The following is a 57,671-nucleotide window of genomic DNA, read 5'->3' on the forward strand; positions in this document are numbered from 1 at the left end:
GCACAGAACGAATATGAAAATGGTCCCAGTGCAGCGTCTTACGGCTATATTAATGATATCCGTGCCCGTGCCGGCGTGAACATGCCGCCTTTGCCATCGGGACTCAGCAAGGCCGATTTTGCTGCCCGTGTGAAAAAAGAACGGATGCTGGAACTGGCATTTGAAGAACACAACATCTTTGATGTGAGGCGCTGGATGATGGCAGAGACAAAAGAAAGCGGCAAGTTCGAAGGATTTAAGATCACTAAAACAGGTACGGCATTTAGATATGAGCGCAACGTTTTTGAAAACAGGACTTTTCAGAAACGCTTTTATCTCTTCCCATTGCCGGAAGCAGAAATATTTAAATCTCCCAAACTCAAACAAAACCCCGGCTGGTACTAATATTCTGACCTGTTAAAACGCATTAGAGATATGTATTTACTGAAAAAAGCAATGACGCTGATAGGCTGTACCCTGGTGCTACATGCTGCGGCACAACAGCCGGACAGTACTAAAATAAAAGACAACAATATCCAAACCAAAATCAAGACCAGGCCATGGCAAGGTGTTTCGACCTTACCATGGTTATCACAGGACAAACTATTCACTACCGCAGCCGTTTCCACGGCAAGCGGATATCTTTTGGCTAAAAATCCTGAGACTAATTCCTCCAATGCATTGGGAGGTTTGCTGGCAGGATTGATATCCCGCCAAAACAGCAGTGAGCCCGGCTCCGATAACGCCACGCTGAATATCAGAGGTTTTACTTCTTATAATGCACTATCACCTAAGATTTATGTAGACGGTATAGAAAGAAACCTGGCCTCGATAGATCCGCTTGAGCTGGAAAGTGTGACGATACTGAAAGACAATGCAGCCAACGGTACTTTCGGCATCAGGGGCTCCGGGCGCTCTGTGATGGCTACCACCCGCCGGGGTGTAGCCAATACTAACGAGATCACTTTTACCGCACAGCAGGGAATACAATACCGTGGCGCAGCACCTGAGATGCTTGGAGCCCGGCAATATATGCAACTGTATAATGAAGCAGCCGCCAATGATGGCCTGCCTGCCAAATACAGCCCTGCGCAGATCGCCGCCTACGATGATCCCCGACGCAACCCACTCGTGTACCCGGACGTAAACTGGTATGATGAACTGGTAAAGAAGAGTACGACCCAGTCGCGGTACAACCTTTCTCTCAGCGGTGGCAATGCCAACTTTCGGTACTTCGCGCTGCTGGGGTATCTGCACCAGGGTGGTATTTTTAACTATGGAGACGTGAACCGGAAAGATTTTAATTTCCGTAATAACACCGACTTCAAAAGATATAACTTTCGCACTAACCTGGATCTGCAGGTTACAAAAAGACTGACCGCCTCCCTGGACCTTTCCGGAAGAGCGGAAGACCGCAACTATCCCGGCACGCCTGTGCCAATAATCTTTAATAATATCTCTACTTACCCGGGACAGGAGTTTCCTATGTTGTACCCGGATGGTAAGATTGGCGGTAATACACAGTTCCTCGACAATCCTTATGGCCTGCTTACTGCTACCGGTTATAATACCGAGTTCAGAAGAACTTTCCTCGGGACCGCCCGTTTGAAACAAGAGCTGGACATGATTACACCAGGACTTTCCATCAGTGCTGCCTTTGCATTTGATAACTATTTTTTTGTCAACGGAGGACGTTCTAAAACCTTTGCCGTATACGCACAACAACCAGACAGCAGCTTCAGCGCCTTTGGTGTGGATGGGTTGCTCAACGCCCGTGGCAGGTCCAATGATCAGGACAGACAAACAACTTTTTATACCAACCTTACCTACGAAAGAACATTTGGTAAACATACCGTGAATGGTTTCATCAACTATAACCAGAGCTATGAAAATGCAGGCGGATTTGATTATCCCTATGCATCGCAGGGCATCGCTTCCCGCCTGACATATATCTTCAATAAAAAGTATGTGGCAGAATTTAACGGGTCATATAGTGGTTCAGAAAATCTCCCACCGGGAAAACGCTTTGGCTTTTTCCCCAGCTTTTCTGCCGCATGGATCGTTTCTGCAGAAAATTTCATGCAACAACAGCATGTAATTGATTTTCTGAAACTGCGTGCATCCTACGGCTATACAGGTAATGCGGAAATTACCGGCAGCGGTACCCGCCGTTTTCTCTACCAGGATTATTATGAAACGGGTAATAGTTATACGTTCGGTTCCGGCGCCAACACCCTTACCGGAAGAAGACAGAGTCGGCTGGCCAATCCCGGTGTGACCTGGGAGAAACTGCAGACAGTCAATGCCGGGGTAGACCTGTATTTCCTGCGGGAACATTTTAATGTATCGGTAGATGCATTCAAAGAAAAGAGAACAAACATCCTCACTGACCCAAATTTGTCTGCTACCATAGGTATTACGCTGGCCCCGGTGAATGCGGGTATTATCGAAAACAAAGGAATTGACTGGGAACTGGGATATAAGCTGGAGAAAAACAGGTGGGGTTTCCAGGTGGCCTTCCTGGGATCTTACAATGAAAACAAGCTGATTTATAATAACGAAGTATACCGCGCCTATGATTACCAGAAACGAACGGGCCGGATGACCGGGGCTATATTTGGTTTGCAGCAGGAAGGGTTTTATTCTACAAAAGAAGCCGCCACTATAAACAGTGAAATGGGCAGTGCACCCGCGCAGAAGTCTATTCCGCAGCCAACGTTTGGAGTGGTAAAAGCCGGCGATATGAAATATAAAGATCAGAACGGTGATCACCTGATAGATACTTATGATGAAGTATACCTGGGTACAAGTTTACCGAAACTCTATTATGGAATCCGGGCAGGTTTTCATTACGGCGCCTTTGACATGACCCTGCTTTTTCAGGGTAGTGGCGGTAATATCATAGACCTGCGTAATGTGACCACCACTGGTTTTCAGAACGGTAGTCGTCCTTCTACGTATGTGCTTGACCGTTGGACGCCGGAAACAGCCGAGGCAGCGGGTTATCCGCGTTTGTCTGTAGTAAGCAATGCGTTGAATTATCGGAGTGCGGATTTCTGGTTTGCCAAAGGAGATTATATCAAACTGAAGAATGTGGAGATCGGTTTTACGACCCCGCTGCGATACCAGGGACGGTTGATTGTAAAGAAGATGCGGGTATTTGCGAATGCCTCCAACCTGTTCACATGGAGCCGTCTGCCGGTGAAATGGATGGACCCTGAAATGAGTGCGGCTGGTATTGGGAACTACCCAAGAATGAAAATGGTGAATACTGGCGTGCAATTTACTTTTTAATCACTTTAAGACAATCGTGAAATGAAACATACATGGATTATTTTGGCTGGCATCGCGTTACTGGGTAATTCCTGCAGAAAGAACATCCTGGAAGCGCCGCCGGACATTGTTGTTTCTGAAGACCTGATCTTCAAAGAAATCACCTACACAACGGAGTTCGTAACAGATATTTATGGGAGTGGAGTAATGCCTTTCGGTTTTAATACTACTACCAGCAGCACTTTCATTGAGTGTGCTTCGGATGATGCCAAACATGTGAGCCTGTCGGCAGATATCCAACGGTTTGGTACCGGCGCGTGGACACCGGACCAAAATCCTGATGATGTGTGGACAAAGTACTATGGAGGTATCGGCAAGTGCAACAAGTTCTTCGAAAAGATAGAGGGTGTGCCGGTTACAGATCATGGCGCAAATATTATTATCAATAGCATCACGGCAGAAGAACAGAAACAGCGGCTGAAAGGGGAGGCGTATTTTCTGCGTGCCTGGTTTTATGCAGAGCTGATCAAACGTTATGGCGGCGTGCCGTTACTTCGTAAAAGTTATCATATTGGCGATGCCGCCAATGTGGCCCGGTCATCCTACACCGACTGTGTTAATTTTATCCTGACAGATTGTGACAGTGCGTTTAACAGGCTGCCGGCAGACTATACCGCCAGCCAGGTACAGAATTATTTTGGCCGCGCCACCAAGTGGGCTGCACAGGCATTGAAGGCACGGGTGCTTTTGTATGCCGCCAGTGCGTTGAATAATCCCGACAATGAAGCCTCAAAATGGCAACAGGCGATGGAGGCGGCTACGCCTTTTGTAGATGGTACAGCACCTTTCGCATTAACGGACATCCGTGGAGATATGGCCAACTACGAGGCCAATTTCAGAGGTAATGCCTATAGTAATAAAGAAATGATATGGGTAGGAGTAGAAACCAGTTCCAACCAGCTGGAGTTTAAAAACTATCCGGTAGGTTTTGATAAAGGCAACGGTGGCGTATCGCCCTCTCAAAACCTGGTAGATGCCTATGAAATGAAGACCACCGGCAAGCCTATTACAGATGCCGGCTCCGGATACGATCCTGCAAAGCCTTACAATGACCGTGATCCACGACTGGATGCTACCATACTGCGTCATGGCGTAACATATAAGGGGCGGGCGCTGGAAATGAATGTCGGTGGCAAAGATGGTCCCGATAAAACAAATGGTACGGTTACCGGTTATTATCTTAAGAAGTTCCTGGACCCGGCGCTGGACCTCAATACGGGCAATACCGCCCGCCACTTCTGGATATTTTTCAGGTTGCCGGAAATGTTGCTCTCCTATGCAGAAGCGAGAAATGAGTTACTGGGTCCTGATGACAAAGTATACAGCACTGTAAATATGATCCGTAAACGTGTAGGCATGCCCGATATACCTGCAGGGTTATCCAAAGACCAGATGAGAGAACGTATCCGCAACGAAAGGCGTGTGGAGCTGGCATTTGAAGGACACCGCTGGTGGGATGTCAGAAGGTGGAAAATTGCGGAGGCCACACTGGGCAGTCCTTTGAGGGGTGTGCAGGTGCAGTTGGGTACACCGGTGACCTATACTTTTTTTACTGTAGAGAACCGGGTATTTCAACCGAAAATGTACCGGTACCCTATTCCTCAATACGAGATCAATGTCAATAATGCCATCGGCCGGGAAGGACAGAACCCGGGCTGGTGAATGTTAAGATGGTGAAGACGTGAGCCGTATCTCAGATGGCGCCTGAAAGTGTACGGTGTTGCAGAATTGGAAAGCATAAGCTCAATAATTGATATTACTATGAAGGTATTAAGAAGATGTAGAATTGCAGGACTGGCTTTGGTGTTATGTTTGCCTGCCAGGATGTTGCCCGCGCAGAAAAAGAAAACAGGGACTACCGTCATCACGGGTGCGACAGACAGGGCATACTGGAGTAACCTGTTGTATAAGATGGCGTCACCGGTGATTTTGAACCTGGCCAACGGGACACTAAAAAAGAACATGCCGGTAGAAGTGCCACCAGGCGCCCGGCCTGAAGGTTACGAGAAAGTCACTCACCTGGAGGCAGTAGGCCGTACCATGGCCGGGGTGGCGCCCTGGCTGGCATTGCCTGACGACAGTACCATAGAAGGGAAGCAGCGCCACGAATTAAGAACCGCCCTGTTAAAAGGTATTGCCAACGCAGTAGATCCTTCCAGCCCGGACTACCTGAACTTCCGGACAGAAGCCCAGCCTATTGTAGATGCCGCATATATGGCGCAGGCTTTTTTAAGGGCGCCAAAAGCGTTGTGGGAGCCGTTGGATACGCTTACGAGGAGAAGGATCGCAGAAGAGTTCAAAGCATTGCGTACCAGGACCGGCGCTTACAATAACTGGCTGTTGTTTGCCGGCATCAACGAAGTGTTTTTATGGACAATCGGGGAGCAGCCGGACCCGGTGCGTATTGAGTTTGCGAGGAGGAAAATACAGGAATGGTACCAGGGCGATGGCTGGTATAGTGATGGTCCATCTTTGAGTATTGACTATTACAATGCTTATGTTATACACCCGATGCTGGTTGACTTTTTTAAAGTGCTGGCAGAAAAGAAGAGAATAAAGCAGGAAGAGTACGAGACAGTGGTTAAGCGGATGGTGCGTTATGCTGAGTTCTCCGAAAGGATTATAGGCCCGGATGGTACCTATCCGCCTATTGGCAGGTCCATTACGTACCGCACCGCCGCTTTCCAGGCATTGGGCATGGTAAGTCTGATGGAGAAGTTGCCTGCACATATTGCACCCGCACAGGTGCGTTGCGCGCTGAGTGCTGTTATGCACCGAATGTACGACCAGTGTAACAACTTTGATACCAATGGCTGGCTGGTGTTGGGTTTCTGCGGCCATCAGCCGATGATTGCCGATGATTATACTTCTACCGGCAGTCTGTATATGGCTACCCTTGGATTTCTGGCACTTGGGCTCCCGGCAGATAATAAGTTCTGGCAAGACCCTGCTACTGACTGGACTTCCAAAAAAGCCTGGAGTAATCAGCCTTTCAAAAAAGACTATCATGTCACCTATTAAGGCATTAAAAAGTAACGGGAAAACTGATTTTCCTGGTAGTGCCGTACCTGATTTTATATTCATCTCAAAGGATCAATAATAAATTACACAAATAAAATGCATCTCAAAAGAAAAGTATTTTTAATCACTTATTCGCTTCTATCGGCCACTGTTACGCTGCTGGCTCAAAATTCTGCATCCTATATAATCAGGGATAGTATAATAGTAAAAACGCCGGTAAGCCCTCTTTTGTATAGTAATTTCATTGAACTTGGATTTGGCAGAAGTGAAAACGCAAGGGCTGAATTACTTTATAACAGGAGTTTTGAAGAGGATCATCCTGTTACCTGTGATTGGGTGGAATTTACACGACCCAAACCGGAAATGGAAGACTGGTGGCACTCAGGATATGAATCGCAGACCTGGTACTTACAGAGAGCTGCAGGGGATACCATGTCGAACCTGGTTAAAAACCGAAGCTACTGGCCCGCATGCCATTCAAAGACCAATTTATTTTTAACAAACAAATCTGGAACTTCACCCGTTTATCTTGCGCAGAACGGGGTGTTTCACCGGAAGAATGTAGGTTATCATTTTTCAGGATATTTTAATGATGGTACAGGATTTAGCGGCGACAGGCTCAGCAAAAAAACAATTGAAATTACAATAGGGCTATATGCAGAAAATGATTTTTCGAAACCGATTTCAGAGAAAACACTGATAGTAAATACCGTACAATTTAATAAATATGAACTTGACCTGCCGTCTGCTGATTTTGAAGGACGTGCCACCTTTGCAATAAAGGTTCCGTCCAATAAAAAAATTGGTATTGATCTGCTTTCGCTGATGCCTGATGATAACATTAAGGGGTGGCGTAAGGATGTTGTTGAAACAATGAAAACGACGGTACCAGCTCCTGTAATCCGTTTCCCTGGTGGCTGTTACGCTTCCTTCTATAATTGGCGCGATGGGATTGGCGATCCCCTTTACCGACCGGTGGAATTCAACTCCCCCTGGTCAAGTATTGTGATGAATGACATGGGGACTATTGAATTTGTTGAATTATGCCGCGAGATAAAATCAGCGCCGCAATTTTGTGTCCCGGTGATGTTTAAAACAGTTGAGAATGCCGTTGACTGGCTTACCTTTTGCAATGCACCTCATAATGCTTTAAGGGAAAAATACGGACACCCGGAGCCTTTAAATGTAAAATACTGGGAAATGGAAAATGAGATGTATCGTACTTTAGACGCTATAACTTATGCCAATAAATGTGTTGAGTATTCGAAGGCCATGAAAGCAGTTGATCCGGATATTAAAATTATTATGGGAGATTATTTTGTGTTTAATCCCAAACTGACCGAAATGCTTGAAATAGCGGGGCCATACATCGACTTTATTAATAATCGCGGTGGAAAAATGCGCGAAATGGCTGCTGATATTGCCATCCTAAATGCATACAATCTGAAGCATCACCGGGATATTAAATTATGTCATTCTGAATTTCGTGCACCATTGGAAAGAAATTCCGGCGGTGTTGATGGACTAAATAAAGTGGAAAACAAAAAGGGCGGGTCGCGGCAAAATATGTCTGTGCGATGGTCTTACGGAATGAGCGTGATAGATCAAATGATCCAATATCAAAACTTTGGCGGCATATTCTCTTTTGCAGAATTTACAAATTATAATGACACCTGGGGAGAAAATCTGATTAATACCACTAAGGAAGGTGTTTATTTATCTTCTGCCGGCAGGGCTATGGAATTTTTAAATCAGCTACCTATTGCTTATCCGCTGGCTATTGACAATAAATACAGTGATGCTGATATTGTTTTGCAAGCCGCATGGGATGCAGAAAAGAAACATTTCACATTGATAGTTTTAAATTTTTCCGGAAGTGAAAAAAGCAAACAGTTTGATATGGCGGCATTGCATACCAAATTCGCCAAAGAACAACATCACTTTTCCGTTTATGCTGAAAAGCTGACTGATTTTAATAGCCCAACGGATAAGAACAAGATAAAGACCGAATACAATTTGGTAAAAGGGGCGAAGCCGCGTTTTAATATGAGCGTAAAACCTTATTCAGCTAATGCCTGGGTTTTCAGCGTGCAGGAATAATTAAATGTAAGATGCATCAATAGGTAATATAAATATAACCATATCAGCATTGCTTAATAAAAAACATATCACCATGAGAAAATTATCTGTACTTGTGCTCATCGCTGCACTTTTTAGCTGTAAAAAAGATACGTCTAAAGACCCGGGATCCACCCCCGTCACCACTGTTGAGTATTCATTTGACAGCGATGCTAATTCCGGGCTCATGTTCAAGGATGGAGAGGCTATGGACATCATGACTTCCGAATCCAGGCGTTATGAAATAGGGAAAGTGTTGCGGGTAAAAGCGATTGATTCTGTAACGATAGAAGTGGCCAACTTTGCGCCTGTGGATATACAGGATGCCACTATTCTGTTAACAATAGAAGGGCAGGCGAAACCTGTAAAGCTTTTTAAGATTAATAAAATCAGGGCGCACGGTGTAAAAGAGATGAAGTATCCGTTTACCGGAAGCACAACCAGATTTCTAAATACCGATAACAAGGAGGTAGACCTTTCCCAGTATAAAACATCCGGCATTGCCACCAGTAAAGTGTCTTTTGATTTTACAGGCGAAACAGATCTGATCAAAAAGCTGAAGTCACTGGCCAAATTAAAATGGACCATAAAGTACCAGGATTATAACCCTACTGATAATCCATCAGACAACTGGAAAGATAATATAGATGCAAAAGATGTCAGGAGATTTTCCGGCTTTATCATAAACATGGCTTATTTGTTCCAGGCGGATACTACCAGGCGTGCATTTATAAATGAACCTATCGTTGATAATGATAAGGTGGTGATGACTACGGAACAGAAAAGTACTGCTTTTCAACAACTGATAGATCTCCCTAAGTTTAATTGCGGAGTGGTAGTGAATGTTTCGGGACTAGGCGGGGGCGGCGGGACCTTCGGTGTGGCAAATCATGTTTTGAATGACTACCTGACTACGGATGTTTGCTTTATAGCAGTACATGAAATGGGGCATATGATCGGGTATTCCCATAGCTCCAGCATGACTTATCCAAGCGATCCGGGAAACAGGGGAGCAGTAGTAGCCACGGGCAATGTGTATAAGCTAATGCTGTCCCAGGATGCCTTCCCGATAAAGAAAACTAATTATTATAAGGCTACAGATTTGTAGACCAAAGGCCGGCCTTTCATCTAAATAACTGTCGAGAGCAATAAATATCAGTAATTGATTGGAAAAATCAAGTTATCCCTATGGCTAAATAAGCGATGGTTTCAAATGATGAAGTAGTTTTTGATGCCATAATCCATGAATATCCTAAGCATAGAGGGTATATACATTCATCCTGAGTAGGTCACCATGTCATTTATTTATAGCGTTTTAATTGGCATAGGTGATTCTACGGTAAGTATAGATTTCGCCGTTCCCGGCGAAATATTTTTAAAACAGGGGTTAACAGCAGATGGCGCAATTCGGTGCATCTGCTTAGTTGAGAAGGAATTTTATCTTCGTTATCTCTAAATACTCTTTTAAGATATAGTGGATTAAGAACCCCTATGATTATAGTCAACATCAGCCGCAAACATGTATTGTCATTACGTTGGTTCCATCGATCCTATGCCTGACACCCGCTGTGTACCTATAGAAGCACCGCAGGGGAGGTGGACTTGATGCGGGGATGAGTTTCGGATGTATAGCAGGGATGCAATTGCATCGGCAGATGGATGGAGGTGAGAACCGGCCATAGCAGGGCTGCTTCAGTACCAAGGCTGTAGCTGGGGAAAGAGATGTACTATTTAAAGGAAGCAGGTATAAGGGGTTTATCTATCAAAATATCTCCGGGGCAGGATCGCTTTATTCCAGTTGAATAACAGCTGGATATGCGCGTGTATAGGTAAGGTTAGGAAGCAATTTCGTCCGCTTGGGATAAGTACGTTTTTTAGCATATTTGGGGACTTCTGGTGCTGTCACCGCAATAATATCGGCAGCTATATATTGTCTGTTGCCCGATGGTCCATCTTTGTATAGGGCTCTTACCTGGAAGACCACTACCAGTGAGCCCTGCCCGGGTACATCCAGTGAAACATTTGTTTCCTGGAAAGTGGTATTCGGATCTATCATGAGTGTAACCGTTTCGCTACCCGTCACCTGGCGTGATATAAAATCAATACGCGTTGCGATCACTTTTACTTCCAGTGCAGTAATACCTTTATACCCGGCGATGGTTTGTGCGGGAATATGTAATATCCCATTTCTAAAAAGCCGGGGAGCCACCGTAAAGAAACGATCTACTCCGGTATGCTGATTGAAACGGAAGCCGGTGATGGCGGCGTGATGATCGCCGGCAGCAATGAGCAGCTTATTGAGCCGATTGATGTGGCCACCGTCACAATAGATATCCAGGTGGGGGTAGAAAGCATGCCGGATAAAAGCACCTTTCCTGCTGGCGGCGCCAAAGCGCCTGGATGCGCGGCGGGTAGCAGTGGTTTGCCGTACACTTTCCGGCATGGAGCGCAGGAAGTATTGGCCATTGCGCTTATACCCTATGAGAGGACCGAGTTTTCCCGTAAAGGAAATGATAGACATTTGCTTTGCCATGGGAGATTATTTTGATTACTATAAATATAACATAATTCAGGGAACCTGTTTCCGGGATAGATGGTAGATTATTTAAAACCAGTGTAATGAGTATTGTATAATATTCAAAGCTGGTGGGTATAAAACGGAAATTAAGATAAACTGTTTATTCCTGTTTTCAGCATGAATGTCAGCAGAAATTAACACCATCACACTATACCAGGCATTTGAAGGTTTTTATTTGTCCTTGTGAATGCCTATTTTTATCCGGAACAATGAAAAGTACTATGAAAAAATTAAAAACACTTCTGGTGTTGCTGCTGGCCGGTCAACTATTACATGCCCAGCAGAAGGCGCCCACGCCTCCTATGGGTTATATGACCTGGAATTTTTATGCTGACAAAATTACGGAGAATGATATCAGGACGATTGCAGATGCGATGTCGGCTAATGGTTTGTTGAAAGCTGGTTTCGATTATATTTTTATTGATGACGGATGGCAGGGTGGCCGGGATAACAAAAATAATATGGTGCCCGATCCTAAGAAATTTCCTTCAGGTATGAAAGCGCTTTGCGATTATGTGCATAGCAAAGGGCTGAAACTCGGTATCTATTCCGATGCCGCGCAGCTTACCTGTGCGGGTTATACTGCCAGTCTGGGTTTTGAAGAACAGGACGCTAAAACCTTCGCTGGCTGGGGCATCGATTACCTGAAATACGATTATTGCGATGCGCCTTCCGACTGGCAGACTGCGATACAGCGCTATTCTAAAATGGCCAATGCCCTTGCCAATAGTGGTAGGGACATCGTATTTGGTATTTGTGAATGGGGAGATCGCAGTCCCTGGCTTTGGTCAAAAAAGGCAGGTGGGCAACTCTGGCGCATATCTGCGGATATCAGGGATAAGTGGCAAAGTAAGGTGGCTCCGAAGAAACCTGCTGACCTGCATCACTCCGGCGCCGGTATTTTAGATATAGTGGACATCAACACCAGCCTCCATCCTTATGCGGGCCCCGGTGGATGGAATGATCCTGATATGCTGGTAGTAGGATTGTATGGCCGCAAAGGCCCTTCCGGGGACCTGGGAGGCACTGGCTGCACAGATACAGAGTACCAGAGCCAGATGAGCTTATGGTGTCTGATGGCATCTCCGCTGATGGTCAGCTGCGATGTAGCCAATATGAATGCCAACACCAGGAACATCCTCTTTAATAAAGATATTATTGCTATTGACCAGGATTCTCTGGGTGTGCAGGCCCAGTGTAAATTTAAGAAAGATGACTGGCAGGTGTTTGTAAAACCTCTGCAGAATGGGGATGTAGCAGTAGGCCTGCTGAATCGGGGAGGCCAATCCAATACCATTACTGTAGCTCTTTCTGATCTGGGCTTACCCTTTACTGCCTGTCAGGCAACAGACGTATGGAGTAAAGCAGTAACGTCCTGGAATAAGTCTGTGACCTTAAAGGTAGCCAGCCACGAGACCAAAGTATTCCGGTTGCGTAACAAGTAAAATGCAAAGGATGCTGAGGAATACCACTAAATTTTTGGCGAATATCGGCTAAGAACGCTCGAATATAAAACGGAAACATGAATTGTATCCCGGCTCATCTATTTTTGGTGTGAAAATGTTAATATGAAAAGTAGCGCTATTATTGGGCAATGAAGCTATTAGCGCCGTTTAAAACCAAAATTATGTTGAAGTTTAACAAAATGAGTAAAAAGCCGCTTGATATCCTGTATGCAATACTTTGGATAGGCATTTTCGGGGCATTTGCGGTTTATGTATATTCGGGCAAGGTATTCGAGCCAAATAATGGGAAGATTCATATTGTTGCCATTTTGATAGGGTGGGTGGCACAATATATTGGCTTGTTTCTTACGGCACTGCTCTTGTTTGCAATAGGAGTATATAAAGCAGTTATGATTTTATTTAGTAATAAATACGAGGAGTAAAATTAATAATACAGCAGGTCAATATTTTTCTAAGCTGGACAAATAAGCACTATACAGGTAAAATTTTATGGCGAAAGAACCTTTTGCAGCGCGACTCGCCGCCATTTGGTCAGGGGCCTTTTTTTTCTGGATATTGAAGGGCTTTAGGGGGAAATTATCCGAAGAGATATCAAATAACGAGACACGGAATATGTGGGCAGGTTATATTATATCTCTGATTGCTCTTGTATTACTTGTATACTTTTTTATACGCACATAACATATAGATAGAAATTTTTTTTTGTAATTCGGCTGGGGTGGCCTAACATACCCGGTTTCTGTGGGCGGGTGGTTCATGAATGCAGCCCGCCCATCAGAAATGATCTTGTACGTATCTGTTGATATTTTACTATCAATACGCTGTCTCGTCCTGAAATAGCTATATAGTTTCGGAGAATATACGTAGGTAGATAATTCTTAGCTATACACGGTTACTTTGCAAAGGAGCTATGTGGAATAATAATGTCATCTCCTTCCCGTCCATATTGAGGAACAATAAATCCCTTTGTTTCATAACGGTTAGTGCCTGAATTGTAATACCAGTTTGCACAACCTGTGATCTGTAATTTTATGTGATAGACGTAATTATACGCTTCTTTTTGATGATGGCCGAAATCCGGAAGGGATGCATGTAAATCGTCCAATTCTTTTACATATTCATCATGTATCCTCATTGCTTCTGTACAGGCTTCCTGGTAGGAAAGTTTATACTGGTGGCGTAGAATGAATATAATATTGAATAATTCAGTTTCTATTTCAAGTTCCTTTTTCAAAGAAGCAAAATCATTCTGGATCACGATGATTAGCGCCAGCAGCTTTTTGCAGCGCTGGATAATGGGATGATTATAAATGTCTACCGGTAATGCAAAGTTGACAGATGGATCTATTAAGTCTCCATAGGACCCCATTCCGATGGAGTATTGGCGAAAGTTTAAATAATGGGCCAGTAAAGGATAGGTTCTCTTTTCTGCCAGTTTAAAAGGTGTTTCCTCCATTAGGCCATAAACGATAAACTCATAAAAATTGATGGAAACGCGTTCAATCCAGAATTGGGGCATTCCATTTACTATCCACTCTTTTCTTGCTGCTGCCATCTGCCGGAGTATGCCAAGTTCCTTTGGGAGAGGTGTATCGCCCAGCATTACCTCATAAACCCGCTCTGCTATGGGCTTTAATTCTTTTATAGGCGTGAGGGCAAAAAAGTCATCAAAAAGTGTGATGTAGATCATCAGTCGTGCACAGGGTCGCATATGATCCACATTATCACAAGTTGGGTTCATATAGGTTGCTACCTGGGATAGTTGCTGCTTTTTACATCTTTTTATTCCCTCTTCGGAAATAAAAGTATAGTCATTGTCATACCACACAATTTCTTCCCCGTCAAATGCTGTGGCTATCGGACTATTGACTATCGGCCACGGATAATAACATTTAGGAACGATTAAATCGTCTTTCATAAACCTGATTGTTGGATGTTATTAAATCATATCATTTACCATTAAAATGGTTGGGGTTATCCGTTGTTTAATTTCTGCCGGAGATCGGCTGCATTGGGGAATTCCATCGCATTATAGCGGTCCAGTTTTGAAGATATATTCTTCCAGCCACTGAGCACCATGCTCATATAGTGAATCCAGTTTACGACCGCATCCTGCCATATCCCAAAATCCGGGAGGGAATATTGCAGCGCTACAAATTCTTTCAGGTCTTCATTGTGCAGGCGAAGATCTTCGAGACAAGCTTCTTCCAGTGAAATATTGTATTCATGTTGTATCACTTTCACGATGTTGTAATAAATGCTGTCTGTTGCTTCATCTTTCGTCACAGATTGTACCTCATTGAAGTAGGTCACCAGGCGGCAGGCCAACGCCTGTAAGCGTTGAATCACCGGGTGATCGTGTATTTCAGATGGCAGTATAATCCCCGTTTCCACTTCGGTCAGTTGCAGGAACGGATACAGGCAGATAGAATCCTCCCGTAGGGCAATACATTCAGCTATCGTTGGGAAAACCTTATTCTTTTTGTAGATCAACTCTGCTTTCAGGCCTGTAAAATATCTGCTGATCATTTTCGTAAACCGGTTGATGGACTCGGGTGGGATAAACTCTAACAGTTCAAGCCTTAAAGAAGCCAGCATATTACCCAGTGGTATTGCCGCTTCGGCGGCGTCCATTTCACCATTTAATATTGCTATTGATCTTTGATGTACGTATCCGATTTTTTCCGGGCTGCTCTCTTCATATAGGTCGTCATTGTAGAGTGTCCATAACATAAGTCTGCAGAGGGGTTTCAATCGTTCTGCACTGGCTGTGGGAAACCACTGCGAGGCGATGTGAGCAGTCTTCGTTTTTTTGTATTTATGTCGGGTATCCGGATTGTCTTTGTACAGTGAGAGATATTCCCCATCTATCCATTGGTTGTCGGTAATATCCTGTAATACAGTCGCAAATGGATTTTTAAGTGTAGGGAAGGGGTAATGAAACATGGAAAGCATGTGCATATTCATAGTCCTCGTTTTGAATCCAATAATATTGGATGGGTAACAATAATGAGATATTCATCCGGTCAGGTTAACAAATGCCTTACTATTTCCTGGGGCTATACCAGGATACAATTGTAAATGCTTGACAAACGTTATTAGTCGCTTTTATATGCAGCGCTTTTCTTAAAACATGTGGTAATTGTTAATTTGTCAATATATTGATCTAAGCATGGTGATTATACCAGGGCTGGTGATTTACTTTATCGTATAGCCAATTTGGGTTTTCATACAGCTATTGTTGATTTCCTGCTATTCAAAATTATTATCGGGTTATGGAAGTAGAGCCGCAGTAGATGTTTGCGCCGCCATTTATTTTTCAATGAATAGGTGCAGGCATTAGAAAGCGTTTTGTGCCACCTTTATAATGCCTACACTTTTTTTCTATTAATCACGACCGACGCGCCAACAGTTGGTTTGTCAGCTCAAGGAGATTTTCTTTCCGGTTAAGCGGGATATCTATCATATCCAGGCAACTGAAAGCCATGGCAGTATATTTCGCAGTGATACTGATGGCCCATTCATCTACTTTACAGGCTTTGTAGAGTTTTAATACCGCCGATATTCGTTCGGTTCCATTTTGCGACATAGCATTTCGCAATGCATTTTTTTGTTCAGCAGTACTCATTTCCCAGGCTTTTATCAGCAACGCTGTTTTTTTATTTTCCAGGATGTCGCCGCCGGGCTGCTTACCGGTTTCTGCTGGTGCTCCGAAAGCATCCAGGTAATCGTCCTGAATCTGAAAAGCAATACCTAAATTTTTGCCGAAGTCGTAGATATACGCTTGTTGTTGCACATCTGCTCCGCCGATGATAGCGCCTATTCTGATACTGGCGGCCAGCAAAACAGCTGTTTTGAACGTAATCATTTTCAGGTACTGCGGATAACAGACCTGTTGTATATCCATTTCTTCAAAATCAACGTCCATTTGCTGCCCTTCACAAATCTGCAGTATAGTAGCGGAGAACAGCGCGTATATTTGTTGTTTGTATTGCTCCTGCACCTTATTAATGTGTGAAAAGGCATTGACCAGGAGAATATCGCCAACAAGTATGGCCGTAGAAGTATTGTATTTCACATGTATGGTTGGTTTCCCTCGTCGTAAGGGAGAACTGTCCATAATGTCGTCGTGTACAAGAGAGCAATTATGAAATAATTCAATGGCATTTCCTGCATGGAAACTATCTTCATACATCTCTCCAAAAAGATCATTTCCTAAAAGGCATAACAAGGGCCGTATTCGTTTTCCACCGCCTTCCAAAAGATACCGGGTAGCATCATAAAGGTTGCATGGCTCCTGTGGGAAATAGAGATGATTACACCACGAATGGTACTGGGTTACTAAGTCATTGAGGGAATTCATATACTTTGTTTTAGCTGGGCAGGAATAAAAGAGCTTAAAATTATCTACTGCCCATTTCCTGGGTTTTAAATTGAATAGCGATATAGAAGCGGATTCCGGTGTATATCTCAAAAAGAAATCTAAAATAGTAGTTTTATTCGCAGAAGTAAAATTAGAATAGATAACTGAGTAAACACGGCAGGAGTTAAAGAAAGAGGAATAAATGGTGAATTGTCATGCAGATGGCGTTGATTGAGATAAAAGAAATTTTACCTGTCAGCGTTTTCTTCAAACTCCGGACAGGAATTACATCTTTTGTAGTCATTTTCATTTCTATGTAATATTGACTTTTACTGATGTTTATTTTGCTTATCTTTTATTGCTTTTCTTTTTTCAATAAATTGGTTGGTTGTCACTGGAATGAACCAGATGGCTATATGATCAGCTTATAATGGGCGATGACCCGGCTCTGGCAGTCCTGTCGGAGTTTTGTTTTTCAGCTATAGGTTTATAAGACAACATATTGCCATTGCATTGTATAAGGATGCCGACTTATAGCTGGAACACTTGCCAGCTGATGTACATCTGATTTTTAATTATAGCACACAAATATGTTTAGGGCACTGGCGTTTCTTTTTTGTTGTCTCTTCTGTGTACAGGTTATACATGCACAGTCTTCTCAACAACTTCTTTCCCCCGACGGGAAATTACAATTTGCATTTAATTTGTCTGAAGGCGGGCATCTCAATTACAGTGTTTACTACCAGGAAAAGCCTGTTATCCTTGCTTCCGGATTAGGTTTAAATGGATGGGAATCGGGATTTGTTTTATCAGCTGTATCCAGTGCTGAAAAAGACACCCTATGGAAACCGGTATATGGTGAACGTAGTATTGTAAGAGATCATTATGCAGAGATGGTGATTACATTGAAGCAGCATAATGACGAGAGCCGGAAATTACAGCTACAGGTAAGGGCTTATAATGAGGGAATAGCTTTCCGCTATATGCTGCCCGAACAAGCACAGGGAGGACGGGATGTTAGCATCAAAAGTGAGTTAACTGAATTTGCGATGCCGGAAGGAACCAGGGCATGGTTTACTTCCAGTGCTCAGGGGGAATATAGCCTGGTGCCTTTAAAAGATTGGACAGCGCAGGCTGAGCGCCCCCTGCTGCTGGAGCAGCCCGGTGGTGTATATGTTTGCCTGGCGGAGGCTCAAATGGTAAATTACTCCCGTATGAAATTTACACTTCATCCAACAAAAGCAAATACTATTTGTGCCACCATATATGATATCGTTGACTATTTTACGCCATTCTCCACGCCTTGGAGAGTGGTGATGGCAGCAAAGCACCCCGGGGATCTGTTGGCAGGGAATGATCTCCTGTTAAACCTCAATCCTCCCTGTGCTATAGAAAATACTGCGTGGATACAACCAGGTAAGATTATTCGTGAAGTAACATTGTCTATGAAGGGGGCAAAGGAATGCATTGATTTTGCCGTAAAACGCAAACTGCAATACATTCATTTTGATGCCGGGTGGTATGGATACGAGTATATTGCTGCTTCTGATGCCACAAAAGTGAACGTAGATCCGCGCCGGAATCCCAACAGTGATTTGAATCTGCAGGAGGTGATCAGGTACGCCAATGAAAAAGGTATTGGCGTGTTTTTATATGTGAACCAACGGGCGTTATATCAGCAATTAGATGAATTGCTTCCATTGTATCAAAAATGGGGAGTGAAGGGGATTAAGTTTGGTTTTGTAGAAGTGGGTTCGCACAAATGGACAACCTGGTTACATGAGGCTGTTAAGAAATGCGCCAAATATAATCTGATGGTTGACATTCACGACGAGTATCGTCCTACAGGATTCAGCAGAACCTATCCCAACCTGCTCACACAGGAAGGGGTGCGTGGCGATGAAGAAATGCCGGATGCAACAAGCAACACTATTCTTCCATTCACCCGGCTGATAGCAGGTGCAGCAGACCATACTATTTGCTACTATCACCGTCCGGAATTAAAACCCACGTTGGCGCAAGCACCGAAAGGGAGGATCATGAAAAACCGTTCAGGACACCAGCTCGCCTTGTCCGTTGTACTTTACAGCCCACTGCAGTTTTTGTACTGGTACGATAAACCGGAGGATGCCAAAGATGAACCGGAGTTGGAGTTTTTTGATAATGTACCTACCGTATGGGATGATACTAAAGTGCTGGATGGGGAAATTGCCCGATTTATCACTATTGCCCGCCGCAAAGGGGAGGAATGGTTTGTGGGGACCATTACGAATAATGATGCGCGGCAATTAAAGATACCGTTGAAATTTTTAACACCTGGCAGACAATATCTCGCCAGCATTTACTATGATGACGATATGTCAACCGTGCGTACAAAGGTGTCTATAAAACGAATAAAGGTAAATGCAAATACTGTATTGGACGCAAAACTATTGCCGTCCGGTGGGCAGGCTATATGGATAAGGCCAGTGATGTGAGCATCAAAAAAACATCGGCAACTGTAAAGTTAGCGGATGTTTCTATATTTGGTATTATAGTAACGCTGCTTTACTGTAATGCAACCTAATGCGCTTGTTAGGCGCCGGCAAATTTGCCTCCCGGTAAATATAACATCGATGCTGGTCAATATTGATGTTTTGTACCTTAGGGAGGTTATTTATTTTTGTTAGGTATTACGTTATACATTAGATATGATCAGCGAACGTTTGGTACTTGGCACCGCTGCATTGGGAGGTGTTTGGGGGAAGGTTGATCCGCATCAATCGGTATTGACAATTTTATCTGCACTGGAATCCGGTATTACTGCGATTGATACTGCACCGGCCTATGGAAATGCGGAAAGCTATCTGGGACAGGCATTACGGCAATGGTCCGGAAAGATGCCGGTGATCAGTTCCAAAGTGGGCCGCCTGAAATCTTATGCTGCAGATAAGGCTTACTATGATTTTACAGACAAGGCCATGGCGGAAAGCCTGGAAAATAGTCTCCGTACTATTGGTATTTCTTCTCTGGATATCCTGTTTCTACATGATCCCCAGGCGATTCCGGAAGCAGCAGGGGAACGGATCATTGCCAGGCTGATAAAATTCAAAGAGCAGGGATTGACAAAACGTTTGGGTGTGGGAGGTAATTGGCCGGCCTGGTTTAAAGCAAATCTGGATGAGGGAATCTTTGACGTGGTGATGGAGTTTAACCGCCTCAATGCTTCAAATGTAACAGCACTCAGTGATTCGCTGCCTTATTGTTTATCCCGGAACATACAGTATTATGCCGGAAGTCCATTAAATATGGGATTACTGGGAAGATGTATCGGATCGTTTAAACAGATGCGCCCCGAATGGCTTCCTGTGGAGGCATTGGAGATAGCCATGTGCCTGGAAGAGATAGCAGAAGGGTATGAGCTTTCTTTACCGGCTATGGCTCATCGGTTCCTGCTGTCTTTACCTTATGATTTTAATATTGTATTGGGACCATCCAATAAATCGGAACTGACGGCCAGCATTGAGCATTTTAATCAAGGTAAACTAACGGACATCATCCTGACAGAAATTTTGAATTGCAGTAACGGGTAAAAGCAACTAAGATGTGCAATATCGACAATGAGGTATTTAATATTCAAAGTATACAGATCAGGGAATTAGCGCCGGTAAGAGTGGTTACTCCTTTACAGGATGCTACCATGGGTCCCTTTCCTTCTTTTGGCATGTCGTTGATCACCATTGAAGATGAGCATGGCAATATTGGAGAAGCACCGGTGTATAGCAGTTACACCAATATCCTGGAAGCCTGCCTGGTGCCTCATTTACTATACTCCAATAATGTTTCCTATAGCCAGTTATATTCGAAGTTATATTGGTCTATCCGCAATGAAGGCTTCAGAGGCCCTGCGGCTGCGCTGTTGGGACAGGTGGATATCGCGTTGCACGACCTGGCTACCCGGCGGCTCGGTACCCCTTTGCATAAATATATGGGCGCTGACAGGAATGAGGTAAAGGTATATGGCAGCGGGGGCGGCACCAACTATAGCTATGAGGAACTGGAAAAAGAGGTAAGCTATTTTATCGCAGCAGGAGTGGATTGTTATAAGATGAAGGTGGGGAAAGATTTCGGGATGAATATGTCGGAAGATGTAAAGCGTGTAAAGTTTGTACGTAGTCTCCTGGGAAAAAATATCCGGCTGGCTGTAGATGCTAACCAGATATGGAATTGTGAGCAGGCGCTCAGATTTATCGATCATACAGCCGGGGAAAACCTGGCCTGGTTTGAGGAACCGATCCATTCGGCCTCTTTTGATCAGATTGAAACGCTGTGTAAACAAACCCCGGTGAAAATTGCTTTTGGAGAATCTGAACGGACAGCGAGGGTATTTCCTACGCTGGTAAACATAGGCGTAGCTCACCTGCAGCCGGTGCCGGGTCATTTGGCGGGCGTTAAAGAATGGATGGCTGTACGGGACCTGGCAGCCAAACACAACATAGATTTTTCATCCGGTGGATATTCATTGTTCACAGCTTCCCTGATGACTACTGCTGCTGAGCAGTGTGAGGTGGAGTATCTGTATTCAATTATGTCGGGATTGGAAGCATATTTTAATGTAAAACCGGAATGGAGAAATGGGGGATTTTTCCTGCCGGATGTACCTGGCTTACCTGTCAGGGTAAACTGGAGTCACTGTGAAGATACCGGTCAACTGATCAGGAAGCGTATATGGAATAAAAAGAACGTCAGGGAATACAAGCCTGTCGTATCTTTATGATCCTTAAGCATTTTCTGTGAAGATAATATTAACTGGCATTGATTATCTGGTTCTCGTTGTATATGTAGTTGCTTTATTCACTTTGGGTTTTTACCTTAAATCCCGCCGGGCACATTCGGGGGGAGACATTTTTTTGGGCGGGCGCTCTTTGAGGTGGTGGCAAATCGGCTTTTCCATGTTCAGTGCCAACGTAGGTCCAATGATGTTGATTGGCTTATCCAGTCTGGGTTTTTCGCAAGGTGTGGTAGGAGGCAATTTCGAGTGGCTGGCATGGATATTCCTGATGTTGTTATCCGTATTTTTTATTCCACGTTACATTTCGGCCGGCATCAGCACGATTCCGCAATTCCTGCTTTTACGTTATGGCCGCAGATCCTATAATTTCCTGGTAGTGTACAGCCTGATGTCTATATTGTTTGTATGGCTTGGCAGTGCATTGTATGCCGGGGGACTGGTTATCTCAGAGATCTTCCATTGTTCGTTGCTGGAAGCGGTGGTGTTGATTACCCTGATCTCTACCAGTTACACCGCTATCGGTGGTTTAAAAGCCGTGGTGAGGACCGGTGTTTTCCAGTCCCTGATCATTATTGTTTCTTCTCTTATACTAACGTTACTGGCTATTGGGAAAATTGGTCATGTGGAAGGTGTGAGCAAAGCAGTTGCCCCCGACTATTGGAAACTGTTTCATGCAAGGTCTGATCCTGAATATTCGTGGCTGGCTATAGTAGCGGGTTATCCGGTGGTAGCTGTTTATTATTGGTGTGCAGATCAAACAATTGTACAAAAGGTGTTGGCGGCAAAGAGTGTTAAAGAGGGACAACGGGGTATTCTTTTCCTGGCGGGGCTTAAAGTGATTACACCATTTATTTTTGTGCTGCCTGGCATTATTTGTTTTTTATTATACGGAGATAGTACTACACCGGATAAATCCTACATTACGCTCGTGAAAAACCTGATGCCCGAAGGGCTGCGGGGGCTATGCATAGCGGCACTGGTGGCTTCACTGATCGACACGGTATCTTCAGGACTCAATTCCTTCAGCACTGTTTTTACCTTAGATGTGGTTACGCAGTTTGTGTCTTTAAAATCAAAAGATAAAATAAAAGTTGGGAGATGGATGACCGCTGTAGGCGCATTTCTGGGCGGAAGCATCGCGGTATTATTTTCTTACTCAGATAAAAGCCTTTTTGAATTAACACAGGGACTTGTGTCCATACTGGCGCCACCGTTATCAGTGGTGTTTTTAGGTGGCATCTTCTGGAAACGCACTCACCGGGTGGCGGCAGAAACAGTTTTGTTTGGAGGAGGGTTTCTCTGCCTGGTAATGGGTGTATGTTATGTACTGAACTATCCGTATAAGGGATTCTGGCCACATTTTCTGTTGCTCTCCGTGTATATTTTTATATGTCTGGTAATTGTAATGGCTTTGATCACGGTGTTTCTTAAGGTGCCTGAAAAAGACCAGGTATCATTTGTTTTTCCGGATAAGGCCAGATCGGCCATGGATAAATGGTTGTGGGCAGGCTGGGGCGTACTGGCTTTAATAATGATAACGATCTATATTGTATTAAATTAATGATTCATGAATAAATCGCTTGCTGCTTTTTGCTGGGTATTGGCGCTTTGCCAAAGCGTGATTACCCGTTTTTAGCTGCCTTCTTTTTTTCCCTTGTCTTCATATTGCCTGAGAAAATCCCTGGGGGATAGCCCTTTAATTTCCTTGAAGTGTTTATTAAAATTCGAAATATTATTATAGCCACTATTATAGCAGGCTTCTGCTACATTATGTTGTCCTTCCAGTAAAAGTTTGGCGGAATGTCCGATACGCACTTCTTTCACAAAATCAATTAATGTACGGTTAGTACTCCGTTTAAAAAAACGACAGAAGGCTGCAGAAGACATGGGAATAAGGTCTGCCACGTCCTGTAGTATGATGTCGTCTTTGAAATTTTGAAAAATATAATCGAATACCTTATTGAGTTTTTTTGCTTCGCCGGAACTTTCCACGGTGTTGTAATAGGGAGATGACAGCACACGCGATGATTCTGATTGCGCGAGGATATCGAGCAGCCGGATCATCAGCGCCACCCTGGCTAAGCCCGACACATACAGCATCTGGTGCATGATCATTTTTGCATCACGAAGTGTGCTGCCTGTGAATAATACTCCTTTGGCCGCTTTGGCGAAAAGCACGTTCAGCTCCCGTGTTTCCGGTTTTTCAAGTAATTCTTTTCCAAGGAAGTCAGGAAAGAAATGTATCACTACCGCCTGTGTAGGGATAAGCGGATCTGCCGCCTTGTAATATTGCCAGCAATGTGGAAGGTAGCTGCCCAGCAACACCAGTTCCGGCCCATCGAAATCCTCAATGTGATCACCGATAAACCTTTTACCACTGCAGTTTTCCAGCAGTGCGATCTCAAAATTAACATGCGATTTTAAGGCCGTATACTTTTTTATTTCAAGAATTTCTGACCTTACCGTAAATGACTGGTCTGGTGGAAATGTAAAATTCTCGTAGATGTATTGCATCGAATTGTAGGTCTGGTTGTGTGTTACAGGCGATTCAAAGATAATAAAATACCGGAGAAGTTTAATGCGGCAAAAATAGTATTCATAATTGTCAAATTAAGTGTTGCGTTCATATAAAGGGAATCAGACCTTTATAGCCGGCATGGGTATGCCCTGAGGCGGATATCCCCTCTCTGGCCAACCGCAGCGGTATTAAACAGCAGGTATGTATAGCATTAAAACGAAGTATTTCTTATTGTTGCTGATATTAATTGTCACATCAGGAAAATCTTTCTCCCAATCCTCCGATCCGCAAATTAACAGGATGCTGAAGCAGGTTAGCGGATCAGTAACTTTTTTACAAAGACAATATAATGGCACCAACCTGGTAGCAGAAAAAAAAGTCCGCTCCGGTGAACCCGCTCAGGACTGGCAACTGTCGCTCAAAGCGGGGCCGGTAAAGGGGTGCAGTGATGCAATAGATATTGATGCTACTTTCAGGCTAACAGCAGGGCAGGCCATCTCCACAACTGTGGCGGCAAAATTTGACTTCAGCAACTGGAGTACTGCCAACTATGTACTGGTACCTGCGGCTATTTATAACGGTAACCGTTATCGTTCGATAGGGGCTGGTTATAATCCCGACTATCCCCGTGATATGTATTATAATCCGCAGGTTCCGCTTACCATCTCCAATAATCCCCGTTTATCGATAGAAAAAGAGAAGGCTTCCCTGGTAGAATTACAAACGGGTAATATGGCCACTCCTGCGGTTTGCTTTTTTTCCCCGGCTGATCAAACGGGCTTTATCCTGTTAACAGAACAACAAACAAAGTGGGGCAACAGTGGGGTCACTATTACGGAGAATGCCCATAAGGATCAGTTTTCTTTTGACGTTTCAGCACCTGCCATCCGTAAACTGGCTACCGGTTTCGGTGACTTTCACCCGAGCGGTGACAAAGCCCCTGATTGGAAGACAGGTGATGAAGTATCGCTGCGCTTTCGGTTGTATGTGTTTAAGGCGGTGGATATTCCATCTTTGCTGACAAAATTTATAAAAGTGCGGAAAGATATTTCCGGCACCGCTGCTCCCCGGAACCTGTTGCCCATGAGTAAGCTATTGGAACTGGGAACGGGCATCTGCAGCAGTAATTTTACACAACAACCTATCGGCAATTATTATAAACCGGAAAATAATAATGATTTTCAGCTGGGCTGGGTCAGTGGTATGATCAACACCTATTGTATGTTGTCGCTGAACGATGCGAAAGAACGTAAAAGGGTAGGTGAGGAACTTGATTTTGTGGTGAAAAAGCTACAGGGTAAAAGCGGTTACTTTTATGGAGGTATAAGAACAAACGGAGAAATTATAGCAGAGAAGATGTCGCGGGATTTCCCTGAAGTTCAGGTACTGGTGAGGAAAAATGCGGATGTATTGTTCTGGTTGATGAAGCATCTCCAGTTGTTGAAGGAAAGTGGATATGCGGCCATGATTAACAAGGACTGGGAGGCAGCGGCCCAAAAACTGGCCACCGCTTTTGTAAGAACATGGCAGAAAAATGGTCAGTTTGGCCAGTATGTTGCGCCGGAAACGGGTGATATTGCGGTATTTAACTCCACCGCTGGCGCCATCGCTCCGGCGGGGCTGGTGCTGGCAGCGAGGTATTTTAACAGGCCCGACTGGTTAAAAACAGCAGCAGCTGCTGCCGAATATTATTATCAACGCGATGTGGCGGGACAGGGGCTTAGCGGTGGCGATTGCGGAGATATTTCACAGGATGCCAATTCTGAATCGGCCTTTGGGTTCCTGGAGTCTTTAATGGCATTATATAATGATACAGGAGACCGCAAGTGGTTATCGATGGCTGAAGTGGAGGCCGCCCTTTGCGCTACCTGGACCCTGTCTTATGCGCCGGTGTTTCCACCAACAAGTACCATCGGGAAATTGCAGGCCAATATGACGGGAGCTGTTTGGGCCAGCATACAGAATAAGCACGCAGCGCCGGGCATCTGCACCTCCTCCGGCGATTATCTTTTTAAATTGTTTAGAGCTACCGGAAAACCATTGTATGCTGATTTGATCAGGGACATTCAACATGCGCATGCAGAAGCGGTTAACATGCCCGGACATATTACCACCAATTACCTGGTGGGGTCTTCCATGGAGCGTATTCAGCCCAGCGATGCGGAAGGGAAGGAGAGCATTGGAAATTTTATATACACCCGTAACTCCTGGACAGAAACCAATGGAATGCTGATGGCTCTTGAACTGCCAGGTATTTATGTGATCAGCGACCAATCGAAATATTATGTTTTTGACCACATCACTGCCACCATCATTAAAAAAGAAAACAAGGGACTGGTGATGGAGTTATACAATCCAACGGCCTATGATGCCAGTGTGGCCATTATGTCGGAAACCAGCCAGGAAGCGAAGCATCCCCTGGGTTATGCTGCTTTTCTCCATTGGCCCAAAGTGCCGGTGAAGGCTGGCGGTAAAATCAGGGTACATATTTCAGGAAAAGATATTAAATGGTGAATTTAAAGTAAGATTTTACGCGTGCCCCAAAAGCAAAATCAGCATTGAAAAAAAACGCCTCCGTTCATCAGGAGGCGTTTTTAGTTTTAAACGATGCTCTCACTCACTTTCCTGTTATCATTTTGATATCCCAGCCCTGATTACTGCTACAGGACGAATCAGGAGGTATTTCCCACGAATTGTGGCCTACCGTGTACGAATTACAAACAGTTTTGGAGCAAGGCAGGAAAATGTCGTTAATTTGAATAGCGTGTATATCAGGTACAAGACAATTTAAAAGAAAATGAGGCCAGTTGTAAGCTTTACTGATGGCGTTGTTTGGCTGGTTGCTGCTTTTTTTGATTATTTATTCCGGCAGAGAAAATATGAAAGCGAACAAATATGTAAAAGGTTGCCTGGTATTTTTGGGTGTAATTACATTACTGGTGGTCTTGTTGGTTGGCTGGTTTTGGTGGTCAATGGAGAACAATAAGAAAAGAGCCCGGGAAGACAGTGGGAAATACTCGGCTATTTGTGATACCATCACCGTAATTACAGAGAAACCTGGTCTTGCGCTGGTCCATTTTCGCAACGCCGAAATAGATCAGTTGAAATTTTATATCGTCAGGAATAATAAAATTGTAAAAGATACTATTGTAAATTATAAGATCGCACCTGGTGAGAACTACCTGCACACAGAAATTCCTTTCGTTGTATTTCTAAAAACGGATACCATCATTGTGGAAACTAAACATAACAGCAAAAGGTTTTACCAGGTCACCGGTTTTCATCATTATGCCTATCTCCATTATGGGATGTTTGGCTATCTTGGCAGCCATGAATGCCGTTTGGCAGACAATAACTACCTGGTAAACGGAGAACAGAATGACGGCACACTATTAAAAGAAGAAGGTATGAAGGAGTATATTTTGCCTGAGAAAAAAAATAAATAAATGGCACTACCGCATTCAATTATATTACTAATGAAAATACCCCTGGCAATATTAATGGCTAAAGTTGTAATAATAGCGTCTTGTCACTCCGATGCCACCAACACCCAAAAGAAGCTGGCAGTATTATCTGATCTGCCTATAAGTAGCAGCAAAGCAGGCATTGGACTGATACATTTCAGTCTTAACAAAACCCTTCCGTTATACAAATCGGAAGAGGATGCACAGCCATACGATTCGTTGCGCTTTGTGGAAATAAAAACGGGAGCAAACAAAGGAAAATGTTCTTTTCAGACAAGCTTTTTAAATAAGAAGCTACAGCCTTATACGCTTGATGAAGGGGATACTGATGTTGAAGCACAACAGCACATAAGTATGGGCTTAATACGTTTTGCCCCACAGCTGGTTTTCAGGGTGCTAAGCAAAACTGACAAGGGGGTACAGGTTTTCATCAACGAGCAGACGGGCGAGACAAGTTTTATACCCATTCACCCCGAGAAAGATTTACGGAAAAATACTACCGCTGATACCCACTTTTTCGATCCGAATTTTATTGACGCAAAAATCCCGGATTGGTTCTATTTTGAAACCTGGGAGCAGGCGTTGAAGCGGGCCTGGCAAATCGACTATGACAGGAAAGAACTATTTGACCGGCCGAATGGAAAGAAAATTAAGCCCGATGAAAGTATAGCCATAACAGTAGACTCGGTTCAAAACGACTGGATCAGATTCGTAAGTAAATACGACAACAGGTTTTACGGATGGACGAAATGGAAGGCAGGTGACAGCATTGTAGTGAACATGATATTAAATGGCGGATATGAATAGCATCCGCTTTCTCCGGAGAATTATTTTAAACAATTAAACATATTATCAGCAACAGATCATCAAATGGGCTTTATTCTTTTATTACTTGTCATTTTATTAATCCTTGGAATTATTTCTTTAAAAAAAATAATGAAACCTCTTTCCATTCAGGAAACCTTGTTGATCATCGTGTATGTATTATCCTTTGGTTTGTTTGCCATTGGCATGATGTTGCATGACAAGCAGTATACGGATGCAATAGACCCTATCGATAACTGTTATATCCCATTTGGGGGCAAGCACATCATCAGTTTAATCGTTTATTTCGTCGGGTATCACGTGGCCGCTATTTCCATCTGGATCAAAGGAAGAAAGCTTCCGCCACTTACACTTGTGCTGATGCTGATACTGTTGATGATTGGTTTATTCCTCAACCTGTTGGTGCTGGTGCAGGTGCTGGGACACAATACCCAAAGCATTGATATGTATAAAGGAAACGACGGTGCATTCTTATTTGTATTTACTCCGTTGGTCAGTCTGGTGATTGGTATTTTATTGATCGTAAAAATCCTCAAAGAAGAGCATACCGCCGCAAAAAGCAGGACATTCAAAAATGTTTTCCTTCAAACATGCAATAGCTATCTGGCGCAAAAATTTGATGAAACCATCTGGGCAGTGATATTGTTATTTCCTGCATTTATAGTCATTACACTGGTCCTTATTTTGTTTGGACAAGACTATAATTCGTTGGTAAAAGTATTTACAGATACGACTACCTGGACCTTTTCACAGAAAATGCATCCGCCCGTGCTCGACCATAGGGGGCATTACCTCTGTACGGTAGCCGCCAAGGGAGATCCCCGGATCGTGAAACCATTGAAGATCGGGCAACGGCATGGCAAGCCCATTATTGTGAACAGGCAGTTGCAAATTGCAAATGCATTCGAAGAATTGATAAAAGATATTTCTTCCCCCGGCCATCAGTTTATCCGGCATCAGTACGACAGGTACGGATATAATTTGTCCTTAAAAATCAATACAGGCAGAGCCTCCAATATTACTTACCGGTTGATGAGGCCACTGGAGTGGTTTTTCCTGGTAACACTATATCTTTTTTGTGTAGATCCGGAAGCTAAGATAAAAAAACAGTACAGTTCATGAATCCCCATAAATTGAAAAAGATAGTAGCCATATTCATTATTTTGATGATGGCCATTTCGTGTAATGAATCAGATTTATCTCACGGAAAAGTAGATGACTTGTCGCTCATTCGCGCAGAAGTCAATATCGTTCAGAGCCTGCACGACAAAGGTGATAACCAGATTGTCGTTAGTTTATTTGACGAACAGGGGAAGGCAATTAAGAATGATTCTCTTAAAATATATGTGAATGGTACAGCAGTAAAATATACGGTCAGAAAAGAGCTATATTATACAACCACTACTTATTACTTAAAAGAAAATGCTATTCCTCAGAATAATCAATTTGTTTTTGAAATAGCATTATCCGATGGCAAAAAGATTTTTTTGGCGGAAACTACAGCCTTATCGCTGGTAAATTCTCAAAATATTATCTATTCGGAGAAAGGAGATTTGAGTAAGGATGTTGAAGTGAAATGGAAAGATCTGGAAGGCATAAATTACCTGGAAGTTGGGCGGAGCTTAAAACGCAAGAAAAAGGACGAACCTAACATCACCACCTACGAAGAGCGGGCACCAGATACAATGAAAATTAATTCAACCGGAAATTACGTTATCTCTAAGTCAACCTTTGAGAATGCCGAATATCAGATAAGTGCGTTATCTCTCAAATTCATAGCGAAAAGGGCAGGAAATATGAACCCACTTTTAGTAAAAGGTAGTAGCATTATTATTTATGGAAATATTGAAAGGAGGATATGGTTTGAATAATATAACTTCTTTAGGCATGTCCTCATCAATGATGTAGAGGAATCAGGAAGACAAGGTGCAGGGGGCAGGTTCCATTGCCCCAAGCCCAAACCTCTGGATAATACTGGCCGATTAACCGGGTTGGGGGCCGGATTTTCGGTTAAAGTTTTGTACCGGCAAATTGAGTTTAAATACTTCCGGTATTCGTATTGGCAAGGGCCTGGTGCCAGGTATCCCGGATCACCTGACAAGTATCTGGGTGACAGATTCCTAAAAATTCAGGAAAATTCAGAATCTAATACTATTTTACTGTATGAAAATTCTGATAATCGAAGATGAGACGGAGCTCGCCAAAAGTATTGGTATCTACCTCTCCGGAGAAGGCTACCTATGTGATTATGCTATAACTTTTGCGCAGGCCATAGAAAAAATCAGCCTGTCTGATTACGATTGCATTTTGCTGGACCTGATGCTTCCAGGTGGCAGTGGTTTCACTATTCTTGAAGAACTAAAACGGATGAAGAAATATGATGGGACGATTATCATCTCTGCCAAAAATTCCCTTGATGACAAAATAAGAGGGTTACACATAGGGGCAGACGATTATCTTTCCAAACCATTTCACCTGTCAGAACTTGCCGCCAGAATATACTCACTGATCCGCAGAAGGCAGCTGGGAAACGTTAATATCATAGAGCAGAATGAATTAAGGATAGATGTATTGGGAAAGGAAGTGACTGTTAACGGGCAGCAGTTAGCGCTGACAAAGAAAGAATTTGGATTGTTAATGTATTTCATCAGCAATGCCAACAAGGTGATCTCCAAAGTTGCGCTGGCGGAGCATATTTCAGGAGAGATGACTGCCGTGTTTGATAGTTATGATTTTGTATATGCTCACATTAAAAATTTAAAAAGAAAACTTACTGATGCTGAGTATGGAAATTACCTTAGAACAATATATGGAACTGGTTATAAATGGGAGATATGAGTAAACTGCTCAATTATTCGCTGAATAAAATTATCCTTTGTGCCGGGATTGTGCTGGTGTGCAGCATTCCTATTTATTATTTTGCACTTAGCCATCTTTGGCAATACGAGCTGGGTGAGCATCACGTAAGGGTTACACCCGAAGCCGGCCGGGAAGACAGCTTTTTGATTATTGGAGCCGTAACATTGTTAAGCGCTTTTTTTTTCATTGTGCTCTTAGGTGCATTGATTCTTTTAAATAGGCGGCTATCCAGGCGTATGTGGCAACCATTTTATGAAAGCCTGGAACAAATAAAATCTTTTGATCTGGATGAGCCAAGTAATACCATCTTTCAAAGAACAGGGATCACGGAGTTCGATGAAATGAATGCCAGCCTGCAGAAACTGCTTTCCGCCAACCTGGCTGTCTATAATCAGCAAAAGGAGTTTGCAGATAATGCCTCCCATGAATTACAAACTCCTCTTGCGATCGTACAGTCAAAATTAGATTTGCTATTGCAAAGCAAACAATTGAATGATGATCAGTTTCAGTTGATCGAAGAAGCCCATGCAGCACTATCAAGGGCCAGCCGAATAAATAAAAATCTGTTACTGCTCACTAAGATTGAAAATAGTCAGTTCTCCGAAAGGCAAACCATTGATTTGTCCGGAATACTGGGTGAGCTGCTGGTGCAGTTCGCACCATTCTTTGAGGAAAAGAAGCTGCATGTGTACGCGGACATAAAGACACCGGTAAATATCGAAGGCAACAGGATATTAATAGAAATATTATTTGGCAATTTATTGACAAATGTGATCAGGTACAGTATTTCTCCAGGAGAAATCACGGTATCCTTGTCGCATGATCGATTCTTAATTGCCAATCCCGGAGAAGAATCGCTTCAGGCAGATCAGCTGTTCAAGCGATTCGCTACTGCATCTTCCGCCAACCCTGGTACCGGCCTGGGACTGGCTTTGGTGAAGCAGATCAGCATGCGCTATCAATGGAAAGCATATTATCAATTCCAGGGAAATAACCATACCTTTCAAATTCGCTTCTAACCAGAATAGCCCCCCTTAGTTCAAACATCCCTTTATTCAGCTTGTACCGCACTTGTGAAATGCTCATCTCCCTGTTATTTCGAGATGGGCTGTCAGTACTTTTCACGAAGGCGGCATATCATTATTAATTCCATCTTCTCATTTTTTTGGGTAGGAAAACTTTTTAGAAAAACCTCCGCAGTGGTTTGGATTATTCCGCAATTTAGATTTATATTTACCATAGAAATTCAGAATAAATTCAGTTTTTGTTCAGAATTTCTTCAACATGTGATGCTTTTAGCATCTTTTGTTGGCCTTATCATAAATATTTTTGCCTGACTATTCAGGCAATATTCTTTTTTGGCAAAGCGCCTTGATTCGATTCATGTTTCCCCATATTTGATCAAAGAGGTTGTCTTTTATTTTGTTGCCATAGTTGGTGAAATTCAGTTTAAAGTTGGTAATAAACTGTAGCACCAGCAGTGGACACTATCGTTATTGGGTGAACTGCATCTCACTGAGATTTTTATACAGACCATTATTTACATTTACCAGTTCCTTGTGTGTACCCTCTTCCACGATGGTGCCTTTATCGAGAACGATGATCTTGTCGGCCTGCCGGATGGTAGCGAGGCGATGGGCGATCACGATAGAGGTACGTCCTTCCATGAGTTTGTTGAGAGCATCCTGTACGAGTTTCTCTGATTCGGCATCAAGAGCGGAAGTAGCTTCATCGAGGATGAGAATGCGGGGCGCTTTCAGTACAGCGCGTGCGATGGCGATGCGCTGACGTTGGCCTCCGGACAGCTGAATACCTCTTTCTCCAACAATAGTCTGCAGTCCCAGCGGAAAGCGTTGAATAAATTCCCAGGCATTTGCTTTTTTTGCGGCAGTGGTCAGCTCCTCTTCGGTAGTATCCGGGCGACCGTAGGCGATATTGTCACCGATGGTGCCGCCAAACAGAAATACGTCCTGTGGAACTACTGCCATTTGGGAGCGTAGGGCGGAAAGTGGGATAGACCTGTTTGCACGGTTGTCGAATATAATATTGCCACCTACCGGATCATAGAGACGGAGCAGGAGGGAAACGACGGTACTTTTACCAGCGCCACTAGGTCCTACCAGGGCTATTTTCTGGTTTGCCGCAATATCAAATGACATATCCTGAAGTACGGGTGAGCTTTCGCGGGAAGGGTAGTGGAAAGTAATATTTTCGAAGGAGATATTGCCATGCAGCAGATGTTCGGGTGCAATCGCTTCAACAGGGCTGAGGGGTTCTGCCGGCTCATCAAGTATCTGTAACAGGTTTTCTGTGGCTCCCAAACTTTTTTGAAGTTGCGTATATATTTCAGCCAGTCCACCTATGGAGCTGCCGATGAGTACGGAGTATAATACAAAGGAAAATAGTTGACCCGGGTCTACACCAATAACAGCGCCTCTCCAGATCACGGCGATGAGAGCGCCAAATATGCCCATGATGATAAAGGAGGAAAAAGCTGCTTTATATTTACCGCTTTTCATGCCGATAGCTGCCGCTTCGTTGGTGCGATCCCGGTAGCGTTTCATTTCAAAGAATTCGCTGGCAAAAGCTTTTACGCTGAAAATTCCCTGCAGTGTTTCTTCCACTACGGTATTGGAGGAAGCTATCTGATCCTGCACGTCTTTGGCGAAGTGACGAATAAAGCGTCCGAAGATAACGGTGATGATCACCATAACAGGAAGAATTGCCAGCATGAACAGGGTTAGCTGGATAGAGGTAGTCATCAGCAGGGTAAGTCCGCCAATAATGATGATCAACTGCCGTATAAATTCAGCGAGGGTAGTTGTAAACGTTTCCTGGAGCAACGTGATGTCTGAAGATATCCTGCTGCTCAGTTCTCCTACACGCCTGGTGAGGAAGAAATTCATAGGGAGTTGGATCAGGTGATTGTATACGGTTTGCCGCAGCGTAGATAGTGTTTTTTCAGAAACGTTTACAAAAAGTACGGTGCGGAAGAAGGAGAATATAGCTTGCAATGTAAGGATGCCTAATAGCTGTAATCCAATGATATTGATGGCGTTGGTAAGATGACCTGCTTTGCTGATATCAATAAGGTTACCCAGCATTTTTGGGATAACGAGACTGGCAATACTTGATAGCAGGAGGAATAACATGCCGGTGCTGAATTCAAACCAGTGCGGACGAAGGTATTTAAGTAACCGCGATGCTTGTTTCGTAGCAGATGGCTGCGCTTTTTTAGCAGAATTGCTTTGCTGGAGGATTTTCATTTTTAATCTGGGAGTTTTTTCAACAATAACGATTTTCTTCTTATGGCTCCGGGATAATGATATACTGCGGGCCGGTTTTTACTGACCGTTTGAATACTGCCTATGCTGCTGGTGTATTGGATTTGCGGGTTTGAAATACATTTGTTGACGGGAAACTTTCAATGTTATAAATCCAATATAGTTGTTGTAACATACGGCTGGGTAATCAAAGGGAGCAGTGGCACATAATGAAACAAATATATCGGATTTTGTTATTGGTTGTATTTTTTTCGTGATGAAGTGTGTTATCTTCTTATTAAGCGGTATATGCATATGGTTATTTTATGCAGTTGCAGGTATGTTTCCAAAATGCTTACTGATAGCGCGTTTTGTCTGTCATAGTGTTGTGAATCTGCAATACGTATTTTGTTCTTTCGTTGCCCCGACATGAGTATTTTATTTTGTTGAATTAAATTTGTTTACTAAATTCGATTATCTGATAAGGCCAATAGAAGAATTTATTGTGAGAAAAATGATAGCCCTTAGCACCAAGGAAGCCCTCGGAATTTATAACCCTGAGCCAACAAATCCGCTCAAATTTGATTATGTAAAGTTGCTATACCCTTAGGAAAACTCTTACTACCACACGGAAGTAGTATTGTTAGCTAAATTTTCAATTCAGTCAGTCAGGTTAGCATTCAATTTAATTAAAGTGGAAATTATGGAGCCACTCAAGCGACAGCTATATCTTTCCGGCAGATTTTATTGTCAATATGGGCACCCGCGAATCTGGCAACTGATTGGTAAAATGAAAACTATGTCATACCCGTAAATGCTACTGTCATTAATGCTACTGTCATTATTGCTATGGATAAATTTTTACTCAGATCTTAAGAAAATCCTAAAATGAGCGTTCACATCACTGGATGGTACGTGATATACACGAGACCACGACATGAAAAAAAAGTTGCACTTCAATTATCCGATTCGAACATTGCATATGTTTTACCGACTACACGAATTTTACGTATATGGAAGGACAGAAAAAAATATGTTGATGCACCACTTTTTCCCTCTTATGTATTTGTCTACCTGGAGGATCTGGAAACCTATTACAGGATATTGACACTTGAAGGCGTATTGTATTATGTGAGGGCGGGCAAAGATGTCGCGAAAGTAAATGAGAATGTTATTCACAATATTTGTCTCATCACCAGGGAGGTGAGTGATACAGATATTGAAATATCAGACGACTATTTCCTTCCCGGCAAGCAGGTGATGATCAACGATGGTGTACTCTGTGGCCTGACAGGTGAAATAGTTGAAGTAAGAGGGGAACAGAAAATGCTGGTGAGAATGAGCATGCTCCAGAAAAATATCCTTGTCACAATACCCTGTCAATACCTGGCTGGTATTTCAACCTGACAGATTTTTTGCCAGTGTTTTTAATTCAAACGATAGTAAATAAAGAAAATCCGAAATTAAATCTTTATGTCATTCGCATAAAGCAACTCCGGCATCATTCATTTCAATGCCGGGTAAAATCAACCTGTAACATGCTGAGTATTTTATGATAACGCCACAGCCGGAGAAAGGTTCCCGGACTGGATGATGCAACTTTTCGTAAAGTACTGACTATTTACTACTCATTATTTACCGCCTGTGCGTCATAAATAATGTTAGCAGCGATAGCTTATTTAATACCGATATATATTATCCTGGTACATGGGAAAGCAATTTTATATAGTACCATGTATTGATGAATAAATGTTTTACTAATGGAGAAAATAAACCTTTTTTGTTTGCCATTTGCAGGTGGAAGCAGATATTCTTACAGGTTGTATGAAGATAACGTACCTGCTTTTATCAATATAATTCCGCTGGAATACCCAGGCAGGGGAACCAGAATGAGAGAGCCGCTGATGGAAGATATTGACGAATTATTACAGGACTTGTATCTCCAGATAAAGGATAAACTGGATCAGGCGGAATATGCTATTTATGGCCACAGTATGGGAGGACTTATGTCCTGTCTGCTTGCCAGAAGAGTTATCGAGAAAGGGCGTAAGCCTCCTCGCCACCTCTTTGTAACAGGTACTACCGGGCCATCTGCTACTTCAAGGACAGAGAAAAAACGACACCTGTTGGGTAAGGAAGCTTTTATAGAAGAAGTGAGGAATCTCAACGGCAGTCCCGATGAAATTTTGCAAAACGATGAACTGTTAAGCTATATCGAGCCAATCCTTAGAGCAGATTTCAAAGTAACAGAAAATTACATTCATGCCTCCGCCGAATCATTGGATATCCCAATTACAGTAATCACTGGTACGCGGGAAGACATGAAGCTGGAAGATATTCAACTATGGCAGAAGGAAACTAAAGCCCCTGTTGACTTCAGGCGTATGCCCGGACATCATTTCTTTATATATAAATACCCCTTCGAAATCATACAGATCATTGCTAAAAAATTACTTGTTCATTCCAAATCATAATCTTTATGAGTGACAAAAAAGTATATTTAAAACCAAACGTAGTATTGGAACCCTTATTTGACAGATGGTATGCATGGAGCCACCTGATTTCACCCGCAACGGCCGCTATGAATACGGTAGGAAGGCACCTTACCATCATGGATTCCTACCTGGATGATCCTAATATTCACGCAGAAGCAGTGCTCAATCCGAAAATGAAGGGCGGTCCGTTTATGGACCTTGGTGGTGGCCGCGTAGAAGAAGTGGAAACATTGAAGGCTACTATTCTGAAACGGCAGGAAAAAACCATACAGTTTGCAAAGGCTGTTAAGGAACTCGACAGAATACTGGTTGCAGAAGCCAAAGGTTTTGGACTGGAAGGGCTGTATGATAAAGTGCCTGAGATCCTGAAAGGATATGTGGAACTCTATTATGATCGCAACAACAATGCAGACTTCCGCTTCTTTGAATCACTGCTGTATAAAAGTGACTTCTATAATGAGAGTGCGCAAAGTGTGGCCCTGTGGCTTACCGATAATGACCATCGTCCATTCTGTCTTAGCACCCCACGCCTCGATGAGGCTGATGTGCTGCACCTGGCGATCCCTTTTGCCCACTCAGGTATTGATCACCTGTCTGCTATGAAGAGAAGGGCGCGCCCGCTGTCTGAAATAAAAAGTATCATGGGAATCACCGCTGACCAGGAAGCTTTATTCGAAACCTTTTTTACCGAAACACCACCGCCACCTTATAAAAAATATACCGGCGACAAGATCCGCATGCGCTATTTTGGTCATGCCTGTATCCTCGTGGAAACAAAAGATGTAAGTATCCTTGTGGACCCGCTGATCAGTTATTATGGTTATGATACAGACATAGAACATTTCTCTGACGCAGATCTTCCGGATGTAATCGACTATGTGCTCATCACACATAATCACCAGGATCACATCCTGTTTGAAACCCTGCTGCCGTTGCGTCACAAGATCAGGAATCTGATCGTACCGCGTACATGCAGTGGTAAAATGGAAGATCCGGATCTGAAGCAGATGTTTAATAACATTGGCTTCCGCAATGTGTTTGCGATGGATGAAATGGAAACTATCGAATTTACTGACAGTACCATTACTGCGCTGCCATTTACCGGTGAACACAGTGATCTGAACATCCTTACAAAATCCTGCTACCTCGTGCAGATCAGTGGTTTCAAATTATTGTTCCTGGCTGATTCCCGGATTGTGGAGTCTGCATTGTACAAACATATTCATGCGCAAATTGGTGATGTGGATGTATTATTCCTCGGCATGGAATGCGATGGTGCACCACTTACATGGCTCTATGGTCCATTGATCACCAAAAAGCTAACCAGGGATCAGGATGGCAGCCGCAGGCTCGCCGGATCTGATTGTGCAAAAGGCATGGCGCTTATTAATATTTTTAATCCTAAGGAAGCATATGTGTATGCCATGGGGATGGAGCCCTGGCTGGAATTCATCAGTAGCATCAAATACACAGATGAATCAAACCCTATTATTCAATCAAATAAACTGGTAGAACTCTGCCAGGCCAAAGGTATTATTGCCGAACGTCTTTATGGGGAGAAGGAACTGTTATACGACAGAAAAGAAGAACTTGTAAGCTAACAGCAATAGTTCCTGTTTTCCCCGATTGATTTTTCCTGACATTAATGACGCATTTTTCCGCCGTGTATAAATGCGATAGACCTGTTCTGTATCCGATACCGGATACGGAATAGGCATCGTATTTTCTGAACCTCAACCTCCTCTAATATTAAATACAAACTGAAAATATGAGCACGAAACAGATCCCTGAAACTGTAACGGAACTATTGGTAAGGCTAATGGATATAAAAGATAAAGGCGTTACTTTTATTACTTCCGGAAGCAGGGAGGAATTCCTCTCTTATCATGAACTCTACACTACTGCCATATGCTGGTTATCACATCTGCAGGAGAAAGGTGTGCAACCTGGTGATGAGCTTGTATTACAGGTAGAAGACAATAAAATCTTTCTCGGTATTTTCTGGGCTTGTATTTTAGGAGGCATTATACCCGTGCCTGTTGCGGTTAATTTTCAGGGAGAAAATGCGCAGAAGCTTTTTAAGATCAGGGAGTTCCTGAACAATCCTTATTTGTTTATTGCCCGCAGCCATTTTGATAAACTGACCGCTGAACCGGCAGCTAAGGAAAACAGTGAACGTTTCAGTAAAGTGTTTTTTACAGAGGACCTGCAACTGGCAGCAGGTGAAGGAATATTGTTTCCTGCCACTCCCGATACCATTGCTTTTCTGCAATTTTCGTCCGGCTCCACCGGAGAACCCAAAGGGGTGGTACTTAAACACAGTAATCTCATAGATAATATTTTTTCGGCACTCTCTGCACATGGCGTTACCAATAAAGACAGCCACCTGAGCTGGATGCCGCTTACCCATGATATGGGCTTAATTGGTTTTCACCTGTATCCGTTGGGTGCCGGCGTGAACCATTTCATCATGCCAACAGACCTGTTTATCAGGCATCCACTGTTGTGGTGGCAAAAGGTTTCAGATCATCGTGTTACCATCACCTGTTCTCCCAATTTTGGCTACCGGTATTACCTCAACCAGTTTACACCAGATAAGGTGAAGGATTTTGATCTCTCGCGAGTGCGTGTGGTCTTTAATGGGGCAGAGCCTATATCTGCTGACCTGTGCCGGGAGTTCCTGGCAGCGTTGGCACCATATAAACTGCACCCTGATGCCTTGCACCCGGTGTATGGCATGGCGGAGGCTACGCTGGAAATCACCTTTCCCCGTTTCTCTCCCAGAGTGCAATCAGTAGGTATCCCCAGGAATTACCTGACTATCGGGCGTTGTGTTACGGCAAAGGGAGTAATACAGTCACGACAGACCAAAGGCGTTGTGGAGGTAGTGAATGTAGGTACAGCCATCGATGGTATGGAGATCAGGATCACCAATGAAAAGGGAACAGTCCTGCAGGAAGGATTTGTAGGCGTAATCTGGATCCGTGGTAAAAGTGTAACAGGCCGGTATTACAATAATGAAGCTGCTACGAGTGCCATCATCAGAAAGGATGGCTGGCTCAATACGGGGGATACGGGTTTTATGCTGGACAACTGTTTGTATGTAACAGGTAGAGTAAAAGATATCATTATCGTAAATGGTATGAACATTTACCCACATGATATTGAACAGTCGGTTGAGGTCCTGGATGGCATTGAAACCGGTAAGGTAGTAGCGTGTGGAATTCCGGATGAAGAGAACGGATCTGAATTTATTGTGATGTTTGTGCTGCACAAATCTTCCATTGAGAAGTTTCTGCCACAGGCAAAAATAATCAAACGTTTTGTTGCTTCCAATCTCGGCCTGGAAGTAAAACATATACTACCTGTACGAAAGATACCTAAAACTACCAGTGGAAAAATAAAACGTTACCTTTTTGCAGAAGACTATCGCAAAGGACTATACGAAGATGCCATAGCAGAAATGGCAGCCGCCGAAGCATCGGTGGTAGTGCCGCCAACAGCTGCGTCATTGCCCGCTTCACCGGCGAAGGAAACAATTGTTCCCGCAGACGCGCAGGTGGCAGCAGGCATCCGTATATGGTTGCAGCAATGGTTACAACGCCGGCTGCGGCTTACGTCCGAAGACCTGGCTACCGGCAGTACTTTCCGGGAATATGGACTTACTTCCATGTTGGCCGTTTCGCTGGCAAAGGACCTTGAAACATTTCTCGGTATACCGGTAGATAATACGGTTGTTTTTAACTTCCCTACCATTGAAGCATTGGTGGCTCATTTTTCCGGCAGGGAAGGGGTAACGCCACAGCCTTATACTGCATTTTACAGCGGCCCGCAACAGGGCAGCAAACCAGCAGATAACCGCATAGCTATTGTGGGGATGGGATGCCGGTTCCCGGGCGGAGCAAATAATCCGGAAGCATTCTGGCAGCTGCTGGCAGCTGGTGGTAATGCCATCAGCATTGTACCGGAAGACCGCTGGGATGCTAATGCCTATTATGACGGGGACGAAGATGCACCAGGAAAAATGTATACGCGTCACGGTGGTTTTATTGATCAGCCGGGGGCATTTGATCCGCTATTCTTCGGCATCTCACCGAAGGAAGCATGTGGAATGGATCCGCAGCAGCGTTTGCTGCTGGAAGTATGCTGGGAAGCCCTGGAACATTCGGGTATGCAGCCATCCAGATTAAGAGGCAGCAATACAGGTGTCTTTATTGGTATGGGTTCAGATGATTACCAGTATATAATCAATAAGCAGCTGGACAACACTTACTTTGAAGATGCGCTTACGGGTCTGGGAGTGGAACGGAGCATCGCCGCAGGCAGGATTGCCTACCTGCTGGACTTTCACGGCCCCGTGCTGCAAATGGATACGGCCTGCTCTTCTTCATTGCTGGGTGTGCACCAGGCCTGCACCAGCCTGTTACAGGGAGAATGTTCTATGGCACTGGCAGGTGGTGTAAACCTGATGCTCTCCCCTGATACCACGGTTAAGTTATGCCGGATCAAGGCATTATCACCTGACGGTCTTTGCAAAACATTTGATGATAACGCCAACGGCTATGTGAGAGGAGAAGGAGCAGGTATCATTGTACTGAAAAGACTGGCGGATGCCATCACAGACAACGATAATATTCTGGCTGTGATCAATGGATCTGCGGTAAATCATGATGGCCTGAGTAACGGGCTTACGGCTCCCAATGGACAGGCACAGCAACAGTTAATAAGCAAGGCGCTGCACCAGGCAGGTATTGCGCCAGCCTCTATACAATACGTGGAAACACATGGAACAGGTACACCACTGGGCGATCCGGTGGAGGTACAGGCGCTGCATGCAGTGTATGGAAATGGCAGGGAAGCCTCGCAACCGCTGATGATCGGCGCGGTGAAAACCAACATCGGCCACCTCGAAGCAGCTGCAGGCATCGCCGGCCTCATAAAAACAGTGCTCTGTCTGCAACATAAACAGATCCCTGCGAGTCTGCACTTTAATACGCCCAATCATCTCATCCCCTGGCAGGATATACCCGTACAGGTAGTGAATAGCCTTACTCCCTGGAATACGACAGGTGGCAGCAGGTATGCTGCGGTCAGTTCATTCGGCCTGAGTGGTACCAATGTACACCTGATCCTGGAAGAACAGCCACCGTTTGCTCCCGTAGCCCGGGATACAACAGCGTTGCTGCCATCTTTCCCGGTATTGTTATCAGCCAAAACTTTGCCTGCTCTGAAGGCGGCGGCCATACAATATATTCAGCTGTTCCGCGAAACAAAGGCTTTGCTGCCGGATATAGCGTATAACACCGCTATTTCACGTGATGCGTTACAACATCGTATAGCCTTTGCCGTAAGAACGCCTGACGAAGCGCTGCCCCTGTTGGAAGCCTTCGTAAATGAAGGCGAAAGTGAAGGGCTGGTGCAGGGTAATAACCGGCCGGAGCCAGGGAGGATTGTATGGTTGTTTACAGGAGGCGGCTCCCAGTATTGGGGCATGGGCAGAGAACTATATGAACATAATCCGGTATTCCGCAGCGTGATCGATCATTGCGATGTTTTCCTGGAAAGCAAATGGGGCTTTAGTCTGACCCACCTGTTATACAGGATTGACCAGGAGGAAGGTAACAGGATATTGCTGGAAATGACCTATTTCCAGCCGGCATTATTTGCCGTTTCCTGTGCATTGGCTGCAATGTGGAAATCGTGGGGTATCCTACCGGATATTGTAGCCGGACATAGTGTAGGTGAATATGCTGCGGCCTGTGTGGCCGGTGTATTCAGCCTGGAGGACGGTCTTACACTGGTAACAGAAAGATCCCGTCTCATGCAGGCGGTGGAGGAACCCGGCGCTATGGCCACCGTATTCAGCACACCAGCGGTGGTCGCGGAAGCTATCAGACCATATGGCAATGAGCTTTCTATTGCAGCCATCAATGGACCGCTGCTGACTGTTATCTCAGGCCGAAAAGAGACAGTAAGAACAGCACTCCGTGCATTGGAGCAGGATGGTATCGAGGGCAGGGAGCTGCACATCTCACATGCTTCCCACTCACCACTGATGCAACCGGTATTGCCTGTCTTCAGAAAAACCGCTGCAAACATCACCTATCATAAACCCTTACTACACCTGGTTTCCAACGTTACCGGCCAGGTGATCACAGACGAGATTACTCATGCCGATTACTGGTGTAACCACATCGTAATGCCGGTGCAGTTTTCCGCCACGCTGGAAACGATCCGCGCTATGGAGGGGAGTATTATAATGGAGCTGGGACCACAATCGCACCTCCTGTCGATGGTGCATCTCACCGAAGCATATGATGCACATAGCCTGCTGCCGTCTATGCGTCGTGAACACAGCTCCTGGACCGTTACCCTGCAAAGTCTCATGGCGTTGCATGTAAAGGGAGTACCTGTAAAATGGGAAGCATTTTACGGAGATCATGACTATGCACGTGTGGCATTACCGCTTTATCCGTTCCAGCGTTCGCATTACTGGATAAATGCAGGTGCCCCGTTGCCATTGGTAACTGCTGCATCTCCCGATAGTAAGCCGGCACCGGTGTTCCGTGCAGCAGGTGGTCATGCGGAGATATTGGCATTCCTCAGCAGCGCACTGGCAAAGGCGCTGAAGATGCAACCTGCTGAGATAGACGTGCATACTAACCTGTTATTGCTGGGGGCAGACTCCCTGGTATTAAGCGGCATGTTACGCACCATAGAAAAGCATTACGGCCTTAAGCTCGCCATCAAGGAATTGTTTGGTAAACTATCCACCCTATCACATGTAGCTGAATATATTGGCGCTCATGCAGTCAACCTGCCACCGGCAACGCCTGTATCCATACATGATATTGCTACAGGGAAAATGCCGCTGCAAGAACTCTCCGCTGCAACAGGTGGGGCTGTCGGTGCTGATGAGCTGGATCCTTTTCTCATCATGCAACGGCAGTTTGATATCATGGCGCAACAGTTCCAGTGGTTATCACAACATTACAGGAATGGCAGGGGAGGTACACTACCAGAAACGCCATTGCCGCAAAAACAGGAACCTTTACATCCTGTGCCACCAAAGGATCCGATGTACCGGATACCCACCAACGGCCATACTGCAAATGCTGTCAGGGAAATAATGGCAACAGATACGCTGGCAGAAAAGCTGCCTGTATATAGTAATACACCCCTCACTTTATCTTTCAGTCAGGAACGCCTCTGGCTTATAGACCAGCTGGAAGGCAGTGTGCAGTACAATGAACGCGCCGTTTACCGGCTAAAGGGCGCGCTGGATACCGCCGCTCTTTCTGCGGCCCTGCAGCATATCGTAAACAGACATGAAGTGATCAGGACCGTGATAGAGGAGGTAGACGGAAAGGCATCTCCGCGTTTGCTGAAGAAAGACAGCTGGCAGCTGGATATCATAACCGATTATTCCCTGCTGAGAGATACCGTTGCGTTGGAGACATGCATCTCCGGATTAATTCACCGGCCTTTTGATCTGTCTTCAGAACATCTGCTGCGGGCGCACGTGATACGGCTGTCTGCTACAGAACAAGTATTGGTGTTGATCATGCATCATATTGCCATGGATGGCTGGTCTGTTAATATCCTCTTCAATGAAATGATAGAAGGATATACCGCCTTTACGGAAGGCCGCCGGCCACACCTTGCGCCACTGCCTATGCAATACCGCGACTATGCCCATTGGCAGCGTGAATACCTGGCAGGTCCGCTGCTTGCACAGGAGTTGGACTATTGGAGGAACAGGCTTTCCGGCGCCATGCAGTTAAACCTTCCGGTGGATTTTGCACGTCCCGCTTTCCAGAGTACACGTGGTACCAAACAGCTTTTCCGTATTAATAAAGCACTCACCGGCCAGTTACGTCAGCTATCAGCACAACAGGGTGCTACGTTGTTCATGACACTGGTGGCTGCCTTTAAAGTATTATTATACCGTTATACCGGACAGGAAGATATCAGCGTAGGTACTTCCATTGCCGGCAGAACAAGAGAGGATGTAGAAGGCCTCATAGGGCTCTTTATCAATACCCTGGTATTGCGTAGTAACCTGGGTAGTGATCCGGCTTTTACCACCTTTCTGCAGCAGGTGAAACAAACTACGCTGGATGCGTATGATCACCAGGAAGTGCCATTCGAAAAAGTGGTGGAAGCAGTGGAAAAAGAAAGGGATATCAGCCGTACACCAGTATTCCAGGCAATGTTTGAACTATTCAATACGGCTACACAACCATGCCTGAGCTTTGGTGAGGTAGCCGTGGAAAGACAAAATCCGCCGCACCAGACCACCCTGTTTGATATCAGCTTCTGCTTCCGGGAAGATGAAGAAGGGCTGGATGGTTATGTGGAATATTGCACAGACCTCTTCAACGACGTTACCATTACCAGGATGATCAGCCATTACGAACAGCTGCTCCAGCTGATCACACAGGCGCCCGCTTCCAGGATCACCTCCCTGCGTATGTTACCCGCCGAAGAAGAACAACAATTACTTTCTGCATTTAATAATAACGTGGTCGCCTATCCGCATACCAGTAACCTGGTAGCATTGTTCAGCGGTCATGCTGTCAAAACACCGGATGCCACTGCATTGGTATTTGAAAATACACGTATCACTTATCGCGAACTGGATCAACGTTCCAACCAGCTGGCAGCCTGGCTGCGCAGTAAAGGAGTTACCAGGGATACGCTGGTTCCCTTGTGTATAGAGCGTTCTCCTGCGATGGTGATCGCTGTACTGGGCATTATGAAGGCCGGCGGTGCATACGTGCCGGTAGACCCGACTTACCCGGTAGAAAGGATCACCTACATGCTGCAGGATACCAGCGCTCAAATACTCGTAACCAGTGATGCCTGCCTGCAAAAGACAGGGAAGTTGCCTGGTATGGATATCATCTCATTGGATGGTGACAGCAGTATCATTGCCCGGCAGTCTGTAGCAGCAATACCGCACGAGATATCTCCCGGTGATCTTGCCTACGTGATTTATACTTCCGGTTCCACCGGCCAGCCAAAAGGGGTAATGATAGAGCATACAGGTATGCTCAATCATCTCTATGCTAAAATTAATGACTTACGTATCACAGATACATCTGTGATTGCCTATACAGCAGCGTTTACCTTTGATATTTCTGTATGGCAAATGTTTGCGGCACTTTTATGCGGCGGTACTACCATTATCTATACTGATACGCTGATTTTAAATCCGGCGGCGCTGATGACGGACGTAGACAGGCGCGGAGTGACTATCCTTGAACTGGTACCTTCCTACCTGGGAGTGGTATTACAGGAAAATGTACCGGTGGTGCTGACTTCACTGGAGTTCCTGTTGGTAACAGGAGAAACTGTCAGCAGACACCTGCTGGCACAGTGGTTTAAACGTTACGCTAATATTCCTGTTGTAAATGCTTACGGTCCCACGGAAGCATCTGATGATATCTGTCATTACATCATGCATGAAACGCCGGCACGCAATAGTGTGCCTCTGGGCTCTCCGGTACAGAACCTGCAGTTGTATGTAGTGGACCAGCAGCTGCAATTATGCCCGGTGGGCGTGCCTGGAGAGATCTGTGTTTCCGGTATCGGGGTAGCCAGGGGATACCTTAACCGTGCTGCACTTACCGCAGAGAAATTTATCAGCAATCCATTCCCTGCAGGTGGCCGTCTTTACAAAACCGGTGATCTTGGCCGGTGGCTTCCTGATGGTAACATGGAATACCTGGGACGTATTGACGAACAGGTGAAGATCCGTGGTTACCGTATAGAGTTGGGTGAAATAGAAAGTGCACTGCAGCAGTATGCTGGTGTAAACCAGGCTGTGGTAGCCGTAAAAGCAGACGATCAAGGTAACAAGGTGCTCATTGGCTATATTGTACCGGATGCTGCTTTCAATGAGGCGGGCGCGCTTGTTTACCTGAAAGATATCCTTCCGGAATATATGGTGCCGGCATTGCTGATCACTATCCCGAATATCCCACTGGCAGCCAATGGTAAGATAGACCGGCGTGCCTTGCCAGATCCCGACACATCTGCACTATCCACTACCGAATATGTGGTGCCACGCAATGAAACAGAGTTGGTGCTGGCCGGTATGTGGCAGGAACTGCTGGACATACCACGGGTAGGCATATACGATAATTTCTTCCGTTTGGGAGGGCACTCACTGCTGGGCATGCGTATGATTTCCGGCCTGCGTAAAAAGTTGCAGGTAGAAATTGTACTGAAATCTGTGTTCCAATATCCGACAATTGCGGAACTGGCATTACACCTGCGTGAACAGCAGCGTGGGGAACTGTTGCCAGCAGTAGAAGCGTTGGAAAGACCGGCACGTATACCGTTATCGTATAGCCAGGAACGTTTGTGGTTCATTGATCAGCTGGAAGGCAGTGTGCAATACCATATGCCGGGAGTATTCAAACTTACAGGTGTTCCTGATATCACCTTGCTGGAACGTTGCCTGCAGGCAGTTATCAACCGCCATGAAGTACTGCGTTCTGTAATCCTGCAGGAGCAGGAGCATCCTTACCAGGTAGTGCAGGAAAGGGATGGCTGGAAACTGACGGTGGTGGATGACCATACACTTAAAACAGATCCTGCTGCACTCGAAGCATTTATTACCTCGCTGGTGTTCAAACCCTTTGACCTGGCGAAGGATCATATGATCCGTGCCCAGCTGATCCGGCTGGCAGACAATGAACATATCATTGTGTTCACGATCCACCATATTGTAGGAGACGCCTGGACCCTGCCTATCCTGATCAGGGAAATATCAGACCTCTACACCAGTGATATCGAAGCACGCATTGCGGCCATGCCGCCATTGCCTATTCAGTATGCGGACTACGCTATCTGGCAGCGTACCTACATTGCAGGTGCAGTATTGAACCGTCACCTGTCTTACTGGGAAGAAAAATTATCGGGGCTGGAATCATTGAACCTGCCTACCGACTTTATGCGTCCGGCAATACAAAGTATCCGTGGCGCCAAGAAGACATTCCGCCTGAGCCGCCAGCTGCGCGACCAATGGCAGGTACTGGCAGATCAGCAGCAAACAACATTGTTCATGGCGCTGCTCTCTGCCTTTAAAGTATTACTATACCGTTACAGCAGGCAGGAAGATATTTGTGTAGGTACTTCCGTTGCAGGGAGAACACGGGAGGAGACAGAAGGCCTCATCGGTTTCTTTGTAAATACACTTGCACTGCGAAGTGATCTGGGTAGTGCGCCTTCCTTTATATCGTTGCTCCAGCAGGTAAAACAAACCACGCTGGATGCTTATGAGCACCAGGAAGTTCCGTTTGAAAAAGTAGTGGAAGTGGTAGAGAAGGATAGGGATATGAGCCGCACCTCTATTTTCCAGGTGATGTTTGAACTCTTCAACACCCCGCAGGCGCCGGACCTCAGCCTTGCTAACCTGCATCTCTCCCAGCTTCCGGTAGAACATATTACTACCCTGTTTGACCTTAGCTTTTGTTTTGAAGAAGATGAAAATGGACTGAACGGGTATGTAGAATATTGTGTGGACCTGTTTACAGAAGATACTATTGTGCGGATGATCGCGCATTATGAACACCTGTTATGGTCTATTCTGCAGGCGCCTGCAAAACCACTGAGTGCTTTCTCCATGTTAAGCAGGGAAGAAGAGCAGCAGCTGCTGGTGACCTTCAATGATAACGCCGTTGATTATCCAAGGGATAAAACATTGCTCAGCCTGTTCCACGAGCAGGCGTTGCGTACACCGGATGCGACAGCCATCTTGTTTGGGAACACCCGTGTTTCTTATCGGGAACTCGATGAGCGATCTAGCCAGCTGGCACACTACTTTTATAGCAAAGGTATCCGTGATGAAGCGCTCGTACCTGTTTGTATAGAACGGTCGCCGGAGATGCTCGTTGCCATTTTAGCAGTGATGAAAGCTGGTGGTGCGTATGTACCGGTAGATCCGGCCTACCCGGCAGAAAGGATTGCCTATATGCTGGAAGACTGTAGTGCAAAGGTGCTGGTAACGAGTACGTATACACGTGAACGGTTACAACTGCCCGAACAGGTAGAGGTGCTGGAAACCAATGGTGCCGATGTACTGGGAGCAGCGCTGCCAGCTACACCGCCGGAGGTGGCTGTTACACCAGCCAGCCTGGCCTATCTCATTTATACTTCCGGTTCTACCGGCAGACCCAAAGGGGTGATGATTGAACATGGCGGTATGCTTAATCACCTGTATGCAAAGATCAATGACCTTAAAATGGACGCTTCTACCGTGCTTGCCTATACGGCGTCCTATACTTTCGATATTTCTGTATGGCAGATGTTCGCAGCATTAATACATGGCGGGCATTGTGTTATTTACGGGGAAGACCTCATCCTTGATCCATCTAACCTGATACGTGCGGTAGACAGGGATCGGGTGACCATACTGGAGCTTGTACCTTCTTATCTCTTCACCGTATTACAGGAAGAAACAGGGGTATCGCTTAGCCACCTGCAATACTTGCTGGTAACGGGTGAGGTGATCCATCAGCATGTGCTGGCGCAATGGTTCCGCCATCCGTTATTTGGTCGTATTCCGGTAGTTAACGCCTATGGCCCTACGGAGGCTTCCGATGATATCTGCCATTACCTGATGAATGAAACGCCGGCGCGTATCAATGTACCGCTTGGTAAACCGGTACAGAACCTGCACATCTATATCCTGGATCATTCGTTGCAACTGTGCCCGGTAGGCGTTGTGGGTGAAATATGTGTATCAGGGATAGGTGTAGGCCGTGGTTATCTCGGGCAGCCTGCTTTGACAGCAGAGCGTTTTATCAAAGATCCTTTCAGCACAGATCCTACTGCACGTATTTATCGCACGGGCGATCTGGGCCGCTGGCTGCCTGATGGTAATATTGAATGCCTCGGCAGGATAGACGACCAGGTCAAGGTGCGTGGTTACAGGATTGAACTGGGTGAAATAGAAAATGTACTACAGCAGAGCGAACTGGTAAACCTGGCGGTAGTACTGGTGAAAACAGATGGTAACTCCAAGAGTCTTGCCAGCTATTATGTGCCGGATCAACAGGCGCTGAGACGAACAGAACAAACCCTTTACCTGAAACAGGCAGAGGACTGGCATGAGCTGTGGGAAGCAGAATATAATACTACACAGGAAGAAGGGATATCACCGGATGAGTTTAACCTCACCGGATGGAATGATACCTTCACCGGTAAAGCTATCCCGGAAGAAGATATGCAGAAGTGGCTGGATGATATTGTGCGGGTGATCTTATCTGAAAAACCAAAACAGGTACTGGAGATAGGCTGTGGTGCCGGGTTGATCTATTATCAGCTGGCGCCGCATATCAGCAAATATACCGGTGCGGATTTTTCCAGCGTATCCGTGGGACAGATCCGCAGCAGGATCAGCAGGGGAGAAAGGGAGTTCCCGGAAACCGTGCTGAAAGTAGCTGCCGCGCATGAAGTAAAACTGGACGAAGGTGAATGGGTAGACCTTGTGGTGATCAACTCCGTGGTACAATATTTCCCGGGCGAACAATACCTGAGTGGAGTGCTGGCTAACAGCATCGGCTATATGAAAAATGGTGGACGTATCGTGATAGGGGATGTGAGAGACCATCGTTTGCTGAAAGCACTGAAAAGCCGGTTGTCCTTGGGTAAGTTCCAGGAGAGGGCCGGCAAGCGGGAGTTTGCATGGGGAGTAGATATGGAAATGCTGAAGGAAGAAGAACTATGTTTCTCACCGGAATATTTTTATAACCTGAAAGATATTTATCCGCAGATCACACATGTGGATATTCAACTCAAACAGGGTGGTTACATTAATGAACTAACGCTGTACCGTTATACCGTAGTGATCTATGTAGGTATTGAAAAGCCAGTGGCTACACCACCATGGCAATCATGGGATACTTTAACAGATCTGCAGCCGGTAATAGCACAACTGCGTGCACGCGTTCCTGTTATAGCATTGAAGGATATGCCTAACCCACGCCTGTGGAAGGAAATTCAGCTGGAACGTGGCCTGAAGGAGCCGGCCGTGATCACCGTACGTGATCTTGCCGGTTATATTGAACATCCCGACACCCAGGCAGTGGCTATCAATGAACTGCTGCAGGTAGCTGAAGACAACGGATACCATTTCCGTTACCAGCTCGATGAAAATCCATTTAAGATAAACCTGCTGCTAGAGCAGGTGCCGCAGGATGCTTTTGTTACCGGGGTATATGCAGATGGAGATCATGCACCATTTGCACCTACCACCAACATCCCTTTGTATGGCGATGTGTGTGAACAGCTGGAACAGGAGATCCGCAGCAGCCTGTTGAAAAGGCTGCCGGAATATATGGTGCCATCTATATTTGTGCCGCTCCAATATCTCCCTTTAACGGCCAACGGCAAAATAGACCGTAAGTTCCTTAGTCACCGCGAAGATCTGCATCGCAAAAGTATGATCAATTACCAGGCACCGGTAACGGACCTGGAGGTACAGCTGGCCGCCATCTGGCAGGTGCTGCTGGGAGCAGATCGTATAGGCGTGCACGATAACTTCTTTGAATCCGGCGGCCACTCCTTGCTGGCTACCCGGGTGGTATCTGCTATCCGTAAGGATATGCAGGTGGAACTGACCGTGAAGGATTTCTTCCTCTATCCAACTATTGCACGGCTGGCGGTGTATATCCGCGAGAAAGCCAGCGGACCGGTATTGCCACCGATAAAAACAGGACTAAGAACCAGCGAAATACCTTTATCTTTTGGACAGGAGCGCCTTTGGTTTATTGACAGCCTGGAAGGCAGTGCGCACTATCACCTGCCTGCTGTATTCCGTCTGAAAGGAAACCTGAACTTAACCGCTTTGTCTGATGCACTCCGCGCAATTGTAAACAGGCATGAAGCACTCCGTACCGTGATCCTGCAAACAGCCACCAACGCCTGCCAGCAGATAATGCCGACAGATGGCTGGCAGCTGCAGATCATGGATGAGCCACTGCTCAGGGAAGATGCGGCTGCACTGCAAACCACCATCACATCACTCATTGCCGCACCATTCAATCTCTCGGCAGATTATATGATACGTGCTACCGTTATTACACAGGCTGACGGTGAATACCTGTTAGTAGTAGTGATGCACCACATCGCCTCCGATGGCTGGACAGTAGGGATCATTGTCCGGGAACTGGAAGAATTGTATGCAGCGTATAGTAGTAACCGTGAGCCGCAACTCAGCACATTACCGGTACAGTATGCAGACTATGCTATCTGGCAGCGTAAACATCTGTCCGGAGAAATATTTACCCGGCAGCTGCAATACTGGAAAGATAAACTCGATGGGGTAACTGCCCTTAACATACCAACAGATTTTGCACGTCCGAATATCCAGAGCATTCGTGGTGCTACTAAGTACTTCAGGCTGGAACCTGCACTCATAGCGCCGTTGCAGGCATTGTCGCTGGAACAGGGTACCACGCTGTTTATGACGCTGCTCACCGCACTTAAAGTATTGCTGTACCGCTACAGCGGTCAGGATGACATTTGCGTCGGTACACCTATCGCAGGTAGAACACAACAGGAAACAGAAGGACTGGCAGGCTTCTTTGTAAATACATTGGCGCTGCGCAGTGACCTCAGTAATAACCCGCCGTTTACTACCTTCCTGCAGCAAGTGAAACAAACCATGTTGGGCGCCTACGACAACCAGGATATTCCATTTGAAAGAGTAGTAGAAGTAGTAGGAAGGGAAAGGGATATGAGCAGAAGCCCGTTGTTCCAGGTGGTATTTGCCTACCAGAATACCCCTGATGCCGGAGATATGAGCCTGGGTGATGTAACAGTCATCCCACAGCAGGTAGAAAATACTACTGCCAAATTTGACCTCACTTTTATCCTGCAGGAAAATGCAGATGGCATTGTTGCCGACCTGGAATATTGTGTAGACCTGTTCGAAGCAGCTACCATAGAAAGGTTGATCAGTCATTTCCGCCAGTTGCTGCTGTCTGTAGTCCATACCCCAACAGCACAGATAGGTGCCCTGCGCATACTGCCAGTCGCTGAAGAGCAACAACTGCTGGTGAATTTCAACAGCAGCATCACCGGCTATCCGCGTGATAAAAATATCATAGACCTGTTCACCAGGCAGGTAGTACAAACACCGGATGCAATTGCCCTGGTATTTGAAGATGCTTCACTTACTTACCGTGAGCTGGACGAACGTTCTTCTCAACTGGCACACTACCTGGTCAGTAAAGGTGTACAGGCAGAAACGTTGGTGCCCATATGTATAGAAAGGTCGCTGGAAATGATCACCGGTATCATTGGTATTCTGAAGGCAGGTGGTGTATATGTACCCATGGACCCGGATTACCCGGCAGAACGTATTGACTACATGCTGGAAGATACCCGGGCTGCTATCATTGTAACCAGTAATGCCAGTGCAAACCGATTCACCACCACCCTGGATATTATCCGCCTGGATGGCGATGCTGATATCATTGGCAGTTATCCATCCACGACGCCTGTTATTGCAGTGCGTCCGGAACAACTGGCCTATGTGATTTATACCTCCGGTTCTACCGGCAAGCCCAAAGGGGTAATGATCGAACACCGGAATGTAGTACGCCTGTTTGAAACAGATATTCCGTTGTATGACTTTAACGCTGCAGATGTCTGGACGATGTTCCATTCGTTCTGTTTCGACTTCTCTGTATGGGAAATGTATGGTGCTTTATTTTACGGTGGCCGTGTTGTCATTGTACCCAAACATATTGCACAGGATACTGTCGCCTTTGGTGAGCTGGTCCTGGCGCAGGGCGTAACAATACTAAACCAGACGCCTTCCGCATTTTATGTATTACAGGATCACCTTACTGCCCGCAGTGCTACAGTGCCGATACGGTATGTGATCTTCGGTGGGGAAGCGCTGAACCCTGCACGCGTGAAGCCCTGGCTGCAGCAATACAATAACAGCCGTTTGATCAACATGTATGGTATCACTGAAACCACTGTGCACGTTACTTACCAGGAACTCACATTGGGTATGGTAAGCAGCAGCAGTGTGATCGGTAAGGCGATTCCTACGTTGAGTCTGTATGTGCTGGATCCTTACCAGCAGCCGGTACCAGTAGGTATTGCCGGTGAAATGTATGTAGGGGGAGATGGTTTGGCAAGAGGTTATTTAAACCGTCCTGAATTGACGGCTGCACGTTTCATCAAGGATCCTTTCAGCAAACATGCGGACGACCGGCTTTACCGTACAGGTGATCTCGGCAGATGGCTTCCGGATGGTACACTCGAATACCTGGGCCGCATAGATGACCAGGTGAAGATCCGCGGTTTCCGTATTGAGCTGGGTGAAATAGAAAATACACTACAGGAATCCGGCCTGGTAAGCCAGGCGATAGTACTGGTAAAGGGTGAAGGCGATAAGAAGCGGCTCATCGGTTATGTAGTGCCGCAGGATGAATTTGACAAGGAGGGCATTACCGCATGGCTGCGATCCAAACTGCCGGATTATATGGTGCCTGCCTTACTGGTGCCGCTGGAAAAGCTACCGCTTACCTCCAATGGGAAAACGGATAAAAAGGCATTGCCGGATCCTGATGCCGCTGAACTGCTTTCCAATACCTATGTGGCCCCGCGCAATGAAACAGAAGAAGCGCTGGCAAACATCTGGAAGGAACTGCTGGGAGTTGAGCGTGTAGGCATTCACGATAGTTTCTTTGAACTGGGAGGCGATTCTATCATCACCATACAGGCCGTAAGTCGCGCCAAACGCGCCGGTTACGAATTGCATCCGCGCGACCTGTTTATTCATCAAACAATTGCTGCGCTGTCACCACTGTTGTTGTCTGCCAAAGCTCAGACAGCTACCGGCGAGCAGGGATTGTTGAGCGGTAGCAGTGGTTTGCTGCCGGTACAACAATGGTATTTTGATACCGTTGGAACCAGCACATCGCATTATAATCAACATACGCTCTTAAACATATCCAAAGAAGTTTCCGCTTCCACATTATCAGCGATCATAGAACAGATAACCACTTACCACGATGCTCTGCGCTTTACCTACACCCATAACGGGGATGGATGGCAACAGGAATATGGCAGTGTGCAGGGGACCCTGGAAACGGTGGACCTGCAGCAGGTAGCCCCCAATCAGCTGGATAACCAGCTGGTACAATACGCAGATCATTATCATAAAAGCCATGACCTGCAACGCGGTGAACTGTTCCGCGCGGTATTGTTCCTCACGCCGGCTGCCGAAAAAGACAACCGGCTCCTGGTAACCATACACCATCTTGCAGTAGATGGAGTTTCCTGGCGTATCCTGCTGGAAGACCTGGAACAATTGCTCAGTAGTAAAACTACGTTGTTAAGTGCGCCTAAGGGCAGCTCTTACCGGCAGTGGTATGAAACACTGGTAGAATACAGTCAACGCCGCCAGGTAAAAGCACAGGAGGAATACTGGCACCAGGTAACCAATCATGAATTACCGTTACGTGTGGTAACGACGTATCCCGATGGACTAACGAAATCGGATATACGAAGTTTTGAAAACCGGTTAGATACCGTATCTACGCGGCAGCTGCTTCAGGATGCATCACGTGCCTATCATACAGAAATCAATGATCTTCTGCTGGCAGCGCTGGCACTTACCTTATCGGCATGGAATGATACTGCTAAAGTATTGATCGGCCTGGAAGGCCACGGTCGTGAAGATATAGCACCTGGCATAGATCTCAGTCGCACGGTAGGCTGGTTTACCAGTATATACCCCGTATTGCTGGAAGTAAAGGATTCGCGTGATACCGGTCATGTGCTGAAAGCGGTGAAGGAACAATTGCGGCAGGTTCCCGGTAAAGGACTGGGTTATGGAGTGCTGAAATATATAGCAGCAGCACCATCCCTGCAAGGCAAAGATCCATGGGAAATTCTCTTCAACTATCTTGGGCAAACTGATAATGCAGTTGCCGGTAAATATGTGAGCCTGGCTACGGGACCCTCCGGTGAAGATACCGGAGCGGCATGCCGGGTCAATGAGAAACTGGCAGTGAACAGCATCATCCGTGACGGGCAGCTGATCCTCCAATGGGATTACAGCACCAGGCACTTTGATGAAGCAACGATCAATAAACTTGCCGGTGATTACCTGCTACACCTGCAACAGTTGATCAGCCATTGTCTGGAGACCGCACCGGTGTTCACGCCATCTGATTATGGTTTGGGAGATGTGGTTACTATCGGGCAACTGGATGAATTCCTGGATGAATATTATAATGGTGCGCCAAGACGTGGCCAGGTAGCAGGCCTTTATCCGCTGAGTGGTTTGCAGGAAGGTATGTTGTTCCATGGTATGTATGATCATAACGGTGGCGCCTATATTGAGCAGTTCTCCTGTGAATTGACAGGCTTGAAGGAAGAAGCTTTCCTGCAAAGCTGGGCACATCTGATCAGCACCCACAGCATATTACGCAGCGCCTTTTATACCGGTCCTTTCACGGTGCCGGTGCAATGTGTATATCACAAAGTACAACTGCCGGTCACAATACATGATTACAGGCATTATACTCCGGAAGAACAAACGCAGGCAATTCAGGAACTGGATGCCGCAGACCGCAGCCAGGGATTTGACTTTTCCACAGCACCACTCATGCGAATGGTACTGATCCGTTTGGATGAAACACGTTACCGCCTGCTTTGGACCTTCCATCATATTTTAATAGACGGATGGTCATTGCCGCTGCTGATGGAGTCACTGTTAAACACCTACGAATTGCTGGCAGCAGGAAAAGCGCTGCCACCAGTGAAGGAAGACCGCTATGGAGATTATATCAGTTATCTGCAGCATCGTGACAGGGAAACGGAAGAAAACTACTGGCGCAATTATCTGCATACGGTAGAAGAACCCACCCTGCTGCCTTTCATCAGTGCAGTGACAGACAGGACCAGGGCAGGTGGCGCCGTAGCGGCGGAAAAATTGCTGCTGGACACCGCCACTACACAGCTTATTACACAATTTGTACAGCAGTCCAGGATCACCATCAATACCCTGATGCAGGGCGTGTGGGCGTTCCTGTTACATTATTATACCGGGCGTGAGCAGGTAGTATTTGGTACTACCGTATCCGGCAGGCCGGAAGATCTGGCAGGTGTGGAAGAAAGGGTTGGAATGTACATCAATACGATCCCGCTGATCACTACCATCACCAAGGAACAGGCAGTAACAGAGTGGCTGCAATCATTGCAGGCAACGCAACTGCAGAGCCGCGAACACCAGCATACACCGTTGCATGAAATACAGCGATGGATAGGGGTGCGGGGTGATCTGTTCGACAGCCTGCTGGTATTTGAAAATTTCCCGGTTAGTAAGGTGCTGGCAGCGCAGTCATGGCAACTGCAGGTAGAAAATTCCGTTGTACGTGAGCAAACGAACTATCCACTAGATATAGTGATTGTAGCGGCAGCGGAAATAGATATACAATTCAGCTATAATACACGGTTGCTGGAACAGGTATATGTGCAGTCCATTGCGGCGCATTTTAAACAGGTATTACTGCAAATTGTCAGCAAAGCGGCGCAGCATATTAACGATGTTGAAATGCTGGCTACGGGAGAATACC

29 protein-coding genes (2 of these 29 running past the window's edge) are annotated in these 57,671 nt (G+C 45.4%); 23 read left to right on the forward strand and 6 right to left on the reverse strand.

Going from position 1 to position 57,671, the window contains the following annotated elements:
• The 6 genes from AB4Z08_RS22105 to AB4Z08_RS22130 form a co-directional block, all read left to right on the forward strand.
• Positions 1-384, forward strand: partial view of a RagB/SusD family nutrient uptake outer membrane protein gene (locus tag AB4Z08_RS22105; RefSeq protein ID WP_441575956.1) — the final stretch only. 1,278 nt of this gene lie to the left of the window's left edge; the window shows 384 of its 1,662 coding nt (coding positions 1,279-1,662); its start codon lies off the left edge, out of view; its stop codon occupies positions 382-384.
• A gap of 30 nt (positions 385-414) precedes the next feature.
• Entirely contained in the window at positions 415-3,273 is a 2,859-nt protein-coding gene (locus AB4Z08_RS22110; RefSeq protein WP_441575957.1) for a SusC/RagA family TonB-linked outer membrane protein, read from the forward strand.
• Positions 3,274-3,294: 21 nt separating this feature from the next.
• The gene (locus tag AB4Z08_RS22115; protein WP_441575958.1) at positions 3,295-4,974 is read left to right on the forward strand and encodes a RagB/SusD family nutrient uptake outer membrane protein; all 1,680 of its coding nucleotides are present in this window, start codon (positions 3,295-3,297) and stop codon (positions 4,972-4,974) included.
• Positions 4,975-5,073: 99 nt separating this feature from the next.
• Positions 5,074-6,333 (forward strand): DUF2264 domain-containing protein, encoded by a 1,260-nt coding sequence (locus tag AB4Z08_RS22120; protein WP_441575959.1) that lies wholly within the window; start codon positions 5,074-5,076, stop codon positions 6,331-6,333.
• A gap of 96 nt (positions 6,334-6,429) precedes the next feature.
• Positions 6,430-8,433: a hypothetical protein gene (locus AB4Z08_RS22125; RefSeq protein WP_441575960.1), complete on the forward strand. Its 2,004-nt coding sequence runs from the start codon at positions 6,430-6,432 to the stop codon at positions 8,431-8,433.
• Between the two features lie 73 nt (positions 8,434-8,506).
• Positions 8,507-9,559, forward strand: coding sequence for a hypothetical protein (locus AB4Z08_RS22130; RefSeq protein ID WP_441575961.1), 1,053 nt, complete (start codon positions 8,507-8,509; stop codon positions 9,557-9,559).
• A gap of 681 nt (positions 9,560-10,240) precedes the next feature.
• Here AB4Z08_RS22130 and AB4Z08_RS22135 read toward each other — a convergent pair.
• Positions 10,241-10,984, reverse strand: a complete 744-nt coding sequence (locus tag AB4Z08_RS22135) for a hypothetical protein (protein ID WP_441575962.1) — start codon at positions 10,982-10,984, stop codon at positions 10,241-10,243.
• A 266-nt stretch (positions 10,985-11,250) separates the two neighbouring features.
• Between AB4Z08_RS22135 and AB4Z08_RS22140 the strand changes: the two genes are divergently transcribed.
• Both AB4Z08_RS22140 and AB4Z08_RS22145 read left to right on the forward strand, forming a co-directional pair.
• Positions 11,251-12,474: a glycoside hydrolase family 27 protein gene (locus AB4Z08_RS22140; RefSeq protein WP_441575963.1), complete on the forward strand. Its 1,224-nt coding sequence runs from the start codon at positions 11,251-11,253 to the stop codon at positions 12,472-12,474.
• A 182-nt stretch (positions 12,475-12,656) separates the two neighbouring features.
• Positions 12,657-12,917, forward strand: coding sequence for a hypothetical protein (locus tag AB4Z08_RS22145; RefSeq protein WP_441575964.1), 261 nt, complete (start codon positions 12,657-12,659; stop codon positions 12,915-12,917).
• Positions 12,918-13,387: 470 nt separating this feature from the next.
• Here AB4Z08_RS22145 and AB4Z08_RS22150 read toward each other — a convergent pair whose 3' ends face one another.
• From AB4Z08_RS22150 to AB4Z08_RS22160, 3 genes are all read right to left on the reverse strand, one after another.
• The gene (locus AB4Z08_RS22150) at positions 13,388-14,413 is read right to left on the reverse strand and encodes a terpene synthase family protein (RefSeq protein ID WP_441575965.1); all 1,026 of its coding nucleotides are present in this window, start codon (positions 14,411-14,413) and stop codon (positions 13,388-13,390) included.
• A 56-nt stretch (positions 14,414-14,469) separates the two neighbouring features.
• Positions 14,470-15,462, reverse strand: a complete 993-nt coding sequence (locus tag AB4Z08_RS22155) for a terpene synthase family protein (protein WP_441575966.1) — start codon at positions 15,460-15,462, stop codon at positions 14,470-14,472.
• A gap of 424 nt (positions 15,463-15,886) precedes the next feature.
• Positions 15,887-16,858: a polyprenyl synthetase family protein gene (locus tag AB4Z08_RS22160; RefSeq protein WP_441575967.1), complete on the reverse strand. Its 972-nt coding sequence runs from the start codon at positions 16,856-16,858 to the stop codon at positions 15,887-15,889.
• A gap of 590 nt (positions 16,859-17,448) precedes the next feature.
• On the opposite strand from AB4Z08_RS22160, the gene AB4Z08_RS22165 reads away from it, so the two are divergent.
• From AB4Z08_RS22165 to AB4Z08_RS22180, 4 genes are all read left to right on the forward strand, one after another.
• Positions 17,449-19,335, forward strand: coding sequence for a glycoside hydrolase family 97 N-terminal domain-containing protein (locus tag AB4Z08_RS22165; RefSeq protein ID WP_441575968.1), 1,887 nt, complete (start codon positions 17,449-17,451; stop codon positions 19,333-19,335).
• Between the two features lie 213 nt (positions 19,336-19,548).
• The gene (locus AB4Z08_RS22170; RefSeq protein WP_441575969.1) at positions 19,549-20,430 is read left to right on the forward strand and encodes an aldo/keto reductase; all 882 of its coding nucleotides are present in this window, start codon (positions 19,549-19,551) and stop codon (positions 20,428-20,430) included.
• Between the two features lie 11 nt (positions 20,431-20,441).
• Positions 20,442-21,614, forward strand: coding sequence for a mandelate racemase/muconate lactonizing enzyme family protein (locus AB4Z08_RS22175; RefSeq protein ID WP_441575970.1), 1,173 nt, complete (start codon positions 20,442-20,444; stop codon positions 21,612-21,614).
• 16 nt (positions 21,615-21,630) lie between these two features.
• A complete protein-coding gene (locus tag AB4Z08_RS22180) occupies positions 21,631-23,190 on the forward strand; it encodes a sodium:solute symporter family transporter (protein WP_441575971.1) in 1,560 nt (519 codons plus the stop codon).
• A 71-nt stretch (positions 23,191-23,261) separates the two neighbouring features.
• Here the strand turns inward: AB4Z08_RS22180 and AB4Z08_RS22185 are convergent, their stop codons facing one another.
• On the reverse strand, positions 23,262-24,143 hold the full coding sequence (locus AB4Z08_RS22185; protein WP_441575972.1) for an AraC family transcriptional regulator: 882 nt from the start codon (positions 24,141-24,143) through the stop codon (positions 23,262-23,264).
• Between the two features lie 205 nt (positions 24,144-24,348).
• Between AB4Z08_RS22185 and AB4Z08_RS22190 the strand changes: the two genes are divergently transcribed.
• The 7 genes from AB4Z08_RS22190 to AB4Z08_RS22220 all read left to right on the forward strand — a co-directional run bounded on the left by AB4Z08_RS22190 (position 24,349) and on the right by AB4Z08_RS22220 (position 32,314).
• Complete coding sequence (locus tag AB4Z08_RS22190; protein ID WP_441575973.1) at positions 24,349-26,661, forward strand: hypothetical protein; 2,313 nt, start codon at positions 24,349-24,351, stop codon at positions 26,659-26,661.
• 365 nt (positions 26,662-27,026) lie between these two features.
• Positions 27,027-27,593: a hypothetical protein gene (locus AB4Z08_RS22195; RefSeq protein ID WP_441575974.1), complete on the forward strand. Its 567-nt coding sequence runs from the start codon at positions 27,027-27,029 to the stop codon at positions 27,591-27,593.
• Positions 27,594-27,623: 30 nt separating this feature from the next.
• Positions 27,624-28,418 (forward strand): hypothetical protein, encoded by a 795-nt coding sequence (locus AB4Z08_RS22200; RefSeq protein ID WP_441575975.1) that lies wholly within the window; start codon positions 27,624-27,626, stop codon positions 28,416-28,418.
• 63 nt (positions 28,419-28,481) lie between these two features.
• Positions 28,482-29,558, forward strand: coding sequence for a DUF6688 domain-containing protein (locus AB4Z08_RS22205; protein ID WP_441575976.1), 1,077 nt, complete (start codon positions 28,482-28,484; stop codon positions 29,556-29,558).
• The gene (locus AB4Z08_RS22210) at positions 29,555-30,307 is read left to right on the forward strand and encodes a hypothetical protein (RefSeq protein WP_441575977.1); all 753 of its coding nucleotides are present in this window, start codon (positions 29,555-29,557) and stop codon (positions 30,305-30,307) included. The genes AB4Z08_RS22205 and AB4Z08_RS22210 overlap by 4 nt, the downstream gene beginning before the upstream one ends.
• Before the next feature lie 292 nt (positions 30,308-30,599).
• On the forward strand, positions 30,600-31,274 hold the full coding sequence (locus AB4Z08_RS22215) for a response regulator transcription factor (protein ID WP_441575978.1): 675 nt from the start codon (positions 30,600-30,602) through the stop codon (positions 31,272-31,274).
• Entirely contained in the window at positions 31,271-32,314 is a 1,044-nt protein-coding gene (locus AB4Z08_RS22220) for a sensor histidine kinase (RefSeq protein ID WP_441575979.1), read from the forward strand. The genes AB4Z08_RS22215 and AB4Z08_RS22220 overlap by 4 nt, the downstream gene beginning before the upstream one ends.
• 474 nt (positions 32,315-32,788) lie before the next feature.
• Here the strand turns inward: AB4Z08_RS22220 and AB4Z08_RS22225 are convergent, their stop codons facing one another.
• Complete coding sequence (locus tag AB4Z08_RS22225) at positions 32,789-34,561, reverse strand: ABC transporter ATP-binding protein (protein ID WP_441575980.1); 1,773 nt, start codon at positions 34,559-34,561, stop codon at positions 32,789-32,791.
• An 885-nt stretch (positions 34,562-35,446) separates the two neighbouring features.
• Between AB4Z08_RS22225 and nusG the strand changes: the two genes are divergently transcribed.
• The 4 genes from nusG to AB4Z08_RS22245 form a co-directional block, all read left to right on the forward strand.
• On the forward strand, positions 35,447-35,965 hold the full coding sequence (nusG, locus tag AB4Z08_RS22230; RefSeq protein ID WP_441575981.1) for a transcription termination/antitermination protein NusG: 519 nt from the start codon (positions 35,447-35,449) through the stop codon (positions 35,963-35,965).
• A 353-nt stretch (positions 35,966-36,318) separates the two neighbouring features.
• Positions 36,319-37,032, forward strand: coding sequence for a thioesterase II family protein (locus AB4Z08_RS22235; protein WP_441575982.1), 714 nt, complete (start codon positions 36,319-36,321; stop codon positions 37,030-37,032).
• Positions 37,033-37,037: 5 nt separating this feature from the next.
• Complete coding sequence (locus AB4Z08_RS22240) at positions 37,038-38,654, forward strand: MBL fold metallo-hydrolase (protein ID WP_441575983.1); 1,617 nt, start codon at positions 37,038-37,040, stop codon at positions 38,652-38,654.
• 167 nt (positions 38,655-38,821) lie between these two features.
• Positions 38,822-57,671: the 5' portion of a non-ribosomal peptide synthase/polyketide synthase gene (locus tag AB4Z08_RS22245; RefSeq protein ID WP_441575984.1), read on the forward strand. Its footprint extends 9,572 nt past the window's final position; the window shows 18,850 of its 28,422 coding nt (coding positions 1-18,850); the start codon lies at positions 38,822-38,824; its stop codon lies off the right edge, out of view.

The organism is Chitinophaga sp. RAB17 (genome assembly GCF_052114225.1).
Lineage (GTDB): Bacteria > Bacteroidota > Bacteroidia > Chitinophagales > Chitinophagaceae > Chitinophaga.

What these genes read in the sequence shown, in the direction of transcription:
- AB4Z08_RS22110 (WP_441575957.1), top strand. Translation starts at nt 415, where the DNA reads ATGTATTTACTGAAAAAAGCAATGACGCTGATAGGCTGTACCCTGGTG.
- AB4Z08_RS22115 (WP_441575958.1), top strand. Translation starts at nt 3,295, where the DNA reads ATGAAACATACATGGATTATTTTGGCTGGCATCGCGTTACTGGGTAAT.
- AB4Z08_RS22120 (WP_441575959.1), top strand. Translation starts at nt 5,074, where the DNA reads ATGAAGGTATTAAGAAGATGTAGAATTGCAGGACTGGCTTTGGTGTTA.
- AB4Z08_RS22125 (WP_441575960.1), top strand. Translation starts at nt 6,430, where the DNA reads ATGCATCTCAAAAGAAAAGTATTTTTAATCACTTATTCGCTTCTATCG.
- AB4Z08_RS22130 (WP_441575961.1), top strand. Translation starts at nt 8,507, where the DNA reads ATGAGAAAATTATCTGTACTTGTGCTCATCGCTGCACTTTTTAGCTGT.
- AB4Z08_RS22135 (WP_441575962.1), bottom strand. Translation starts at nt 10,984, where the DNA reads ATGGCAAAGCAAATGTCTATCATTTCCTTTACGGGAAAACTCGGTCCT.
- AB4Z08_RS22140 (WP_441575963.1), top strand. Translation starts at nt 11,251, where the DNA reads ATGAAAAAATTAAAAACACTTCTGGTGTTGCTGCTGGCCGGTCAACTA.
- AB4Z08_RS22145 (WP_441575964.1), top strand. Translation starts at nt 12,657, where the DNA reads ATGTTGAAGTTTAACAAAATGAGTAAAAAGCCGCTTGATATCCTGTAT.
- AB4Z08_RS22150 (WP_441575965.1), bottom strand. Translation starts at nt 14,413, where the DNA reads ATGAAAGACGATTTAATCGTTCCTAAATGTTATTATCCGTGGCCGATA.
- AB4Z08_RS22155 (WP_441575966.1), bottom strand. Translation starts at nt 15,462, where the DNA reads ATGAATATGCACATGCTTTCCATGTTTCATTACCCCTTCCCTACACTT.
- AB4Z08_RS22160 (WP_441575967.1), bottom strand. Translation starts at nt 16,858, where the DNA reads ATGAATTCCCTCAATGACTTAGTAACCCAGTACCATTCGTGGTGTAAT.
- AB4Z08_RS22165 (WP_441575968.1), top strand. Translation starts at nt 17,449, where the DNA reads ATGTTTAGGGCACTGGCGTTTCTTTTTTGTTGTCTCTTCTGTGTACAG.
- AB4Z08_RS22170 (WP_441575969.1), top strand. Translation starts at nt 19,549, where the DNA reads ATGATCAGCGAACGTTTGGTACTTGGCACCGCTGCATTGGGAGGTGTT.
- AB4Z08_RS22175 (WP_441575970.1), top strand. Translation starts at nt 20,442, where the DNA reads ATGTGCAATATCGACAATGAGGTATTTAATATTCAAAGTATACAGATC.
- AB4Z08_RS22185 (WP_441575972.1), bottom strand. Translation starts at nt 24,143, where the DNA reads ATGCAATACATCTACGAGAATTTTACATTTCCACCAGACCAGTCATTT.
- AB4Z08_RS22190 (WP_441575973.1), top strand. Translation starts at nt 24,349, where the DNA reads ATGTATAGCATTAAAACGAAGTATTTCTTATTGTTGCTGATATTAATT.
- AB4Z08_RS22195 (WP_441575974.1), top strand. Translation starts at nt 27,027, where the DNA reads ATGAAAGCGAACAAATATGTAAAAGGTTGCCTGGTATTTTTGGGTGTA.
- AB4Z08_RS22200 (WP_441575975.1), top strand. Translation starts at nt 27,624, where the DNA reads ATGAAAATACCCCTGGCAATATTAATGGCTAAAGTTGTAATAATAGCG.
- AB4Z08_RS22205 (WP_441575976.1), top strand. Translation starts at nt 28,482, where the DNA reads ATGGGCTTTATTCTTTTATTACTTGTCATTTTATTAATCCTTGGAATT.
- AB4Z08_RS22210 (WP_441575977.1), top strand. Translation starts at nt 29,555, where the DNA reads ATGAATCCCCATAAATTGAAAAAGATAGTAGCCATATTCATTATTTTG.
- AB4Z08_RS22215 (WP_441575978.1), top strand. Translation starts at nt 30,600, where the DNA reads ATGAAAATTCTGATAATCGAAGATGAGACGGAGCTCGCCAAAAGTATT.
- AB4Z08_RS22220 (WP_441575979.1), top strand. Translation starts at nt 31,271, where the DNA reads ATGAGTAAACTGCTCAATTATTCGCTGAATAAAATTATCCTTTGTGCC.
- AB4Z08_RS22225 (WP_441575980.1), bottom strand. Translation starts at nt 34,561, where the DNA reads ATGAAAATCCTCCAGCAAAGCAATTCTGCTAAAAAAGCGCAGCCATCT.
- nusG (WP_441575981.1), top strand. Translation starts at nt 35,447, where the DNA reads ATGAGCGTTCACATCACTGGATGGTACGTGATATACACGAGACCACGA.
- AB4Z08_RS22235 (WP_441575982.1), top strand. Translation starts at nt 36,319, where the DNA reads ATGGAGAAAATAAACCTTTTTTGTTTGCCATTTGCAGGTGGAAGCAGA.
- AB4Z08_RS22240 (WP_441575983.1), top strand. Translation starts at nt 37,038, where the DNA reads ATGAGTGACAAAAAAGTATATTTAAAACCAAACGTAGTATTGGAACCC.